The organism is Alginatibacterium sediminis (genome assembly GCF_003610775.1).
GTDB classification, from domain to species: Bacteria; Pseudomonadota; Gammaproteobacteria; order Enterobacterales; family Celerinatantimonadaceae; genus Alginatibacterium; species Alginatibacterium sediminis.
In genome coordinates, this window is sequence record NZ_RAQO01000010.1 from 1 (window position 1) to 57671 (window position 57671).

The following is a 57671-nucleotide window of genomic DNA, read 5'->3' on the forward strand; positions in this document are numbered from 1 at the left end:
CTGGGCGCCCCCGTTGAGTCCTGTCCACTCCGCCAGCAATAAACCAGCCTTTGAGATGGTTTTTTGTATCTTTTTTTCATCCCTTCTGCGTCAAATCAACAGTTTAGTGCGTTTTAATCACATGTTCATTGCAATTTCTATCCTATAGACTCAAGCGAGATAATTTTGCTTAAGTAAGGGAACAAAGGTGATCAAGCCAGGAAAAGTACTTAGTGTGGAGCGCAAGCAAACTCGCTTATCCATCACAACTGAGAACGCACAAGCTACAATCGATGTACTCACTGCGAGTGTTATTCGGGTGCGTCTTTGCTTTGGGCTGTTGGCTGCAGAGCGCAATTATGCGTTTCAGCAAACGACATGGGATGATTTAACCGACCCTGTATTTGAACGCCGCCAACGCTTAGCGCAAACCTCGTTTGCTGTCGACGACAACGCGACTCACATCGTGCTAATTACAGCGAAACTTCGACTGGTCATCGACAAGGCCGCCTGGCGGCTCTCCTTGTTTAGCATCGATGGCAAATGCCTTCATCAAGATCTCGCCAATAGAGCACTGTTTGTCGACAGCAACCAACGACTTACTCATAGCTTTTCGCGCAGCGATCAAGACCGCTGGCTTGGGCTAGGAGAGAAAACAGGACCCTTAGATAAAACCGGTTTACGATTTCGAATGGAGAGCACCGATGCAGTTGGCTATAGTCCTAGCAGCGGTGACCCTCTCTACAAACACATCCCATTTTTATTGAGAGCTGGCGCAAGCAATGCTTTCTGTGGCTTGTTTTACAATAATGCTTGGCCAAGCGAGTTTGATCTAGGAGCGACGCGCAGCGGGTATTGGGGCGAGTTTGGGTCGGCGCGCTTCGATGGTGGTGATTTCGATTTATGCTTTATTCACGGTGACAGCATTAAGGATGTGATCACAGGTTTTACTCATTTGACCGGTAATCCACCATTGATGCCTCGTTATTCGATGGGCTATCTAGGCTCGACCATGTTTTATACCGAATTAGCTAAGCGCTCCGATCTTGCCATTAATGCCTTTATTGATAAGTGCAATTTCGAAAACATTCCGGTATCTGGTTTTCATTTGTCGTCAGGATATACCACCGGTGAAGATGGAAAACGCTATGCGTTTAATTGGAATACTGATCGCTTTCCTCAGCATGAGCAATTTATTAATCATTTTGCTCAACAAGGCTTGGCGCTGTCTCCAAACATTAAACCGGGAATTCTTAGATCACACCCTGATTTTACAGCTTTGGAGTCAGAACAGGCGTTTATACGTAGTAACAATGGTGATGTGCATCTTGAGCAATTTTGGGGAGGAGAAGCCGCTTATGTGGACTTTAGCGCGGAATCCGGGCGACTAGCGTGGAAGAAACGACTCAAAAGCTCCCTGGTATCTAAAGGTATTTACTCAATCTGGAATGACAACAATGAGTTTGAGTTTGCCGATACCAAAGCCATGTGTGTCGCTGATGGTTTACCGGAAAACGTTAATGGTATGCGACCCATCTTAAGCAACTTAATGGCCAAAGTTGCCTACGATGCAGTTCGTGAGCAACATCCGAATGTTCGTCCATTTGTTCTAAGTCGTGCTGGCTTTGCTGGTATGCAGCATTGGGCTCACACGTGGAGCGGCGATAACGGTTCGAGTTGGGCGTATTTAAAATCGAATGTATGCACCATGCTAGGTATGAGTATATCGGGGGTTGCGTTTAACGGTATGGATATTGGCGGTTTTACTGGGCCTGCTCCCGACGCAGAATTATTTTTACGGTGGGTTCAAAATGGTGTTTTTCATCCGCGTTTTTGTATTCACTCTGCCAACAGCGATAACACCGTCTCCGAACCTTGGATGCATGCTAGCGTTAAAAGCGATATAGCACACGCTATGCAGTTTCGTTACCGCTTACTGCCGTATCTATATCAATTGGCTTACACGGCCCATACAAGTGGCTCACCGATTTGTAGTCCTTTGCTGTATCACTTTTGGAACGATGAATTGTGTAGAGATCAAAACCACGATTTTATGTTAGGAGATGCCTGCTTTGTGCCCGCTGTTCTCGACGCTGATATGCAAACTAAACTGCAGTATTTTCCGTCGGGCGAAACATTCATCGATACCACCACAGGACATTGGTTCAAGGGCGGTAGTAGTTACGTGATTAACACGCCATTGCATCAGCTAAGCTGGTTTTTACGTCATGGTCAATGGATGGTCATGTCTAGCGATCAAACTCATAGTGATTTTGAGTTTATTGGGGCTTTAAGCGACTCTATATTCAGCTTTTATTGGGACGATGGGATCAGTTTCGACTATCAAAACGGTGCAAAACTTGAACTTGAGCTTTGTCTACGCCAGCATAAATCTGGTTTCGAGCTCTCTTGGAGTCCTGTTGGACAATTGAGTCAATGGACCAAAGCTGCGGTTGTATTCAAAATCTATAGCGATCGCGGTTGTCCGATGCAGTTGCTGTGCGCTTCTGCGAATATCGACCAGGTGTTGTATGAAGAGCAATGGAAAGCCTGTGACGAGGGCTTCTGGTTTAATCTTGATACTCAATGCATAGAAATTAAATTGCATGCCAGTCACTTTGATGACACTGGAAAGTTATTGTTCAATTTTGAGAATATGATCGCAGTGTCGATATAGAGTCGTTGTATTCATCGATATGATGCTTATTGATTCTAAGCGTTGGCAAAGTATGGAATAAGCGGTATTCAAGAATACCTGCTACTCGTTGGCTTATTGTGACTAGAATTTACGGTAACAATAAGCAACTTCGCCAGCGCGTCAGTTTACTTGTATTGCACTTAGCTTCCCCAAAGGATTGATCGTGCTAACTTTAAGTGGATTGATTAGCACTGAGATAATTACCAATCACTTCTACCACCAGAAGGTGGTCTTCAAGTTGTGGTAATCCTGATACTGAAATACTACCGACAACGCCACAACCTTTAATGATGAGAGGGAAGCAGCCTCCATGATCGGCAAACTCTAGAGGGTCCACTAATGACGACTCAGCCAAGGTTTTCCCCTTGCTGCGGTAATACTCACCGATGTACATAGAGCTATGATGATAGCGGTTCACTACATTTTGTTTGCGACGGATCCATTGCTGGTTATCCGGACTGGTCCCCGGCATTGAGTAGCTGAACAAACACTGCCCGTTGAGCGTGACATCAATGGCAACACTAACTGAACGACTCTCAGCAGCCTGCTTTAGTGCTTGTCCGATCTCCCACGCGCTTTGATTTGAAAAGCTATCAAACTGAAGCTGTGTTTCGTGCTCTAGTAATTCCTGTAAAAGACTCATAAGCGTTCTGCTCTATTCTGATAAAAGATAACAATGGTTTATTTTCCAATAACTTGCAACTTGATAAAACTGCGTAAATATTTTCTTAAATTTATTTGCGCAAAAATATTTCTGCAACGTCACTCTTGTTTACCATCGCAAATCCTTAATCTAAGTCCATCAGTTCAAACCTGAACTCAAACTTGAAAAGGAAGATAAAAAATGAATATTCCAAAAAACCGAGCTGCTAGAAATTTGTTACTTGTCGCAGCTACATGCTCGCTGCTAATGGCCTGTAATTCATCAACTCAGGATGAGCAGTTGGCATGGATTAATGATTGGGACAGCTTTGCGCGGTATGAACAAAAAATGGAAATGCTCAACAATTGTTTTAAGCAAGCTAATGTCCGAAGCATGTCAGAAGAGATGAGTGCCAAGCAACAACGTACGTTTAATTCTTGCGAGCTAAATAGCATTGTCGAAATCGCAGAAGATGAAGGGATTTACCTTGATGCTGAATTGCTACAAGCCAACATTATCCAGCTTTAAGTCGCCAATTTATTTCTATGTATAACTCATTTTAAGGACCAAACATGAATAATAAAGATAAAGCCATAGAGATGGCAGAGAATGCAAAACAAAGCGCCGGACATTTAGCCAGCAATATCAAACAAAGTGATGCTTACGCAACGACATTGTTGGCGGTAGGTAAAGCTAAAGATAAGGCGTCTGATTTTGACTACAGTGGCCTTAAGGTGATGAACCTATTTTCTGTAGCTGTCTATGGCTTGCTCATTATCAGCAGTTACCTTCCTTTTATCAGCTTCATGGGAGCCAGTGTGTCACTTAATGAGTTTGCACCAATGTGGTTGTATATCATGGCAACGTTGGGCTTAGTCAGCCATTTATTTGGGGTGAAGCAACTTGTATCTAGATTAATAAGTGCTGGGCTAGTTTGCGCCATTGTGTTGAAAATGGCTCAGTATGTAAAAGATCTAATACAATTGAGCAGCTATGGGAATCACAATACCTATTCATTGCCTGTCGACATGCTTGATTTTGGGTTCTATGTCTTTTTAGTTGCCTTGGTATTGTTGCTTATTGTTGTTTTTAAGCCGAGATATCAAACCAACACCAATCTTTGGAACAAGATAGTTCAAGGTTCATAGACGGCCATTGCAATTCTATATTAATGATGCCGTAGGCTAACTTATGATATTTAAGCCCAGAAAACAGCACGCATATGTTCAACCGAATACCATCGGAAGAGACTTTATTGTCGGGGATCTACATGGTCAACTTCAGGCTCTGTATCGTCAGTTATTGCAGCACAACTTTGATTTTGATATCGACCGTGTTTTTTGTACAGGCGATCTTATAGGACGCGGTCCAAATACCAGCGACGTTCTTAACTTGTTAACTGAAAAATGGTTTTTTTCAGTGATGGGGAATCATGAACAATTGTTTTTAATGGGCTTTGACAATCAAAAATATTGGGATGTGTTGATTCAAGACAATGGATCTTGGTTGCGCCATCATCTGCATCGTTTCGACATATTGATGCGTTGGAAAACCTTAATTGAAATATGCATGCCCTTAAGTTTTACAATAGCAATTAATGGAAAACAAATCGGCATCACCCACGCTTCGTCGATTGAACACTGGGGGCGACTACAACACGGTGATCTTAGTGCGAAAGAAGTGTGGAGTTGTTTGTGGAGCCGCCCTCTAAAAGCCAGTTATATTGAACCGATAAAGCAAGTTGATGCGGTTGTTCATGGCCATAGCCCCGTGGCTAACATCACTCAGTACCGCAATCGATACTGGATTGATACCTACCAAGCCAATAAGAGATTAAATATAAGCCTAGCTGCGTGTTTTTTGTCGGTCGAGCCCCCAAACAGAGAAAAGTAAAAAGGGCATTTACCTGATACTAAAGCATTGTTATTTATCACGAAAATAGATGATAATCGACGGGTTAAATAAGCTTTTAAAGGGAATGTATGTCAATTAAAGATTTGGATAATGCAACGCAACTACTACTGGCATGGCAAAGCCGCGACCATAAAAAAAGCAATGAGTTTTTGCAATACGCTTATCAAGACATACGTCAAATTGTGGCTAAGTATCAGGAGCAACATAGCCCCAACGAAACCTTATTACATGATGCCGGAGTGACTGAGCTCTCAGCTGAAGCCTTTGTCAAATTACATCGCTGGCGTAACGATGAACAAAGCTTTGAAAACAGAAAGCAATTCTTTGATTACGTGCGTGTTTCAGTTTGGCACTTGCTCTTTGGTCAACCTCATCAAGCGCAATTAAACAAACAGGCCGCTAAGCAAAGCTATATGCAACGCGACATTACCGAAGTTCTTGGGCACATGCCGCAGTGGGATGAAAATTTGGATCTAAGTAAGGCACTAGCACAATTGCAAGTTAGCTACCCGCGCCAATCAGAAGTCTTTGAACTAAAGCATTTTGCCATGGTCTCCCACACCCAAATCTCTGAACTATTACAAGTGTCAGCAAGAACTGTAGATAATGATTTAAAGTTCGCAACGGTATGGCTTAGAGCGAAACTAAAAAATGATTGATGTTGTTAGTTTATATTTTGAGTTAGTCAGTCTATCACCTGAACAGCGCCAACAGCGCTTAAGCAAACTTGAGTTACAGTTTCCAGCGCAGGTAAGTGAACTGCGCAGTATGTTAGCGTTAGGTGAAGAAACTCAACATGGTAGTAAGCTACTTGCCCAACAATTGTCATCCGCGCAAGCAACAAACTACCAAGACTATATTGGCCAGGTGGTCATGGGATTTACGATCACCGAGATTTTGTCTGAAGCCGGAGGTATGGGGCTGGTCTTTCTCGCTCAACAGCGCCTATGCGCACCCGATAGCGATGAAGTGAAAACTCATAGGGCAGCTATAAAAGTTTTGCGCGCTGAAATACTTAACCCAACTCAACAACAGCAATTCTTTTATCGCGAAGCGGCTAGTTTGATGACGCTCGACCATCCTAATATTTGTAAGATCTATGGGGTGTCACAGGTATTGGATCAAGCCTGTATCGTCATGGATTATATTGATGGCATGTCTTTAGATAGGTGGTTTCAACAAAATCAAATAACCGAATCGCAAGCCTTGGACAAGTTTGAAAAGCTGTTGAACGCGATGAGTTATGCCCACAACAAGCATGTTTATCATGGCGATTTAAAACCTCAAAACGTATTGTTAAACACTGACGAGCAGCTCACCTTAATTGATATGGGCTTGGCCAAACAGTTTGAAACACAAACGGAAGACGACTTTAGCCAACACTACATTCATGCGTTTTCTAAACATTGGAGCGCACCGGAACAATTGGCGGGTAAGTGGAACAAGTCCCAATCGGATGTGTATTCATTAGGCGCAATTTTGTGTTTTTTACTCACGGGTTCTGCCCCGATTGCAGGTGACTTAACTGCCATTAACAATAAAGAATTACGCGCTATCGTAAGTAAGGCAACACAGACCTTAGCCCAAGATCGTTACCGCGATGCGAATGCTTTGCTCGAAGCGCTGAACCTTTATCGAGGGGGATATGCCCTCAGCGAATATTCAAATCGCTGGTCCTATCGAGCCCGCAAGGCCTTGCAACGACGCCCTCTAGTGAGTTTATCAATAGCCTTAATTGCCAGTTTAATACTAGGCAGTAGTATTACTACTTGGCGGCATAATCAGGTACTTTTAGCAGAGCAGTTAAGCAATCAACAGGTAATGGCGCAACTTGAAAAAACGCTGCGCGATAACTTTCCGGTTCTTAGCTACCGCTTTGAACAACCAAGCGTTGAACAGCTCTATGTGCAAGGTGCCGAGCATTGGCTAGCAAGTCATCACACGCTGACCGAGTCTGCGAAGCGACAAACCGGCTTGTTATTTATTCAGGGCCTGTTTGCCCAATACAGTGAAAATGTAGAACAAATACTAGCGATCCTTGAGGTGCTTGGTGTAGATACAAGACTTAAGCCCAATGATACTCAACAATTGCAGCTGCAATCTTACTGGATGCTCGCCCATGCATTTAATGCTTTCAAAGGCATAGATAAAGATTATGGCGAAAGTGACCATAGCTTTTATGACTATCGTCGCGATCCAACGCTCATACCTGACAATAACCCAGCTGCAAAACTAGCGCGCTCGCTGATCGCACAATTTACGGCCAGCGAGCCGATAAACCCAGAGCAGATAAAGGCCCTTATTTCCGCATTCAAAGTTCCAATGCCCTTTGATAAAGTGATTAGAAAGAGCCAGTACCTAGCCTTGTTTGAACAGGTTAAACCTTATATCTCGCAAGCTAGTCTCTATTCAATAACACAACGCCTGGATTTACTTGAGTTCATTTATTTAGGGGGGCCTCAGAGTTCGTTCTTTGACCAATCAGCTGACGTAAACGACTTGGCAAGAAACAGCAAACTTCGTCAACACATGCAAACTATTGAGCCCGAATTGCTGGCTATGCTTAGCTCGCCAGAACTTAGTGTTGCTGACTTCTACCGATTACACAATGCGCTACTAGCAATAAATCCTAGCTTAAATGAGACCGCTATTCGGGCCCTGATATCAACAAGGCTTCAGACACAACTCGATGGTTTTCAACTTAGTAACAGCGCCAAGATACAGCAGCTTGCCGATCTTAAAATCTCTGGTGAAGCGCTTGACTCTGGAGCAGAAAAAGAACGACTGCGTGATGAACTTCGATTATTTCGTCGACGCTATGGCTCGACCTACGGTGATATGATGACTCATTTGACGCTCTTGCAAGGACAAGCATTAGCCTTAGGAAACGCCAAAATATTTGAGTATTTTGACAGTTACATGCAATCTCAAGCCATGCGTATGCGCCGGCTTGATTACCGTTATGACTCCGCATATCAAGGGCTCGATTTGGCGATCATTCGTCAAGATTGGACGCAGGTGGTAAGCCGTTTAAGCAATCTAGAAACTGATTTTGAGGTATATTTTTCCTTGCTAGAGAGCGAAGGCCTACAAGCATTTGAAATGCGCAAATTACACTTAAACGCCTGGATACCCGCGAGTCAAAATAATTGGCAGGCCGTACAGCAGCAGGTAGCTCAGTCGCAGCTTAATGTGCAAGAACAACAAGTTTACTTGGCATTTATTAACCTAAGCTTTGAGCGCCATTCTCAAGCCCTTGCATATCTAAACCAACTTGATGACTTGCCTTTGATTTTGGAGTCTGAGTTTGACAATGGCTTTTATCTGCTCAATGAGCTGGCTTACTTTTTTGGTAAAAATGGCGAGCCTGAACGGGCTATAGTATTGCTCAATCGACATGCCGATCTCCATGCGGATTACGCGAATATATTTCATGCCGTGCAAGCCTTGTATTTGGCCGACCTCTATTTCATTAGTGGCAATCGTAGCGCCGCCGAAAGCTTGATAAGCAACTTACAACAATACGGCAAAAGCTTCTCTTACCGATCGGACTGGGAAAAGTTGTGGCGAGACTTAGCTCAAAAGTTTTTATAGTTGTTTGCCTGTTTGCCTGTTTGCCTGTTTGCCTGTTAGCCCTGCTGTTAAAGGCTTAAGCGACTGTTTATAGCAAAGTGAGATATTATATAGCGAACAATATTATAGCTATCAATTTACTTTTAAGTCGATTAGATGCTACAAATAGATTATCGAAATGCACAGCGTGTGCGTTCATCTAAAATGGAACTCAAACATGTCAGATCAAAGTTACGTCCCACCAAAAGTCTGGGTTAATGATGCAAATGGCGCTAATAAATGGGCTAGCATTAACAGCCCAGAGTCCGGTGCAAGATTTGAAAAAGAATTGCCTACGGGTGAGCATGCGCTGCAACTGTATTCACTAGCGACGCCAAATGGTCAAAAAGTCACGATACTTTTGGAAGAGCTATTAGCACTTGGTATTAAAGAAGCCGAGTACGATGCGTACTTGGTTAATATTGGCGAAAGCGATCAGTTCTCTTCTGGCTTTGTTGGTGTTAATCCTAACTCTAAAATTCCAGCGCTATTAGATAAGTCTGGCGATAAAGAGCAAAATGTCTTTGAATCGGCATCTATTTTGGTTCACCTTGCAGAAAAATTTGGTCACTTTCTACCTAAAGCCGGTTCTGCCAGAACTCAAACCTTTAATTGGTTATTTTGGGCACAAGGTTCAGCGCCATTCCTCGGTGGTGGTTTTGGTCATTTTTATGCTTACGCTGATGAGAAACAAGAATACCCGATCAACCGATTTGCAATGGAAGTTAAACGCCAGTTAGATGTGTTGGATAAGCAATTGGCGCAAAACACTTATGTCGCCGGCGACGACTACAGCATTGCTGATATGGCAATCTGGCCGTGGTACGGAAATCTAGTCTTAGGTCGCTTGTATGAAGCCTCTGAATTCCTTCAAGTCGAAGATTACACCCATGTGTTGCGCTGGGCTAAATTGCTCGAAAGTCGCCAAGGTGTGCAACGTGGACGGGTTGTTAATTGCGCTTGGGGTGAAGAGTGGGAGCAAGTTGCTGAGCGCCATAGTGCGCAAGATATCGATAAAGTGTTGTCGCTAAAAGACGCATAATCAGCCACCGTATCATTGAAGGATTAAACCTCAACGGTTGAGGTTTAATCCTTGCTAAGTTGTTTGCCAATAACTTGAATGATGTAAGCTTTCGTCAAGGGGTAGCCTTGCATTGTTTGCTGGGTGAGTAGGCCCAGTAATAGGGTGTAACAAACGTCCTTATCTGCTCTAGATACGTAGTTCGCTAGCATTTCAGCGTACTTGTTATTCGCCAATTGCATACTTGGGTCGTTAGCGACATTGGCCAGACCGATAACTTCAATATACTCTGACACTAACTTCATTTCTTGAAAGTATCGTTCGGCCATTAGTTCGAAGATGCTATAGAAGTTACTGCACCGTAACTCTAATAAGGACAGCTCTGAGACAGGGCGAAGCTTAATGGAGTCAACATCAAGGTTTACGCTAGCTTCAGTGGCGGCCTTAAATATCTCATCTTTACTTTTATAGTAGTAATATACCGCGCTTTTACTCATACCAAGATACTCACACAGCTGCCGCATTCCCAGACCTTTGTATCCATGCTCATGGAATACCTGTGCCGCTTTAAGTGCTATTTCGCTGCGTTTACCCTCGTGATCGACAATCTTTGGCATCAATGAATCTCATGGTTGGACTTCGGTTTCATCAGAAAGCATAGCAGAGTTATTTATTAAAGACCACTTGGACTAAATTACTTTACACCGCCTAATATTTGCATTACCTTTAAAAGACCAGTTGGTCTAAATAAGGTGATGCGATGCGAGTTAATTGGAATTTTCCTTTGCCCAGAGCCGGGTATAAGGGCTTAATCGACAAATCTATTGGACCAGGGGCAACTAAGGATGAAAAGAATCTGCAGCTGTTTGTCCCATTACTTGCCGGCCTTGCTCTGATAGGCGTTGCCTATTTTGGCCGCTATAGCTGGAGCTGGTCTCAATACCTTGTCGCTTATGTTCTCGCTGTGGATATGGTCGGCGGCATTATTACGAATTCAACGTCAAGCGCAAAACGCTGGTTTCATCGTGAAGGCCGCGGTGTTAAGCAGCACTTGGGTTTTGTAGCAATTCATTTTGCACAATTAGCGCTATTTAGCTGGGTATTCTTAGGCTCAGACTTGTGGTGGGTGTTCATTACTGGCTCTTATATGATGATATCAGCGGGTATTATTTTGAAAACCAGTTTGCACATGCGCCGCCCAGTAGCATTGAGCCTTTATGCCTTAAGCGTTGTACTTACGAGTCATTATCTTGATTCTGCGCCCGGTCTTGAGTGGTTTCTCCCCTTGTTCTATTTAAAACTACTGGTCTGCCACCTGCTTAAAGAAGCGCCTTTTCGCCCACAAATGAATGCCAATTCCTAGGAGAATAATATGCAATCAAGCAACAAACGAATATTGGTTGTGGGATCCACAGGATATTTAGGATTACATATTATTGAGCATCTACAAGGGATGGGCGCCGACTTTAAAGCTTTAGCTCGCAACGATAAAAAGCTATGCGCGCAAGGAGTACACCCAAATCAAATTCGTCTGGCGCAGGTCAGCGAGCCATCTGAGTTAAAGGGGGTCTGCGACAACATCGATGTCGTAATATCATGTTTAGGAATTACTCGGCAGCGCGATGGATTGGGGTATATGGACATTGACTACCAAGCGAACCTGAACTTATTGCTAGAAGCTGAGCGAGCTGGTGCATCTAAGTTTATTTATATTTCGGCATTCAATGCGCCTATATATCAAGATGTGCGTATATTAAAAGCCAAAGAAAAGTTCGTTCGGCGCTTACTTGCCAGCGAAGTTGTCGATGGCTGTGTGATTCGTCCCAATGGCTTTTTCTCGGATATGACAGAGATTTTCAATATGGCCAAAGCAGGGCGTGTTCACCTATTTGGCGATGGTTCGCAAGCGATTAACCCTATCCACGGTCAAGACTTGGCAAACTTTGTTGTAGCGTGTATTGATGCCAATGAACAGCAGTATGACCTTGGGGGCCCAACGACGCTTACCTTGCGAGATATTGCAAATTTAGCCTTTGACGCTTTGGATAAACCATCGCGTATCACATATTATCCCGACAGTTTGCGTAAGCTAATTCTTGCAGTTGTTAAGCGCCTTCCTGAAAAATGGGGAGGGCCCGCAGAGTTCTTTTTGAGCATAATCGCTAAGGACTCGGTTGCACCGAGCTATGGGGATTGCCAGCTTAAAGACTATTATCAAACTTTAGCAAACAAGTAGGGGTTGTTATGTTGGTTCGAAGTATGAGTGAAGCCGATCTAAAAGACGCCGCTTTCGTTCATCAACGTGAATTTGCGCGACAGCAACGATCGTTGGAATGGTTGCGATGTAATTTGAGCGCATATCCTCGTTTCCTTAGTTATGTTGTTGTAGTCGATAACACAGTTGTCGGTTACATTTCTTGGGCTCAAAAGAGCGGTTTTCGTCCGGAGGTCGTGCTTGAACTCGAGCAATTAGCGGTGCTGTCTAATTATCAAGGGAAAGGCCTTGGTAGGGCGCTTATTAAGCAATCATTGGTCTTGGTTGAAAAGCAACTGTCGGATACAGGTTCTAGCATAAAGCACATTATGCTTACAACGAGAGCGGATAATCACGCTCAAAAGCTATACCGCAGTGCATTGGGGGCTGAGATCGAAGCAACTATTGCTAATTTATATTCCGCAGACGAAGTACTCATGATTGCACGCAATGTGAACCTTAGAACTTAAACTTATTGGTGTAGCCACTGCGTGATGATTATAAATCTTTGGATATTAGGACCTTGAGCTCTACTGAAACCAATGGGATATGAGTTGCTTTGGGATAAACTCAAAATAGTTAAAAATAAACATTGCGCGCAATTCAATTGCGCGATACTATCTATCCCATCACTCAAGCAGTTTGAGTTGCAATTGGTGGCAATGTGCCACGATGAAGTTAAATTCAATCGACTAAGTCGACAAAAGGATCAGTAGATGCGCGCAGTAAGAATGTTTGAATATGGTGGCCCAGAAGTATTGGAATTGGTAGACATCGAGTCACCAGTTGTAGCGGCAGACGAAGTACTAATTCAGGTTAAAGCTAGTTCTATTAATCCTGTTGATTGGAAAATTCGCGAAGGTTACCTTAAAGACTTTATCCCTTATGAATTGCCTGTGACTTTGGGCTGGGACGTTGCCGGTGTTGTGACACAACTTGGCGATAATGTTACCGGTTTTAAAATTGGTGACGAAGTATTCTCACGCCCAGCTATTCATAAAAATGGCAGCTACGCAGACTTTATTGCTGTTACAGCTGACGAAGTTGCGTTTAAGCCACCAGGACTAGATTTTTCTCAAGCTGCTTCACTGCCGCTTGCAGGAATAACGGCTTACCAATGCCTAGTTGATGTCGCTGAAGTGAAAGCGGGTGACCGCGTTCTTATCCATGCTGGCGCCGGTGGTGTAGGTCACTTGGCAATCCAAATCGCTAAAGCTAAGGGTGCGTATGTCATTGCTACCGCATCGGCTACTAACCAAGAACTATTACGTGAACTCGGTGCAGACGAAGCTATCGATTACGCTAAAGCGCCATTAGCTGAGCAAATTTCAAAAGTTGATATTGTTTTGGACAGCATGGGTGGCGATGTACTCGCTGCGTCTTGGGAATTATTGAATGCCAATGGCATAGTGGTATCGATTGTTGAGCCACCAAGTGAAGAGAAAGCCAAAGAATATAGCGTCCGTGTCGCTTTTGTCTTTATTGAACCAAGCCGTCGTATTTTGAACGAGCTTAGAGCTTTGGTTGATTCAAATCAGCTTAAACCGCTTATTGAAAATCGCTTTAGCCTTGAACAAATTAAAGAAGCGCATGCGCTTAGCCAAAGCGGGCGTACTCGTGGCAAAATCGTAATTGACGTATAGTATTAGCGCTAATAAATATCGCTTATAAATGGAAGCCGCGCAGCTAAACTGCGCGGCTTTTTTGTGTCGACATAAAACAGATCAGTACAAACAATTCAGACAACAGGTTGAGCTAGAATACAGGTATATCCAACCCAACTTTCACATTTTCCATGGACACTGTTGAACGAAACTTCTGGATATTATCGTCGGCAAAGAAAAGCTCTCTGGTTAGTTCTTCATAGGCCAACATATTTTTAGCAGTTACCACAAGAATAAAGTCTATTTGCCCAACCACATAAAAACATTGCTGAACCTGAGGGTATTCGAGCATTCTGTTCTTGAAACTGTCGATACTGTTCAATAGACCTTGTTTTAGCGTGACTTCAACAATGACGGTGACGTAGTTATCGAGCTTAACCCCGTCCAAAACGGCTATTTCTTTACGTATCACTTTTGATTGCCGAAGTTTTTTCAGTCGTCGTTGACATGCGGTTGCTGATAAGCCGATCTTAAGGCCCAACTCTTCAGATGAAATGCGGTTATCTATCTGTAAAAGTCCGAGTATTTTCTTATCTAAGTCGTCCATGCGGTTGTTTTCTGCGTTCTACTCATAATTTCGCAGCTTATCATACTTTAATTAGTTCTTTTTGCGGCGTTTTGGCGACTAATATTGGGTAAGATATCGTTTCAAATTGCGTATCTCGCTTGATTCGTTTATCGACACGCAATCACAAGGAGTAAATATGTCGCGTACACTATATTCAGGAAATCGAAATGCATCGAGTTGGGCTTTTCGTGCCTGGTTGGCACTTCGTGAGCAAAATATTGAATTTGACGAAATCATTGTTGATATCAGAAGGCCACAGCGATGGAAAAATCTATCTGAAATAGGACAATTTTCTCCGCCAGCGGCGGTGCCGGTTCTACTTGATGGTGAAAGCGTTATATACGACTCTTCTGCGATTATGGAGTATGCAAATGAACTTGGAGCAGGGGAGCTTCTGCCTAAAGATTTGGTTTTAAGAGCACAAGCTCGTTCATTCGTTGCTTGGCAACATTCGACCTTCAGTCGTGTGTGTCCCTGTCTATCATTTGAAAGTGCTTTTTATAAAGAAAAGAAACAACTGACAGCAAATGAAATAAAGACTGCCAACTGGGTCTACTCCATTTGGGAAGCTCATCTTACAAAAAGCACTGGAGCCTATTTATTTGGAGATTTCTCCTTAGCTGACATAGCCTTAGTTCCCTCGGTACTGCGTTTAAAATCACATTGCCCGGTCTCAAAAGAGTTCCCGCTCACAAGGCGTTGGGTTCAACAATTGTTGCAGCGAGAGTATGTTCAAGAATGGCTAAACCAGGCCTATGCCTTAGACCCGATATACTGTGAAGGGTATTACAGTAGCTAATATTTGGCAGCAAAAATTGGCTCTAAATGAGTTTTGCGCCTAGCTACTTGCTACCTTAGAACTTGCTGGTTTATTTACACTTGATTGGAGTATGCGCCAACATCTTTTCTAAACTCTGAAGGGGAGATTTTCTTTTGTTTTTTGAAATAGCGATTAAAGCTACTGATATTGGAGAACCCGACTTCATAGGCTATCTGGGTGATGGATAACTCGGTTTCAATCAGGCTTTTTGCGGCTTCATGTACGCGTTTGTCGTTGAGGTATTGTAGGAATGTTTTTCCGGTGGCTTTTTTAAAGCAGCGGCAAAAAGCGTTCTCAGTTAGATTCGTGATGTTGGCAATATCTGAAAGCTGAATTTGTCGGAAATAGTTAGTATCGATCCAGTCGATAGCCGCGTTAAGTTTATGGGTTTCAAGCGAAGCATCGACATAACTATGGTCTGGTAGAATATGGTCTACATTTTCTATCTGACTTATCTCGTACAACAAATTGATTAAACTAATAACCGATTGGACTCCTGTCGCATTACAAGTGTTTTCAATCATTTGACCGACGAATTGCTTGTTATTTCCAATCCGTAGGCCGTATTTAGACTTTTCTAAAAGTTGTCTAATTGTCTTGAACTCAGGCAGTTGAAAAAATGGTTCACCAAAACATGAGTTATTAAATTGGATGACTAAGGACTTGGCTATTTCAGAGTCGGAATCACTAATGAATGAGTGGGGCATGTTGGAGCCCAAAATGAAAATGTCCCCCTCACGGTAATCCGCCATTTGGTCACTCACCAAAATTTTGCCATGGCTTTCGTAGATCAAAACGATTTCGTTTTCAAAATGGAAATGATAAGGGTGATTGAAGCTTTTTCCCTCAAATAAATAGGCTGTAAAAGACTCGGTGGTATATAGAATATTTTCACGTATGGCTTTCAAATCAAAGATCCCAATTGTATCGTTTGCGTATCAAGTCATTAAAAAACAATAACTTGCTAAAAAACCATGACTTGTATTACTTCCATACTGGCGTATTTACTATCTAAGAAATAGAGCGTTAGCCGTAAACTTTGAGTTTGATCACAAGCAATCACAGCAGCTAAAAAGTGAAGAATGACCGATAAAAATAGCGCAGTTTTGACAGCCATTGCTCGGTAGCCTAGGACCATCTTGTACAAAAGGTGGTGATTTATGTTCAGTGGTTTTAAGAAAGGCGTTGTCCAGGCGCAAATTGAGGCGATGATTCCGCCACCAATACAACAACGCAAATCGAAGATTGCATTTATTTCTGTTGCAATCGAGGCCCATTTTGACTGGCAACAAGCACGCGATGCAAACGCTCAAATGTCGAGCCACATTAAAAGCATGCTACCGAGTTCCGAGTACGACTGGGTTGCGGCAGCAGAACCTTTTGAAGATCATGCTGCAATGGAAGCCTTTTTAAGCGCTGAGTATGCCAAAGGATTAGATGGCGTAATTCTCTATCATGCTGCTTACACTACCGGTGAAATCGCATCTACCTTAGGGCTTTGGTTACGCGCACACCCTGTTCCAATTTTTAGTTATTCAATGCCTGAAGTTACGGGTAAAAATCTAACTGCAAACCGTCTTTGTTCGCAAAACTTTGTGCTGGGTATACTGCGCAATATGCAGGTGAAGTATCAGTGGTTATTTTGCGAAAAAGATGATGAGAAATTACAAAATCAGGTACAACTGTTTGCTAAAGCAAGCCGTGCTATCGGCTATTTTAAGGGCAAAAAGGCCTTAATTGCAGGCGCTGGCAGAGTGCCTGGGTTCTATGATTGCGAAGTCAACGAAATGGACATCATTAAGCGTTTCGGCGTAGGTTTTGACCGGGTGAATTTAGTTGAATTTACTAGTCAAATGGGGAACTACTCTGACGACGCAATCGAGTCTTTACGCCGCAGTATTCTCAGCGAAGATGACTGTAAGTTTAATAATGTACCGGATGACCAATTTGACCGAAGCCTTCGTTTTGCGTTAGCACTAATGACCTATACCCGTGAACGCGATTATATTGGAGTTAGCTTAAAAAACTGGCCAGAACTTTTTGACCATTTCCAAATAGCCGGTGACGGTGCAATGTCATTAATGAATGATCAAGGCATTGTTGTTTCTGATGAAGCCGATACCGGAGCGTTGCTCTCAATGCTTGTGCTTGATCAGCTTGGCGATAGCGACTTGCCTCCCATGTTATCCGACCTTTCCTACTTTAATGCTCAAGAAAACGCTTTAGGCCTTTGGCACAACGGTTCCGCTGCAACTCGTTTGCGTCACAGCCAAAGTGGCTTTGAATGCCGTAAACACGGAATTCTTGAAAACTACGATGAAGCCACAGCATGGGGCGTTTTATTCGAATTTTTGGTTCAGCCAGGTCCGGTAACTGTTATGCGACTAATGGCACCAAGCTCTGACAAAGCGATGTTATTTGAAGGCGAAATTGTTGATAGTGAACTTAAATTTCGTGGCACCTATGGCCAGTTCATCCCCAAACAGGAAACGGCTGCACAAATTATTGGCACCGTGATGGATAAAGGCCTTGACCACCATTGGTTAGTGGGTCGTGGCCATTATATTGAGGCGCTTAGAGGGTTTAACTACTGGCTTGGTATTGACGAAATCGCTATCGATAACCCAGGTGATAGTTGCGGATTTGGTAAGCAATAGGAGCCAAAATGTATCAAATATCTTGCCTAGGCATGGCTGTTGCCGACGTTATCGTTGGGCCGGTGGAAAGCTTTAATTTCAGTGACGACGTCACCTTAGTTGAACACATGACCGCTAAGCCTGGTGGCGATGCATCTAACGTCGCCATTAATCTAAACCGACTTGGCGTAACAACGACACTTTTTGCAAAAGTTGGCAATGATCTTTGGGGTAATTTCCTGCTTGATTATTATCGGGATAACGAAATGCCGGTAACTGGAATTACGCGCAGTACCGAGGTGAGTACAGCAACTTGTATCGCTTTAGTCGCTCAAGATGCTGAACGGGTGTTTCTTTATCAAGGAGGCGCTACGGACTCTTTTTGTCTGGACGATATAAACCTAGCTGAGTTACTTAAGGCTGATGTAGTTCATGCCAGTGGCTACTACCTATTACCTGGTTTGGAGCAGGGAGGCTTACAACAGATATTTGAGTTAGCCCAGGCAAGCAATAAGTTAACTAGCTTAGATGTTGGCTGGGACAACAGCGAGCAGTGGTTGTCTCTAATAGCGCCACTGTTACCGTTTCTTGACTACTTTCTACCGACAGAAAACGAAGCACAGCAGATCTCAGGCTGCAGTAAGGTTGAGCAAATGGCTCAGTTCTTTATTGATGCTGGGGTTAAAAATGTCGTCATTAAAGCCGGGGCAAAAGGCGCCTATGCGCAAAATCGAAACCAAGCCAAGTGGGTTAAAGGTCAAAAGGTCTCACATTTGGTCGACACAACGGGTGCTGGTGACGGTTTTGTTAGTGGTTTTTGGGCAGCGCTTGCTCGTGAGCAAGATTTTTTTGAAGCAGTAGCTACGGCCAATAGAGCTGGCGCTATTGTAGTTCAATCTTTGGGCTCTGTTGGAGCCATTCAAAATTATCAGCAGTTGCAACAAGCAGCTACTGTAATCGCGTAACTTAAGGAAAAACAATGCAATCACTCAAGCAAGTGTTCGAAAGCTACTATGCACAAGGTAAAGCAATACCAAGCTTTAACTTTAACGATATTTGGGATTTACAGGCCATCTGTAAAGGGATGCAAGAGCAAAACGAACCCGTATTAGTTATGACTTATACGGTAATGGTGAAGGCTGTTGGTTTGGAAACCTGCGTGGCGATGGTTGAGGCAGCGCGCAAACAATTTGATATCCCAATTTATCTTCATTTAGACCATTGCCCCGAGATAGATCTGTGTAAAGCCGCGGTTGATTTAGGTTATGACTCAGTCATGTACGACGGCTCAGAACTAGACCTTGATAGCAATATTAAGAACACCAAAGAAGTTGTGGATTATGCCCATGCCAAAGGGGTGTTGGTTGAAGCTGAGCTGGGGCGTATCAAAGGCCGCGATTTCGACGAAAATGCAGACTACTTAGCCCAAGTTAGCGATGTTAAAGCCTTAGTTGCTGCCACTGGTGTAGACATCTTAGCCGTAGGTATTGGAACTGCTCATGGCTTTTACGAAGGTGAGCCTCAAATAAGCTTTCAACGCTTAGATGAAATTCGAAATGCTGTTAAAACGCCATTGGTACTGCATGGTGGCACCGGAATTGAAGCTAGTGACCTACGTAAAAGTGTCGCTATGGGCGTGGTGAAAATTAATGTTGGAACAGCGATTCACACCACCTATATGCAGGAGCTACGCGCAGCAATTGAGGCTGATGGCCAAGGCGCGTATCCGCCGATAACCATGCAGAAAGTACTACCTCAGATTACCAAAGAAGTTAAAAAATATGCGCAGATGATCGCCGAGTAACAATACGCAGGGAGAAAAGCATGCCAAGCATCGAACGAGCAAGTTATCACGGACGAGGTGGGGTTTGGTTAAAGACCAGTAGCCATCAGTTATTTGTCCAAGCCGATGGTGGCATGTGCCCTGAGTTTTCGATATTCCAGCAGTCACCTACAGGAATGACCCCAATAAACGCTTATTGGAACCCCCATTTTAGAGGGATTGCCGGTAGTCAATTTGAAGCTGAAAATCCACAACACGCAGACTACTGGCATGTAAAAATCTTACATGAAGCGGCGGGTACATTCCCTTGTGCACCAACCTTTGGCGCTGGTGGAGACTTATATCCACCTCACGGTGAAACTGCCAACCAAGCGTGGCACTATATTACTAGCGAAGTCATTGATAGCAGTTTAGGCCAAATTGTTGCGGTTTACTGGGAGATCGAAGATACGCTTAGTGGCTTTAATTATCAAAAATGGGATTGGCTGATCGAAGGACATAGTGCCCATTATATGATGTTAGGCGTTCGCAACCGCAAGCCAGTAAAACAAGCCACAAACTTGGCTTGGCATACCACTTTAGGCCAGCCTTTATTAGCTCAAGGGTGTGATATTTCATGCTCGTCGATGCAATACCAGGTTTGTCCGAGTCAGCAAGAGTTTGACGACACTGGACGCTTATTTCCTGATGCACGCTTTACTGATCTTAGCGATGTTCCACTGCGCGACGGTTCTCGGGTCAATATGAGCAGTTTTGACGTAAACGCTGGAGCAACTGACCTTGTTTGCGGTGCTATTCATCCTGATCATCGCTTGGAGTGGAGCGCATGTAGTAACTCAGCGCTTAATTTAGGTTTTATTAGTCTAATCCCAAAATGGAAACACCCAGAAGCACGATTGGCGCATTTCTTTAACTTTTGGTACCAGCAAGGGGGACGGCATTTCACCCCTTGGGCTGATTATGACGGTGGTCCCGATCGCAGTCTTGCTTTAGGGATGGAAGCATCTATTGGTGGGTTTGCAAATGGATTGCAATGGAGTCTTGATCACCCAGAAGTTTTACAGCAAGGCAGTTATGTAATGCTGCAAAGCAATCAACGCGTACTATTCCCATGTATTAATTTGCTGATTGATCAATTAGGGGCGCGTTTGGGGGATATTCGACTCTCAAATTCCCCAAATGTCGCATTACCTGAAATTAGTCTAGTGATGGAAAATAAAAGCAATCATCAACAAGTATGCGACATCCGAATGCAATCTTTTGCCGAAATCACCGATCAATTTCCACAGACCTAGCTTAACTTTAGCTACAGCTTTGCGTAGAAAGATTCTTGTATTAGCAGAGGAGCTTTTTATCTGCGGCTCGACAATCGTAATCCAAATCACTGCTTGAAAAAAAATACTCAGATTTGAGTAAGCATGTAGCATAATCAATAGGTATCAACAGATACTATAGTTAAATCTTTAATGGTATGGACTTCCCTGTATTAGTCACTTGATAGTTTATCTTTTGGGACTACAACTCTGTTGTTAGAGCCTAACACTCACCCCTTCACGTTTTTCTCACACATGTCTGTATTAGGTTGGTTTTTATTAGCGCCGCTGCTAAGCATACGATGACACTATTCATGGACTATGACATGCCTGGTTAGGTGAGCGTAAAAAGCATGCAGGCGAGTTATATCGGTAAGTGAAGAACGATCATAAAGAAATAGGCTTCTGTTCGACTGGATATCGGAATGAAAACTATTACGACAACAACATTCGGCGATGAAATATAGTAGGTCAACATTGTTGGCCTTAAGATTCTCTTTCATTTGTTGATAAAATAGTGGCAAGCAAAGTCAGTTGCGATGTCTGATGATGAAGTTCCCATGTTAGTCGTTAACGTCGCATCACTCGTCGTCGGTGTACTAGGTTCTTTGATTATAAGAACGTCGTTTCTGAAAGCCTATATTTCCTAGCCGGAAACGATATGCCAGTCGTATTTATTTCGGTGAACAAGAGAAATGTCGCAGGAAAAAAGGCGGATCGTAGTGCTTAGGGAAATTGTATTTTTATTAAATTGGTTTACAGTATTAATTCTCACGAATGGACAGCGTGTACGATAATTGATAACAACTAGGATGTATATGACACCCATTATTCGCCTAATTTTCATGTTGCTAATTACCTTGATGCTTTTACAAAAGGTTGTTGCCAATGATTTATCATTAACTGAAAAAGAACAGCAATGGATTGATAATGAAGGGGAAATCAATCTTAGTGTTGCAGAATATGGTTGGTCTCCGTTTGCTTTTGTTAGTAAAGGTGAACCCGCTGGTTATCTCGTTGAATATATTGATGTCGTTGCAAAGATCGCTGGGGTTAAAGTCAATTGGAATGTTGTCAATAGTCGCTTTGAAGTACTCAAAGCCGTCGCTGATGAAACAGATGATATGATATCCCATGCCGCTAAGGTTGAATATTATGAGAAAGACTTTGACTTTGGTGATGTTATCGTTCCACGCGTTATTAATGCTTATACCCGAAAAGCATCAATTTTAGAGCTTAACAGTTTTGACGATTTAAAGGGGATGAAGATAGCATCACCACGAGCCTACCAAGTTACCAATCTACTTAAGAAGAACTACCCAGACCTTATTATTATTGATTGTGAAAACATTGAAGACGGTTTGTCTAAAGTATCCTCAGGCGAAGCAGATATCCTTTTTGCAGATAATGCTGTTGCAAGCCATGCTATACATTCAGCGTTACTTACCAATATTAAAATCCTCCCAACTTTTAATGATATAAATCAATACTTTAAGCCTGTGCACATTATCTATAGTAAAAAGTCTCCCAAAGAATTGATGACGGTTTTTGAAAAAGCGAGAGCCAAATTAGACATCGAAACCGTGCGAACCCTCCAACAAAAGTGGTTACTAAATCGGCCAGTAGTTCAATCAATAAAACTTACGAAAGAGGAACAAAACTGGCTAAATGATGCACCTGTGATACGTACACAAAACTTACCGGACTTTCCTCCATTTGATTTCACAGAAAAGGGTAAACCTTCAGGTTACTCTGTTGATTTATTACTGTTACTTGGACAGAAAACAGGGCTTACTTTTGAATTCATACAAGGGAAGAGTTGGAGCGAATACAAGCAACTCGTAGAAGATAGAAGTATAGATATTTTGCATTTAGCTAGTAAAAGCCCAGATAGAGAGAGGTATCTTGATTATACGAGCTCATACTTCACTGGCTCACCAAACCTTTTATATGGGAAGAGTAGCCATGATTATATAAATGATTCGAGCCAAGTAGAAGACAAAGTCATTGCTGTCATTCGAGATAGCATAGAGCAACGCTTTTTAAGTCAGAAGCATCCCGAGTTGAATTTACTAAGCATTGATTCTACTCGTCAAGGATTAAATGCTGTTCTAAGGGGGGACGCTGATTACTTTCTTTGCTACCCCAGTGTCTGTGACACCTATATAGTTCAACATTTTCTTTCTAGGGTAGAACCAAGAGGGTATCTAGGCATAAAAGGAATAGAGAAAAATAAACAGGCTTATATAGCGGTACGAAGTGATTGGCCTGAGCTTACCTCAATTTTAAATAAAGCAATTCTATCGGTGACGCCGTCAGAGGAAAAAGAGCTAAAAGAAAAATGGTTTGATAATATTCGAAGTGACAAATTGGCCATAGAAACACTGACTGAGGAGGAAGAGAACTGGCTTGTAAATAATAGTAGATTAACTTTCTCATCGCCTAAGGCTGCCCCTCCATATGCTTTCCTTGATGAAAAAGGAGAAATGGGAGGGCTAGGTTCTGATCTGACGGAAATGTTTGGACAAGAATATGGGATTGATAGCATTTATATAAAATATCCAACATGGCGCGAGACTTATCAAGCGCTGGTTGTTGGAGAGATTGATTTTCTGCCACTCATTAGCGTCTCCGAAGAAAGAAAGAAAGAAATTTTGTATTCTGATCCGGTTATGCATATCAACCACGCCATTTTCAGTAATACTAGAGCTCCCTATTTCAACAATATTAGCGAATTAAAGGGATTCAGAGTCGGTATTATAAAAGGGTCAACCCTAGGAAATACGTTAAGACGAGATCATCCGTATCTGGATTTCGTTACCTACAATAGTACCGATGATGTCCTGCGTGCGCTATCAGAAGGCCAAATTGATGCGCTGATAGACAACCCTCATATTGTTAACTACAAACTGAATACTTTAGGCCTTAAAAACGTATCACCATCGGCAGAAACCGACTACTCCTTTGAGATAGCTTATGCAATTCATCCTTCTAAGCCTGAGCTAGTTACTCTATTTAATAAGTTTATACATCGATTTGATCGAAGCAAATTAGAGCTTTTAATGCAGAAGTGGAACAATGTAAAAGTCGTAAATCGAACCGATTGGAAACAAGCAGTCTTATGGTCAATTCTTTTTGCATTGATACTTATTTTATTCGCAAGTTTGATATTGGCTCAAAATAGAAAGAAAACGGTAAAAGTACTTGCGTTAAATGGTAAGCATTTAAGAAACGCTCAACGTGTTGCGAATGTAGGTAGCTGGGAGCTTGATGCGAAAGGGCAAATAAGTCAGATATCTGAACAAGCGGGTATTATATTAGGTTTAGCACCAAATATAGTTTTATCACATGCAGATTATCAAACGATGATAAATATTGATGACCTCGCTAGCAGTAAAGAGTGCTGGCAAGCAGCCTTGAAGACAGGTTTGTATAGTCACGAGCATCGAATTATTGTCAATAATAAAGAGAAATGGATAAGTGAAATTGCAGAGTTATCTTTTGACCCAGAGGGTAATTTCAAACGCGCTGCTGGCATTATTCAGGATATCACTGAGCAAAAAATAGCTGAATTACAAGTTATTCAAAATGAACAAGAATTACGAGAACTAACCGCCAAACTCCTCAATGTACAAGAGGAAGAAAGACGGCGAGTAGCTCGTGAACTACATGATGACCTAAGCCAGAGGCTCGCGGTATTATCTATCAACGTTGGGACCTTAGAGATAGATGAAAGCTTTAAAACTGTTAAACAAAAGCTTAGCGATGTAAAGCAAGGAATAATATCTGTTGCAACAGATATACATGGCTTATCACGCCGCCTACACCCTTCAATTTTGGATGATTTAGGTTTAGTTGATGCACTAAAATCAGAAATAACTAGTTATGTTGATCGAGAGATGATTGCTGTTAATTTTAGCGCAAGTTCCCAGCAGATTAATGTTGATAAAGACAGCGCTTTAAGCATATTTAGAATAACCCAAGAATCACTTCGGAATATTGCTAAGTATTCAGAGGCATCAAAGGTACAAGTTTCACTGAGTATTATTAATCAGCAGCTGATTTTACAAATTGTAGATGATGGAATCGGATTCGATGTTCAACAAGCGATGAAATCACCCGGTCTAGGACTGCAAAGTATGACTGAAAGAGCACGTCTGATTGGTGCAAAATTAAATATCGAATCTGATAGTACAGGCACCACAGTAGAAATTCAGTTGCCTATAGAAGAATAAGTGATAATAGCAATACCAGTTAGTTGGTACGACAATACTCAAGAGTAATAAGCTTTTCAGTTTGGATTTAGGATTGTATATTATTGCGTATTAATAGTTTTCCCATTAGTTTTTAGTGGGAAAGATGTAAATGTACGATGATGTAAAAGTTTTTTCGAGTTTTTAAAATGTAGTCCTACGCTGTTTTTATTGGGAAAAAGTCAAACCGCTTATATAGTATTGCTAAAACCTTTAAACAGGTTAAATGTCGAAGGTCCATTCTCATTGAGAAACCGGCATTGTTTTAATTCAATTAGTTGATTTTGGCTGAATAATACGGATTTCCAGAGATAAATGCTGATTGGTAACGCTACATGTTGGAAGGCGTAAATGGCTAGGGTGTATATGATTTAAGAGATCCGTTAAGGTTCTTCGTTAAGTAGTTAAGCATCTGTTTAATATAAAGAAGCTAGTGTTTTTATGTTTCACAACCGTCTAGCTGCTGAAATGAATTAAGCTTTGTGTTCTTGTCGCAATGATCTACAGTTGTAGTGTAATCAGATACTTAATTTCAGTACCAGTTAGATTCAAATGTATCTTTGTATTGTAAAAGCATGCAATGCAGGCAAAGAAGGTCATGGAGATTTTGAACATGAATAGACAAAAATTATTGGATGAAATTCGGCAATTACAACAGCGTGCGGACGAATTAGAACAATCAGAAAAAACAGACCAGAAAGTCGATCGAGATAAGGGAGAAACAACCCCCTTGGCTGAAGCCAATAAAGCAACGTTGGTCGTGGAAGAAGATCTAACAACTGATAGCGCAGATCATATTGATGCAGATGAGCTTATGCAACAAATTCGGTCTCAAGTAGAAGAAAGTCTGTCTTTTGATGATAACTCTAAGCAACAACTAGCTGAAATTTTAAAAGAAGTTGAGCAACAGTTTGAACAGCTACCTAAGAAAGCCTGTTTAGCGGTTTTTACAGCGGGAATACTATTAGGGAAATTTTTGAGGTGATTTTATGAATGATTTAGTTGAAAAACTTCGAGTAGTGGTACGAGCAGAGTTCGCGTTGCTTAAGTCAGAAGCCCGCAGGACGCGTTCACAATTGGTGTTAAGTGGTCTGACGATCGGTTGTGTTTTATTGGCAATTGTAGCACTTAACGTAGGAATGTATTTTCATTTTACCGGTGCAAGTGTTGAGCGAGATGCGGCGTTAAGTGTGCTTTTAATCAATGTCATCATTGCACTCATTCCTTGGTTTTTAGCCCAACGAATAAAACCGGGACCTGAGGAAGATATTTTGATAGAGATCAGAGATAAAACCGCTCTATCACTTGAAAAATCGGCGTCAGATATTTTTTCGCCCTCAAAGGCCTTGTCATTGTCTTCCCCGTTACTTGGCCTTGTTATGCAAACCTTCAATAAAACCAAATCCAAAAAATAATATAGGGAAAATCATGGTGGAGATGGGTACGCCAGTAGAGTTGAAGCCAGAAAAAATAGCTTGTTGGTTGTTTATTAGCTTGGCTACTTTGGTACTGTTGATATATGGCAAAGACTTTTTGATTCCTGTTGCCTTAGCTGTGTTTCTAAGCGTGCTGCTTCATGCACTAAGGGATGCACTTCTTAAGATACCAGTGTTGTCAGGAATTCTTAATAAAAAATCGGCAACGCTGTTATCTATTATCTTAATCATCGTTGTAAATGTGTCATTGGCGGTACTACTCACTAGCCAAGTCGAAGGGTTTAAAGACTATATTCCGGTTTATGAAAAGAACTTCAGTTTGATGAGCGAGCAGCTATTTTCAAGTTTAGGTTTAGAGCAACTACCAAACTCTGATTGGTTTAGTGAAAACATCCAATTTGGAGGCGTACTCACTTGGGTAGGAGATTCTTTGAGTGTGGTTTTTTCTAATTTTTCTCTAACCTTACTGTTTACAGCATTTTTATTATCCGAGGACTCCAAAATACCCAGCAAGATGGCCAAGTTACAAAAAGATCCTGAGCAAGCTCAGTATGTTCGAAAACTTTGTTGGGATATCGCAAGATCGATTAATAAGTACATCTCGATGAAAACCGTTGTCAGTGCGCTAACCGGTATAGCAAGCTACATTGTGTTGGCATGGATGGGTGTCCATTTTGCGCCTTTATGGGCATTGCTTATATTTTTCCTCAACTTTATCCCGACGGTAGGATCGATTATGGGGGTTATATTTCCAAGTGTGCTGTCACTTGTGCAGTTTGAAACCCTAACCCCTTTCATTATCGTGACGTCCTGTTTAACACTCATACAATTTGTAATTGGCAATATCATTGAGCCTGCCTATTTTGGGAAAAGCCTCAATCTGAGCTCGTTTGTTGTGTTATTGGCGTTGCTATTTTGGGGTATGGTTTGGGGGATTGTCGGTATGTTTTTATCTGTTCCAATGTTGGTAATTACAAGTTTAGTTTGCCAACATATTAAAGGCTTACAGTGGATATCTCGTCTATTTTCCGCAGATGGCGAATTTATGGACATTGATGCGAAATAGTATCGTTTGTTTAGCTGAGTGTTACGTGGCTTATTGGAGACCTACGGGTCTATTTTCCTCGGTGCAGAGACAATAATAAAAGTTAGGTTAATAAACTCTTTGTTAAATGCTTCTGACGGATATAGAAATAAGTTTACTATTTTTGTAATAAGATTCTGGTTAAAAAAACGCACTCAATCGAAGGGCGCGCAAGTGAAGACAGGCATGCCAATTGGGTAATGGCAATCTTGTGAACCTTTATGGTAAGGACATCAATGAAAAATATTCCCTCCGTACTACAAAAAAACTTGCTGCCGCCAGACATGGATTACCATTACTTTGAAGGCTCAAAAGCGAAGCCGTTTGATACGCATTCAAATTGCTTTTCTTTGAGCAATGCTTTGTGGCTCTCAGAATGTTCTTTACTGGCGTATGCTCACCCTGGCTTTGCTCGTTTAGCCTACAAGCTTGAAGGGCTCCATGAATTTAAGTTCTTCCAAGGTGTAGGTACAGAATGCATGATTGCCTGGAATGACGATTTGATGATTGTTAGTTTCCGTGGCACAGAACTAACCTCCTTGTCGACTTTGTATGAGCTTGCTACCGATTTAAATGCAATTCCTTGTCAATTTGAAAAAGGTGGGAGAGTACATCAAGGTTTTAATAGTGCTTTAGCTGAGATTTGGTTGGGTGAAGACGGACTAGAAGTTTTTTTCGCTACGCACATCGCTCAAAATCCCAAGCGGAGAATATGGATTACCGGGCATAGTTTAGGTGGTGCACTTGCCACACTATGCTTCGCCCACATCGAACACGCACAGGGGCTATACATATACGGTTCACCACGTGTTGGAGACGCACAATTCAATAGTTTGCTGGATAAACGCGTGGCTTGGCGCGTAGAACATAAACGGGACCCCATTCCATTTGTGCCGCCCAACCTACCAGCAATTAATCTCGGTTACGAAGATACTGGCGAACTTGTTTTTCTGGGGGATGCGCAATTACTTATGCACCAAAGACCTGAGAAATCTGCTCAGCATTATAAAGAATTAGCGCTAAGCACCTTGGCTGAACAAGAAAAGCAGCGCAAAGAACTCCCGATCCAGTTCCAAGCTATTAATGATCACCTTGGTAATGCTTTGGCTCAATGGCGCGATACCTTAAAACAAGTACATGGTGATACGAGCTATAGCATGAGTGATCACATGCCAATTTTTTACTGTTCTAAGTTGTGGAATTTACTCTTTGGCGACGCTACGAATCAAGATGATACCAAATAGATAGAAAACTCTAAGTTATCTGTAGTTTAAACTTTGTTTTGTATTAAGCATCATCTAGACACTTCATTCAATTTTTCGGGTTGTTATTGCTTGTTGGTGATGGACAGCGCTGGCTTGGTATAATGAAGGAAAATTACGAATTGAACATAATGATTGGCTTTCTATAACTTGTAAGCTGCCTGATGTAAGGCATTAACAGAAAAATGGCAGCTAAACAGATCTTAAGCAATAGTAGACAAAAGAAAGCGCTGTTTAAATTTTGCTCAATCGGATATATATTAACGAATAATGAACCGCAAAGAACTAAGTCGAATAGTAAAGCACAGCCTTTACGCGGGTTAAGTAGGGTATTAGTTGCTCGCAATACCCTAGCAGAAAAAAGAAACTCACTAAGTAGAATACTCATCAGTACCAAGCGTAGTGCTATTTGTGAGATGTTTGCGTCTAATGCCACTACAATTGCTGCAATCAATAAAAATAAACTTATAAATGGCGTGACTAAAACATAATCTGAGATGGGGTTTCTAAAAGCGGTAATTGTAATTGCTATCGCGGAGCCTACTAAAACACTACTAAGGACGAGCCCAAATGTTTCATCTGATAAACAAAGGCTAAGCACACTAATAATTAATAGTCCTGCATAGCTAATTAGTCGCGCTACGCCCGTCAATGAATTTCTACCGAATATAATCGTGTGCATCGTCTTCGCTCCTAAAGTTGATGGGATAACTTTAAGCGCTCAGTCTTTTTATCAGTACCCGTAAAACTACCGGTGAGTATATTGAAAAATACCAGTTCGCTGTAAATGGTATTTGAAACGATACATACACTCTTTCTATTAGTCTTTCATTTAAGGTGATTTTTTGACCCAAGCGTTATGGTTTGGTAATCCCCCCATGAATAACTGCATTTCAGTAACGGTTATCAGTTCGTTAGTCATGCAGTATTTGATAAACTAATTATTGGATCTGCAACCTGTATTTGAAGGGGCTGTGTCAATTGGAAGCACTTACTTCTAGTTCTGCGATGTTTAAGCATGAGTGCTTGTGCTCCGAAACAGTCGACAGGTTTCGCAAGATGATAGCCTTGTGCGATATCGCAGTTTAGTGTTTTAAGAACGGCTAATTGAGCATCGTTTTCTACACCTTCTGCAAGGATGAGTACGTTTGAGAGTTTGCCCATTTCGATTACATTTTTGATAAATAAACGGTCAAAATCTGCCACTGCTATGTTTTCGATAAGTGCTTTATCAATTTTGAGAGTCTCAATGTAAGAGTGAAAATTACGTAGCAAATCAAGTGATGAGTAACCCGCGCCAAAATCATCAATTGCTATTTGAAAACCCAAATTCCGTAATGAGATAATGTTAGCTTTCAGTTGTGGTGGATTGTTCACCTTGGCCGTTTCTGTGATTTCTAGTTCGTATAGATTTACATTGGCTTGAGTTCGTGTAACAACCGCCTTGATTTCCTCAATAAAGTCAGGTGACTCTGCTGTTTTAGGACTGATATTAATTGCAAGTTTCGGAACTCTAAATCCCTGTTTTTCCCAAATAATTGCTTGCTTACATACACTTTCAAATACCCAAAGATCAAATTCAGTGTGCATTCCTATTTCTTCGGAAATGGTGATAAATTGATTTGGAGAAATGTGACCTAATTGTGGGTGAAACCATCGGGACAGCGCTTCAAATCCGACTAAACTATTGCGGTCCAAACTAAATTGAGCTTGATAATGAATTTGGATTTGACTTGACAATAGAGCCAGAGGAAGTTCATCAATGATTAGACTTTTGACTAGTATTTCGCTTGAGAGTGTAGGGTGAGCAAAGGTGTAATATGCCTTATGACGCTTTTGAGTCTCAAGCATTGCCATTTCTGCGGCGATCTCCATCGCATGATAGCTATCGTATTGTTTTCTCGTTTGACTAACACCAATGGCAATGTTTTTGTCAACAATCTTGCCAGATCCAATATCAATACCACCTTTCGTTATCATGTGAAGGTTTTCGCAAATTCTTACAATACTAGCTCTATTGCCTTCCTTTTTATTTAAAGTAGAGCCTTCAAGCCATATCCCAAACTTCGCGTTGGCATATCGTACAACGAGCGAATGAGGCAGCAATTTTTGTATCTTTTGACCCAAGTTGCGTAAGTAACGGTCGCCAGCAAGATATCCGTATCGAAAGTTGAGCGATGAAAAATGAGAGACAGATAAGACTAGAAGTACTGAATTTTGAACACCGTTAGCTTTGAACCCGGTTATTGAGTCGGCGTAGGCACGCATTGCGCAACCGTTTGGTAATCCAGTTATAGAATCAACGGAAGGGTTGTTAAACGATTGCAGATATACGCTTACATGCTTGTCACTGAGAAAGTTTGCGCAGATTTGCAGCTTGACAGGAAGTCGAAAGCTATATTGATTTACCAGCGAAGCTAGGCATTCAATATTTATGTTTTGTTTCCCAAAATGCTCTACAAAGCTTCGTAGTTGTGCAAAATTTTGGCCTTTGTAGGTTAGATCAACAATTCTTAAAGAGATACAACTACCAAGTATTTGTTCAACCGAAATACCGCTGAGTTGTGTAAATGCAGAGTTGGCAATAGTAACTATATCGTTTTCAGAAACTAAACTTGCAAGTATTGTGGACGCCTGTGGATATGCGCGTATTTCATGTTTCTCTGCCATCGGTAGTTAACTTCACCATAAAAAACTAGTTGATTAGTTTATAACCATGCTCGTAGGATTTATATGACGTTTAATGAATTGCAACATGACTTTCATGAATGCTGCTAAATCCTCTTTGCTAGTAAAAAATTGTTCATTTGCTAGTAAAACTTCGAGTGGTCTAAATACTGTACTAGCGCCAAAATAGTAGAAGAATATCCAATGAAGTTCTTAACACTAAATGCTGAGAACTTCCTATTTGTAGGTGTTGTCATGAGAATCAAATTTGAAGATTTGGAGCTTCTTTCTATGCTCTCCAAGTGCATTAGTCTAAGTGATGCAAGTCTAACGCTAGATATTCCTCAGCCGACGTTAAGTCGCCGAGTGAAGCGCCTTGAGTCTAATGTGGGGCAAAGAATTTTTAACAGAGGACGCGCACCAAGCATACTTACTGATTTTGGCAAAATGTTCATAGGCAAAGTTGAGCCTCTACTGCAAGCATATGAAGATGTTGATAGCTTTATTTTGCAAACGAAACAGGTTCCTGAAGGGCTGCTAACAATTGAAGCTGAACCTGTCTTGGCTGATTTGTTACTTGGTGGTTTTGTTCAACAATTCAAAACGAAATACCCTAAAATTGGTATAAATATCATAACGCTTAAGTCAGATGCGTGGCATACCCCATTGGATAAGGGGATTCGTATCATTGCTAACTTTCCTAGTGATGAAGGACTGGTCGCAAAACCATTCGTATCGAGTTATGTAAGCTTTTACGCCGCACCTGAACTGATCGCAAGAAATTTGGAGTTACGTCATCCTACTGATTTGCAAGCAATACCCTGTGTGCTTTGGGATAATGGCAAAGATAAACTAGGGACATGGTCATATCAAGAAAATGGTTTCTCGCGTGAACTTGAGCTTGTGCCGGATATCATTGTGGATAATGGTCAACGGGCTAAACAGGCAGCGGTTAGTGGTTTAGGGGTCATATCTTCGCCTGAATTGGTTGTTAGGGCTGAGGTTGAAAGTGGTAAACTTACCGAACTTTTTCTAGGGGCCCATCGTCAACAGGTGCAATCTTATATTGTGTTTAGAGACCGACAATTTTTACCACTGCATGAGCGTTTATGCATAGATGAGCTCGATATTTTTATGAATGAGCTGCCTCAATGTGTCTTATCCGCAGCCTAATCGACGTTTATCACTTGTTAATTTGAGATAAGACTACGGCATCTACTTTCGTAATTTTGAGTCTTCCTTAGGCGGTACCTCTTGAATATATTGTATCAATAGTTCGTATTAGCTGAGTTTCATTTTTTGAATTCTTGCATGCCATGAGTGCTGTTTTTATATCCAAGCTGATAACTTATTATCAAAACTATACTAGCGATCCGCTTTTATAAGCTCAGGAAATTGAATGATTCATATTTTAAGAAAGTACGAGATTTATCCAAAATTGGTTCTTACTATTATTCTTGTTGGACTTATGATTTGGATGTTGCTGAAACCTGATTTACTGGGTCATCTATGGAATACGTTATCGGGAAACAAAACTTTAGTTTCTGAACCAGTATCGAGGCTGATACTGTTTGCTGTTCCAATGAGTACTTTGTTTTTTTGTTGGCTTCGTTCTCGACTTAATGAGCGTTCATTGCTTTTAGCTAAAACCCTTACAAGTATGTCAGCTATTCTGGTCACAGATAATAGAACTCGCATTATCGCTGTGAACCCGGCTTTTACGCGATTGTTTGGATACACACTTGAGGATTTGGATCAATTAACACCTAAAATATTACAATCAGGCAAACACAGTACCAATCTGCATCAGCAGATGTGGGATAGTTTAAACTCCAATGGCAAGTGGAGTGGTGAAGTGACCAATCGAGCCCGAAATGGAGAGCTAGTATGTGTTTGGTTAGAAGTTAATGAAGTTTCTTCTAAGAAGGGAGGAGCATCACCAGCCTATGTTGCTAATTTCACTGATATTAAAAAATTTAAAGATACTGAGCTTGTTTTAAAGCAACTTTCTCAAGTAGATGCACTTACAGGGATACCAAATCGTCGAGGATTTGATCTCGAAATTAAGCGGCTTATTTCAAAGTCAACACGTCGTTTCAAACATCCTTTCAGTTTAATAGTTTTAGATTTGGATCATTTTAAATACTTTAATGATAAGTATGGTCATGTTGCCGGCGACGAAGTACTACAAAACTCAGCAGTCAAAATGCAAGAGGCATTGCGCGGCGAAGATTATATTTTTCGAGTCGGGGGAGAAGAATTTACAGTATTGCTCGATGACTGCGACTTGGAAAAAGCTGAGCTTGTGGCTAAAAAGTTGAAAGCTGCTGTTACACAGATGTATCGTGATACCAAGGTTACAGCAAGCTTCGGTATAGCGCAGTTCAACGGCTTTGAGAGCGAGAGTCAATTATACAGTCGGGCTGATCAAGCACTTTACTTTGCTAAAGAGAATGGTCGAAATTGTATCAAGAAAACAGCATAAACAATCACTTGCTGTGTTGTTTTTTTGGAATATGTTTACTTGGCCATGTTCATCTAAATTCATGATAAATATTGAGTTTTTCTGAATTCGGCCCAATTGCTAAGCGAAATACCATGCAACAATTCTATGTAGGACTTCAAAAATCGTTGCGAACGGCTGCTAAATTCTCCCTATTTAAAGTGATTCTGACCATTCAGGATTAGATTCCGGCAATTCACAATAGTTTTCTTAGACCACTATTCACAAGGTGCATTGCGTCATTTCTCCGTTTATTTTTGGAATGTCTATTTCCGACTAAACCTTGACCGTTCCAGCCATTTATTAGCAAGTTAAATCGAGCTTACCTGCCTAATAGTCTTCGAAAGCCGCTTTTTGGTAAGTCAGTGTTCGCTTTGTAGCCATTTTGTGATCAAAACAACGCTTTTGCTGCTGGGGTAATTTCCGACGTATTTGGGTTATTTTTTGCAGATTGCTCTATCTCATCAAGGTTCAGACTAAGTCATGAACGAGTCTCGAACACAAGCCGTTTTAAGTTTGAACTTGAGCTAATCAACAATAATAAAACGTCCAACAGATATGGAGCTAGATATGAGCAGCCTACAACTTGATTCCCTTACCTTAGGGTTTATTGAAACCTCGCCACTACCGTTTTTAGTCAATGGCCAATGGTTGAATTCATCTGAGCAAATAGATGTTAGCGACCCTGCTACTGGCGAACTAATAACCGCCATAGCCGCGGCGAGTCCTGATGATGTCGAGAATGCGGTTAGCGCTGGAGAAGCCGCTTTTAAAGATTGGGGCAAAAGTAGCGTTGAGTTTCGAGCCCAATGTTTAAGAAAACTGGCACAGCTTATTACTCGAGACCAACAAGTATTGGCAGAGTTGGAGTGCATTGATGTCGGTAAGCCGGTCAGTGCGGCACTTGGTTTCGATGTGCCATTTGCAGCCGATTGCTTTAATTTCTACGCCGACGTTGTAGAGAAAGCCACGTTTGAAGTCGAACTCGGACTAAGTGTCACTGATAGCCAAACCATTAAGCGTCCCTATGGCGTGGCCGGGTTTGTATTTCCGTGGAACTTTCCGCTAACCCTATGTGCTTGGGGAATTGGTCCTGCCTTAGCCGCGGGCAACACGGTGGTGATTAAACCAGCCTCTGAGACGCCTCTCTCAACCTTATATTTAGGTAAGTTATGCCTAGAAGCGGGTTTTCCCGCTGGCGTTGTGAACATCCTACCTGGTCGGGGTTCAGTGACAGGTGAAGCCTTAATTAGCCACCCGCGCGTTAAGCTTATGTCCTTTACCGGTTCCACTGAAGTGGGGCGCCATGTTGGTGAGGTTTGCGGCGCTAACTTAGTACCAGCCAAACTAGAACTTGGCGGTAAAGGGGCTGCGATTGTATGTAGCGATGCAGACGTTGATGCAAGTGCCGAAGGTTTATGTGGAGCGGTTAGTCTTAATGCTGGGCAAGTTTGCTGTACCGCGTCTCGCTGGTACATTCACGAGTCAATCTATGACGCCTTTGTAGCTAAAGCCACTGCTAATTTTGAATCACTGGTGGTTAAACGTGGTTTGGAAAGTGACGCGCAAATGGGGCCGATTTGTACTCGCAAGCAAATGACCCACGTATTAGCTTGTATTGCAGATGCACAAGCCAATGGCGCTAGAATTATTACTGGTGGTAAACGGATACTCGAAGGTGATTTAGCTAAGGGGTATTTTGTTGAGCCAACCTTACTTGAAGGTTCTGACGACAACCCATGGGCCCAAGAAGAAATATTTGGACCGGTCGCTTTCCTATTGAAGTTCAGTGATGAGCAAGAAGTCATTGAGCGAGCTAACCAAAATACCTATGGCTTAGCTAACAGTATTTGGAGCTCAAATCCAAGCAAGGCTCGCGCTCTTGCACATGAACTAGTTGGTGGAAACACCTGGATAAATGCCCACAATGTGTTCGAGTATGGTCTGCATTATGGCGCATGTAACAAAAGTGGCTGTGGTGGCGGTGTGAATAGCTTGGCAACATTTGAAGGCTATTTACGTCATCAATCTATTGCTGCAATTCGATAGAGGCGTTGATAATGCTCGATTTGCTAAAGGAAAAAGGTTTCCAGTTGGCAAATGATGTACAACTAACCCCCCTAACTGGGGGCGTTAGTTGCGATATTCATTTAGTTGAAAGCGGAGCTGATACGTTTGTTGTTAAGCGTGCACTGGCTAAATTAAAGGTGAAACAAGACTGGTATGCCAACACCAATCGTAATTGCTATGAACAACGTTATCTTCAGTATGTAGGCGAACATTTACCCGAGATTGTACCCAAGGTTATCGCCGCCTATGAGCATGATAATTTCTTCGTTATGGAGTTTTTATCCGGTGATTTCCGCGATTGGAAAAAATGGTTACTAGAACGTCAAGTGGATAACAAGATTGCTGCGTTAATAGGGAAAAGTTTGGCACAAATACACGCATTGAGTTGGGATGATCCCAAAGCAAGGGCTTTATTTGATAGTGATGTAAATTTCCATGAATTGCGCTTGTCGCCTTATTTTGAAGCCATGTTTGAACGTCATCCACAGCTTAAACTGGTGTTAAAGGATTTGTGCGATAGCATCGCTAAAAACAAGCAATGTTTGGTTCATGGTGACTTTAGCCCCAAGAACATATTGGTAGATGGCCAGCAAATTAAGATCGTGGATTGCGAAGTCGCATGGTATGGCGATCCGGCTTTTGACATCGCGTTTATGTTGCATCACTTATTGCTTAAGAGCTACGCCTTTAAGGATGCAAGCTTTATCGAAGCAGCGCGGGTCTTTTATCAATCTTACGTCGATCAACTAGGCCAGAAAAAACTAGCAACGATCTCACCAAGTCATCTATGTCTAATCACCCAAATGTTAATGCTAGCGCGTATCGATGGTAAGTCGCCAGTTGAGTACTTAGATCCGCAATCAACGAATTTACTTCGCCAGAATATTCTGCAAATGCTAAGTGAAAAGGTTTCAGACATAACCATCATTTTTGATTGGGCTAGCCACCAGATTTCATCAAATTAAGAGGTATCAAATGAAGATTACCAGTATCGACGCCTATCAAATTTTCGACTCTCGCGGTCAACCGACGGTTGAGGCTGTTGTTGGTTTAGAAAACGGTATGGAAGGCATTGGTTTAGTTCCATCCGGTGCATCAACCGGTCAGTTTGAAGCACTCGAATTGCGTGACAACAATGCTAAATGCTTTGCTGGAAAGTCGGTTTATCAAGCCATTACTAACATCAAAACCGAATTGTCAACACTTGTCATTGGTATGGATGTACATCAACAACGACAAATCGATGAAGCGATGATCGCGCTGGATGGCACACAAAACAAATCAAGGCTAGGTGCTAACGCCATTCTAGGTATATCGCTAGCAGTCGCCGATGCATCCGCTAAGGCCAATCACAAGCCCTTGTTTGCTAATTTAGTGGATGATGACTTTGGTTCACTTATTCCATTGCCTGAGATCCAATTGGTTGGCGGGGGAGCACATGCGCATTGGCGAACCGATATTCAGGACTTTTTGATCATCGCAAACGGTGCAAGCTCCTACGAGCAAACCCTAGAAGTCACCTATAACGTTTATCATGCGGGTGAAGCGATACTAAGAGAGCGAGGCCTATTGGCTGGCTGTGCTGACGAAGGAGGATTTTGGCCTAGTTTTGATAACCATGAGGCTATCTTTAGTTTTGTAGTGGAAGCGATAGAAGCAGCAGGTTATGTTCCTGGAAAAGAGGTCTCAATTTCTTTAGATATCGCTGCGAGCGATTTATATCGCGATGGCCGATATCACTTACCCTTAGACAAGAAAGACTATAGTTCGGAGCAGTTTTACGCTCTTATTCTGGATTGGTGTCAACGCTATCCTGTGCTATCAATTGAAGATCCGTTTGCGGATACAGATTTTGAAATGTGGCAAAAACTAACTTTAGAAATTGGCGACAAAGTTCAAATCATTGGAGACGACCTATTCACCACTAATCTGAAGTTGATAGAAAAGGGGATAGCGCAAAAAATGGCGAATTCGGTGCTGATTAAGCTGAATCAAATCGGCAGTGTCAGTGAAACTATTGATGCCATTCGTCTGACTCAAAAAGCTGGGTGGTTACCGGTGGTGTCAGCGCGTTCAGGTGAGACCGAAGATGCGTTTATCAGTCATTTGGCAGTAGCAACAAATGCCGGTCAGCTCAAAGTAGGTTCGTTTACTCGCAGTGAACGCATGGTTAAATGGAACGAATGTATTCGGATAGCTAGAAAACTTGGGGATGATGCGCGCTTTGTTGGCGGTGATATCTACCAAGCTTTAAAGTCATAATCACAGGCGACATGCGATGTGAGTGTCGTTGCTCTCAAGTATAGTCGCTTAAAGTCAAAGCCTTCAATTTTACCAAGAACACCAACGCGATGTTGGTGTTCCTGGTTTGGTTTAGGCTTCTATATCAAGTAAGTTACCGCTGCTACCAAAGCCGCTATCTTGCAAGCTTTGAACAAAAGAACTTAACTCTGCCTCGTCAAGATCGCCACTCTCAAACTGTTCTACAAAACTTTGGATCAACGAAGTGAGTTCGTTATCTTCGGCTGAGCTTTCAGCTTGGGGAGGCGGAGGAGGTGGTCGTGAACCTTCAGGCCGCAATTGAGATGGGTCAATCCCTACATCACTCATCAAACCTGCAATTTCTTTACTCGGCTTAAGTCCCATTTCTTCAAACATACTGTTGATGGCATCTTTGTCTTCATCGGTGATGTTATCAGGGTCAATACTGGCCAATTTTTCTTGGATTAGCGCTGTTTGCTCAGCAGTTGGCGGGGTTGGTGGCGTGGAAGAGAATGCCCCTTGCATGGGGCTTGCCTGAATCGAACTTATCATAAATATTCCTTTACTAGTTTTAGAAATGTTTAGTTATTTCAAACCGATAGTTGAGCCGAACCAAGCGATAAGAGACTGAATTAGCTTAAACAAAGAATGCGAAGTAATGGTGGAGAAAATGTGGAGAAATTGTGGAGATATTAAGTAGAGACTTTGCTTTGATAATCCACACTAAGCTGATGCGATTAGCAAATACCTATTTAGTTTTCATTTTTAGCCGAATTTGTGAGCTATTTCTAAGTTTGTCCGAGGGGATAAAATCGGCCTTATGCTCATCAAAAACTGCACAGTTAACTCTATTTCAACAATTTAAGATGGTTACAAGCTGGAGCCTACACCAGCTGTGAAGCTCAAAGAATTCAATAGTCACGTGGTATTGGGCTATTAGGACAACAATAAAAATGGAATAGAGGTTTGATATGAATATGTTTAAAAAACTAGTTGCTACAAGTATGTTAATCGGCGCCTGTGCAGTCGCTGGTAGCGCAACAGCTAAAGACATGAAAATTGGTTATACAACGATGGATCTAGCCAATCCTTACTTTATTGCTGTTACCAGTGGCGTGAAAGAGCGAGCAGAAACGCTCGGTGTAAAAGTTACCATTCACGACGCTAAATCAGACCCTGCTAGTCAAATAGCTGCTATTGAGAATTTTATTGCTCAAGGCATGGACGCGATTGTTATAAGCCCAATTGATGCAATAGCTGTAGAGCCAATGGTGAAATTGGCCCATGACAACAATATTCCAATTATCAACGCCCACCAAGCAATGGAAGGAGCTGATGCTCAAATTGGTCTTATTGAATTTGAGTACGGTTATGCTGTTGGTAAATTAGCCGGTGAGTACATCACTAAACACATGGCTGGTAAAGCCGATGTAGCCATCTTAGGACAGCCTGAAGTATCAGCTTTGGTTGAACGTGTAAGCGGAATCAAACAAGGCGTACTTGATCATGCGCCTGGTGCCACAATTGCCGCAGAACAAAGTGGTTACACGCCGGAAACTGGTGCGCGAGCTGCTGAAGTAGTCATGCAGTCTAAGCCTAGCGTACGAGTGTTTGTTGGTATGAATGACGCCGGTATCTTGGGTGCATTTGAAGCTCTTAAAGGCATGGGAGTCAATGAAGAAGAATTTGCACTGTTTGGTCTTGATGCAACCGAAGAAGCTCAGCTGAAAATAGCTCAAAAAACCATGTATAAAGGCACGGTTGATATTGCCCCCTTTGTGACTGGCGAAATGATTGTTGATGTTGCGCTGCAAGTTGCTAAAAACGGTCCGATCAAAGATATGGTCAAAATTGAAATGTTCCCACTATTGTCTGAATAGTCCTAGGCAGGAGGGGCAGCGCCCCTCCGATTCGACTTCTTACGTACAATTTAGGAATTATTTATGTCCATCTTATGCCTTAAGTCTGTTGTTAAAGAATATCCCGGAGTACAGGCGCTAGCAGGTGTTAGCTTTGAGCTCGAAGCTGGTGAAGTCCATGCCATCATGGGCGAAAATGGGGCCGGAAAGTCAACCTTGATTAAAACGGTAACGGGTGCAATTAAACCCACTCGAGGTTATGTCGTTTATCAAGGGCAAACGCTCCCAAGTGGAGACCCTCGCGCAATTATTGACCTGGGTATCTCTGCAATATATCAAGAGCTTAGTTTGTTTCCAGAATTAACCGTTGCCGAGAACATTTTCTACGGAAATGAAACCTATAAAGGGTTATTCCTAGACAAAGCGAAAATGAATGAGAACGCCTTAAGTTTGCTCAAAAGCCTAGGTACAGATATCAAACCTGAGGTACAAGTTAAAACGCTCAGCATTGGATTTCAGCAGTTAGTTGAGCTTGCAAAGGCTGTCTCAAAGCAATGCAAATTACTGATTATGGATGAGCCAACAGCTCCGCTGACTAATCAAGAAGTTAAATATATGTATGAAGCGGTACGTCGTTTACAAAAACAAGGCGTCACCATCATCTATGTGTCCCATCGCCTCAACGAGGTGTTTGACTTATGTGACCGCGTGACTATTTTGCGAGATGGACATTACATTGAAACACTCGACATCGATAAGGTGACCGAGGATGAATTAATTCGACTCATGGTCGGTCGTACCATCACCAACGAATACCCCAAACGAACCCATGAATTGGGAGACGACTATCTAAGCGTGCGTTCACTTAACTCTGGTTTGGTTAAGGATGTTTCATTTAGCCTTAAAAAAGGTGAAATTTTAGGTTTGGCTGGCTTAGTTGGAGCCGGAAGAACCGAGATTGCGCGGCTTATTTTTGGCGCCGACCCGCTCAAATCCGGTGAAATAACAATAGACGGTGTCACAAAGCTTATTAACAGCCCACACGACGCCATTGCCGCCGGGATAGGGCTATTACCTGAAGATCGAAAAACACAAGGTGCACTGTTAACGATGTCAATTAGTGACAATGTTAGCTATTCATCTCTGGATCGTTTCAGTTCCAAAGGGATTTTACAGCCTAAGTTGGAGCGAGCATCTACTCAAGAGTTTGTTAGTAAGCTCAATGTAAAAACCCCTTCAATTGACCAATTAGTCGGTAATTTATCCGGTGGCAACCAACAAAAAGTGGTGCTTGCTAAATGGCTTCTTAACGATTGTTCAGTGCTTATTTTTGATGAACCAACGCGCGGGATTGATGTTGGAGCCAAATCTGAAATTTACGAATTAATGCGCCAAATTACACAGCGCGGTGTATCCGTCATTATGATTAGCAGCGAAATGCCTGAGTTACTGGGTATGTCTGACAGGGTACTTGTTGTACACGATGGCAGCATCGTTAAAGAGCTCCATCCTGAAGAATACAGTCAAGAGACGGTGCTTAAATATGCATCGGGATTCTAACGAAAAGGAAACAACAATGGACACGACTCAAAAAAGTTTGCGAGTAGAGCAGCCTTTCGGAAAAGTATCGCTGCAATTTCTTTCTCGTTACTGGATTTTCATTGCATTGGTCGTATTGATCGTTGCGTTCTCACTACTGTCTGACAGTTTTTTAAGCAAAATTAACCTGCTTAATATTTTACGCCAAGTATCCATTATTGGGATCTGCGCGGTTGGCATGACCATGGTTATCTTAACCGGTGGCATCGATTTGTCGGTTGGCTCCATGATAGGGGTGAGCGGCATGGCTTGCGCTCTAATGTTGCAAGCAGGTATTCCACCGGTACTGGCGGTCTTTTTAACCTTAGTTATGGGCTTAGGGTTTGGTGGTATTACCGGGTTATTGATTAATAAAATCCATATTCCCCCCTTGATAGCGACCTTAGGATTAATGACCGCGCTACGCGGTGTGGCATACATTCTTAATGGCGGCTTACCGATTTACGGCATACCTGAGTCGGTTAAGTTTTTAGGTCAAGGTTGGGTGTTTGGTATCCCTTTCCCAGTGATTCTAATGATAGCGGTTTTCGTACTGGGCTATGTATTACTCAATAAAACCGCCTTTGGACGCCATCTCTACGGGACTGGTGGTAACGAAGAAGCCTCACGACTCTCAGGTGTAAATGTTGAGAAACTAAAAACTAAAGTCTATTTACTGGCATTTTTTCTGTCTACCTTTGCCGGGATTGTATTGATGGCTCGCGTAAACAGTGGCCAGCCTCGTGGCGGCACAGGCTACGAAATGGATATTATTACCGCTGTAGTCTTAGGTGGTGTTTCCATTATGGGTGGCTCTGGCCGGCTTATGGGAGTGATCGCCGGGGTAATGATTATGGGCGTACTTTCAAACGGCATGATCTTGCTTAACATCGACGAATACGTGCAGTGGGTTGTGAAAGGATTAGTATTACTGGTAGCTGTTGGGCTCGACCAACTTTCTAATCACAAATCAGAACAATAGAACTAAGCGCAGCGCGAACCATCTCCAAAAGGTCTAGTCATTTGCTAGGCCTTTTTGGCTTCAATGGAGCCAGTAACAAAGCTGTAAGTTTAAGCCGCAATTTTTCTGATGCCATGGTGGATTTATCTAATCGACAGTTGCACTTTTATATACCGCTTAAACCCATTACTATGAGCGTCATTGCTTTAAGAGCTACACAATAATTCTTATGAATTACAATCTCTTAAAGCGATTAATATGACGGGAAGTCAAAACTAAAAATTCAAAGTAATGGATACGAGTGAACAAATGGATAGTGAGTACCAGTACAAACAACGGCAAGTTGCGAAGAACAAGGGTAAAGAATTTCGACTCGGCGAAGGCAGAATTAGTGGCTACTGCTCTTTGATGCTGGGCGGCTTGAGCCTACTTGCGGTTATCGCTTATCTATATCCTTCGATGTTAACCACCACAGAGCTGCGAAAGCTCTATGATGCAGAGCAGCTACAAGTTGTTCTAAAATATGGCATGTACACATCTATAGGCCTTGGTTTTCTTACATTTATTCTAAACAACGGAAAGTACAAGTTCTTAGGTTTGACGGGAATAAGCTTAACGCTTGTCGCGTTTTTATTGGGTGGTTACCAGATTCCGGTAGGACCGGTAGAGCCCAAAGAGCTTTCCTTGGGTGTTGACTGGTTGATTCTGGCTTTTTTAGGTTCAATCGTTGTTTTTGTGAGCCTAGAAAAACTATTTCCTAAATACAAAGACCAACTGATTATGAGACCGGAGTGGGGCGTAGACTTATTTTACTTTTGTTTTAATCACCTCGCTATTTCAGCTATTTTAGTTTTTGCCAACTACCATGTAAGTCATTTTGATTGGGCTGTCAGCGCAACATTGCAGCAAAGTATTCGAGATATTCCTATTTGGATACAATTTGTTGTGATTGTGCTTTGCGCTGATTTTGTTTTGTACTGGGAGCACCGGGCTTACCATGAAATACAGTTGTTGTGGCCGATTCATGCGGTACATCACTCGATAGAAAACATCGATTGGCTTGCCGGTTCGCGAGGTCACTTTGTACAAGTATTCTCTGAGCGCGCAATGGTTATGATCCCACTTTATTTACTGGGCGTGGAGCAGGCGGCTCTGAATATATATGTTACCTTCGCGGCGCTGCAAGCCGTGCTAATTCATTGCAACGTAGGTATTTCATTTGGACCGCTGAAGTACATATTAGTGACACCGCAGTTTCACCACTGGCATCACAGCTCAGAGAAGCCGGCAATTGATACCAATTACTCGGCGCATACTATAGTTTTTGACCGACTATTTAAAACCTATCACTTCCCTAAGCAACATTGGCCAGCGGATTATGGTACGACACAACGATTACCGAGAACTGTTGTTGGGCAAACCTTGTACCCTCTAAAAGTGTGGGGTAAGCGCATGAAAAGAAGGTATGCGAAGTAAGGTTTTGCGTTAGATTGTTCCAAACAAGGCTTCTCGTTACTTGACTGTTGTGGTGGCCAAAGTTGTGACTTACTAGACAGAAATTCTCATCGCTGGCTTAATCTTCTAGCGCTTAACCAACAGCTTTACTATATTTGTCATACAAATACATATAGAGCTGATGGTGAAAAACTTGAATACAAATACTCCTAAGGCGTTGAGCTTTAAGAAAGTACCGCTATTGGGCATGCTAGCGCTTATGGTGAGCAGTAATATTGCCTTGGCTGAGCAAAGTGCCCCTTCCGATAAATTCGATCTTTTAGCATGGACGATCAGCGTGCCAGTCGACTCTGACGGTGACGGAAAATCGGACCAAATCAAAGAAAAAGAGCTTGCTGCGGGCTATTCCGATCCAAACTTCTTCTATTTAGCCGAAGACGGCGGCATGGTATTCAAAGCACCAATTAAAGGTGCTAAAACCTCAAAAAACACTTCTTATACCCGCTCAGAGCTGCGCGAAATGATGCGCCGGGGCGATACCAGCCATAAAACTAAAGGTGTTAACCAAAACAACTGGGTGTTCTCGAGTGCACCTCAGGCTGATTTAGATAGCGCTGGTGGGATAGATGGCAGCATGCAAGCAACATTGGCGGTAAACCATGTCACGACTACAGGCGAAAGCTGGCAAGTTGGGCGAGTTATCATCGGACAAATCCATGCTAATAAGGACGAACCGATTCGCCTTTATTATCGCAAGTTGCCGCACCATACTAAAGGTTCTATTTACTTTGCGCACGAACCACGTAAAGACTTTGGTGACGAACAGTGGATTGATATGATTGGTGGCATGCTGCCAAGTTACTGGGAACAAGACGCCACACCGCAAGAACCGGATGACGGTATTGAACTCAATGAAAAATTTTCTTATCGAATCGATGTTGAAGGCAACACCTTAAGGGTGAGCATTATGCGGCCTGGCAAAGATGATCTGGTGCGTGAACATGATATGTCTAGCAGCGGTTATGATGCTGGTGGGCAGTATATGTATTTTAAAGCAGGGGTTTATAATCAAAACAAAAGCGGTGAACCTGACGACTATGCGCAAGCTACGTTTTACGAGTTATCGGTAAGCCATTAGTGTAACCCTAAACTACCACTGGCTTAGTCTTAGGTTTTACAAAGCTAGAAGTGTTACGGTATTAATTTGCACCTAATTGAACATTAAAAACATAAGCTCCCGTGAGGTGCTGGAGCTTATGTTTATTCTCAGCATTTTAGCAAAATACTAGGCTTGATCAGTGTTGGCGCTAATCATCTTTTTGCATAATCTCAGTAGTTCTGTTTGTTCATCGGGTTCAAGTGAATCCATAAAGTCGCTATAGGTTTCCCTCATGATGGGCATGCATTTGGCGATGACCTCGGTACCTGATGCGTTCAAACTGATCATTTTAAGTTTCTGATTGGTTTCGTTTTTTGAAACATCAACCCAGCCTCTTTTTACTAAATGGTCTACAGAGCGCTTAGCAGCGCTTCGGTCACACATTAATTGGTTGGCTAGCTGTTGTTGGGGGATAGGTTGATACACTTCAATGATATTCATTGCCAACAGCATTTCTAAGGTGATGTCGTAGTGCGGTCGAAGCCTCTCTTGGCAAGCGGTTCTATGTAAGCGCGTGATAACGGTCATCGCAAAAAAATGGCTTTGTTCAAGAACCTCAATACGTGGAATATTGTTCGGTAAATTGGTTTGGGACACCATGGTAAAGTCCTACTTCATTTGATTATATTATGGTTGAGCTTAGCATACATGTTGCCTATGCAACAATGTGCAAATCTATCGCTAGTATTGAGATCAATTTATAAGCGCAGTTACGGTGTAATATTTTGTCACCAATTTGCAAGTCTATCTAAGCCCCAAGCCGCTTAGAATACCGCTTTGACTAAGAACTTAGTAAAACCTTCGCAACAGACTTCGCCTGTATTGCTGAATCATAGTTATTGGTGGTGTGAGCCCCAACAATCGCCCCGTCTGCGAGTATCGCCAGTTGCTTAGCGGTGTCGCTAGCGTTGTCCAATTCTAAATCAACGAGTTGCTGTTCAATTAAATCGATTACTAAGTTTTTGTGTTGCGTGCAAGCCTGGTGGACTGGATCTTCATGCCGAGGATATTCGGCACTAGCGTTGATAAACATACAACCATAAAAACCATCTGAATTTATCCAATGGGACAAGCCATCAAAGAAGGCCATTATGCGCGAAAGTGCAGGTTTGCAGTCTTGTTGAGCGGATAGGGTTTCAATGTTCTCTGATAACAAAGCCAAAAGCTGTTGGTCGCGTCGATTTAGACAAGCCACAATTAATGCTTCCTTGGACGCAAAATGATTGTACAAGGTTTTTTTGGCAACCCCTGAGCTGGCCAAAATAGTATCGATGCCAGTGGCTCGAAAACCATGTTGGTAAAATAACTGTTGGGCGGTATCAATGAGTAAATCGCGTTTGCTGCTAGCCATAGTTCATCCTGTCTGTAGTTTACGAAGTATACCGCTCTGTCTCCCTAAACTTCAATCTAGTTATAAACTGAATTTTATTAGAAAGTTTATACGTATATAAAACAGCTAGATAGAACGAGATCTGGCAGGGTTTTCTGAATCGGTTTAAACTTTCTATTGACGTAGACAGACTTGTCTCCTACATTAACCATCAAGTAGACAGACCTGTATACTTTAGTGATGCAAGCCGTCTTATTAATGGAATACCTAACCGCAATCAAGGACACATCATGTTAAAACTTTACGATTTCGAACTATCCGGCCACGCCCACCGCGCTCGCCTGATGCTTAGCTTGTTGAACTTGCCTTACGAAAAATTACACGTAAATCTGGGCAGTGGTGAGCACAAGCAATCTGAATTTAGAGCTATTAATCCCTTTACCCAAGTTCCAGTTCTGGATGATGACGGTTTAATCATTCGCGATTCGATAGCAATTATTGTTCACCTTGCGAATAACTATGACCCAAGTTGGAATCCACAAGATAGAGAGCAACAAGCTCAGGTCCAGCAATGGTTAGCTTTAGCCGCACGAAGCTTGGCTGAAGGTCCTGCGCGGGCCCGATTGATCACAGTTTTTGGTGCAACGTTTGACCAAGATGCTGTGATTGAAGCAAGTCACCAGACCTTGTCCGTAATCAACGTACTTTTAGAGGGTAAACAATGGATGGTTGGCAACAAGGCGAGCATTGCTGATGTCGCTTGTTATTCCTATATCGCACATGCCCCAGAAGGGATGGTTAGTCTAGATAGCTATGAGAATATTCAGCGTTGGCTCGCTAATGTTGAACAATTGGATGGCTTTATTGCTATGCAAGCCACGCCCCAGCCTGCGCTTAGCGTATAGATAACTAGGAGATAGAAAATGGCTGAACAAAAACTACCTTTGCCGCCTTTCACTGAGCAATCTGCGGCTGCAAAGGTGCGTTTGGCTGAAGATGCTTGGAACACTCAAGATCCCGAACAAGTGAGCATGGCCTATACCAGTGACAGCCAATGGCGAAATAGAGATCAGTTTGTGAATGGGCGACAGCAGATCCAAGATTTTTTAAACAGCAAATGGGGTAAGGAGCAAAGCTACCGCTTGATTAAAGAACTATGGACATTTAGTGAGTCAAGAATAGCAGTGCGCTTCGCCTACGAATGGCAAGATCAATCGGGGCAATGGTTTCGCTCCTATGGCAACGAGAACTGGCAGTTTGATCAAAATGGCTTGATGCAAAAGCGCTTTGCTAGCATCAACGATTTAAAAATTGATGCTAGCGAACGCAAGTTTCACTGGCCCAGTGGTCGTAGACCTGATTCGCATCCAAGTTTAACTGAGCTTGGGTTATAGAACAAAAAGGAGCAAGGCATGGGAGTTTTTCACAAGGGTGAGATTGCAGTTCAGCGGCGGTTAGGCGTCAATCAACACATAGGGCCAATTGCGCAAAAATTTATTCGCAACTATATGCCAGAGCAACATCGAGAGTTTTTTACCAATCAATGTGTGCTGTATGCAGGTGTATTAGACGATGATGGTCACCCATGGGCAACTCCAATTATTGGGCAGCAAGGTTTTATAGAGTCCGGTAATCCTAAAACCTTACAAATAGATAAGCGGCCACTGATTGAGTTTAGCAACATTCTTTGTATGCAAGTGGGAGATAAACTGGGTTTACTTGGGCTTGAATTTAATACGCGGCGACGTAATCGCGTCAATGGATTGGTCAGTTATGTAAGTGATCAAGCTTTTCGATTTGAAGTTGAACAAAGTTTTGGCAATTGCCCAAAGTATATTCAAGGGCGTGAATTGTTAGTCAACCGCTCTTCAAATGAACCCGTAATTACGGCATCTAGTTTTGACTTGATCGCACTTGCAGATACAGGTTTTAATCAAACGATTATGGCCAGCGATACTTTTTTTATTGCTTCGCGCTCCGCTCAGTTTGGAGTGGCACAAAACAGCGGTGTTGATATTTCACATCGAGGTGGTAAACCCGGTTTTGTTGCCCGCCTTGCCGATGGCAAGCTTATCTTTCCTGATTTTTCAGGGAACAACTTTTTTAACACGCTAGGCAACATTGAAAGCGATAGTCGAGTTGGGCTTTATTTTCCAGACTTTGTCAGTGGGCAATCGTTTTGGATTAAAGGACGCGCTGAAATCATTTGGGATGAACTACCTGGGTATCGCTACCAAGGAGCGCAGCGTTATGTAGTTATTGCAATAGAGCAAATTATTGGTTTAAAGACAGCCTCTTTGGTGCAAAAAGACCGAGTTGAACTGTCACCTCACTTAGATAACTCAGGAGCTTGGTTATAAGCTTGCGAGGGTTAATCTTTTAATTTAGTCGCGTGTTTGATTACTCATCACTTGAAGTCATGCTAGCTGATATCTGGTTACCCTCCATCGCACCAAAGTGTTTACAGGGGTTTGAGTAAGGCAAACTGCGACGAATATAAGGAAGTGCAATTGTAGATTCATGGATAAAAACGTTACATTGATCACATATTAACTCGCAAAATCCTATCGTATAAATTATCACTGCCTACAAAATAAAGAGCTACTGTAGCATTGGCTAATGCTTATTGGGTGGAACATAAGCTAAATCGAAGTTACCAGTAATTTTTTAGGTAAGTAGAGATGGCTTTACCGAGCGAACGAAAACTTTTATTCATGATCAAATTTTTACCATTGGCATTTATGGTGATTTTTGTTTTGGTTTTTGTTTATTTCCAAGTCAGCAGTAACCGATCTTCTCTTGAGAAAGACATCACTTCACTTCGAGATAATTTTTACTCCTTTCAGCAATCTGAGATTCAGAACCGGGTTCTAAATGTTGTTCAACAAATCACTACCGAAATTGAACAAACCGAAAATTCTTTGCGCCGTGATATTGAAAACAGAGTTAACGACGCGATACAGATAGCGACTAATATTTACGCCAAACACCACGAGACCCATCCTGGACTGACTAAAGAGTTCATCATCGATGCACTTCGTCCTATTCGATTTAATCAAGGTCGCGGATACTATTTTGTATATGACTTAGACGGGACGAATGTTGTTCATCCTATTCAGCCTCAATTAGAAGGTAAAAACTTAATCGCATGGGAAGACCGACAGGGTAATCACGTTATCAAAGAGCTATCTAGTATTGCACTCAATGATAGCAGTGGGTTTCATCGTTGGTGGTGGACTAAGCCAAAAGCGCTCGATGAAACGTTTGAAAAGATTGGCTTTGTAACGCACTTTGAACCTTACAACTGGTTTATTGGAACTGGAGAGTATGTTGTTGATGTCGCAAGGGATATTCAACAGAAAGTTCTTAAAACTGTGGCCAATTATCGATATGAAAATAATGACTACATTTTTATTATTAATAGTAAAGGAGCGCTTTTAGCTCACCCTAACCCTGCAATGATAGGGGTTGAACGCTTAGACGCCACCGACAAGACTGGCAGTCTCTATATTAAGGCCTTGGTGGACAAGGCTAAACAAGGGGGTGGTTTTGTACGCTATCATTCTAGTTTCAGTCCGTTGGGTTCAGAAGATACACTTAAGTTAAGTTATGTGGTTTACCTTCCACAATGGGATTGGGTGGTAGGGACCGGCGTTTATCTAGGGCAGATCGAAACTTTTTTAAGCAATAGAGAAGCCGAAATCAAAGATCGAAATTCTCAAAAGCTTGGACGGATCATAGTTTCAAGTGCGTTGATGGCAGTTATACTAGGAATTATTTCGCTATACATTGGCGAAATGGTGAGCAAGCGTTTTCTTCGTTTTCAAAGCAAAATTAATACCGACATGACTCGTCTTGAAGATGCGAAAGACCGTCTACATTATCAGGCTCATTTCGATAGCTTAACGGGACTTGCAAACCGTATTCAGCTTAACCAGTTTATCACCAAGGCTATAAAAAACAGTCAAGACCAACATCGACTGTTAGCTGTGATGTTTGTTGATCTCGATGACTTTAAAAAGGTAAATGACGCCTACGGTCACCCAATAGGTGATGCGCTATTGGTTGAACTTGGAAAACGATTTGGCCCTTTATTGAACGAAAACCAAATGGTGTCTCGATTTGGAGGCGACGAATTTGTTTTTTGTTTTCCAGAGCTAGAAAACTTACAAGCCGCGAAGCAGTTTGCGCAGGATATATTGGCAGTCTTCGATGATGAATTTATTATCATGGGTAAAACGATTTCTACAGCTTGTAGTGTAGGAGTGGCAATTTGCCCCACAGATGCTGATAACGCCGATGAGCTTATTACTAAAGCAGACACTGCCTTGTATTCACTCAAAGCAAATAGAAAAGGTCGATATTTGTTTTTCGATGATTCGATTCAACAAAAGCTTCAGTATGAAATGTCGCTTGAACGCGAGCTGCGTGGGGCTTTAGAAAATCAAGAATTAAGCATGCATTATCAACCTCAGGTGTGTTTGGAAACTAAAAAAATTATGGCGGTAGAATCACTTCTACGCTGGAAAAACCCTAAGCTTGGGCAGGTTTCGCCAATTGAGTTGATTCGAAAAGCAGAAGAAACGGGTTTGATTCATCAAATTGGGCGTTTTGTGATCAAGCGTTCTTGTGAGCAAGTTGCGCAAGCCTTTGCTAGCAGTCAACAACAGCTAGGACTTTCAATAAACATTTCACCTCTACAGTTGCTAGAACCGCTGTTCACAGAGGACTTGATCGAAATCGTTGATGAATATGGCTTATCACGAGGGCAAATTACGATTGAAATAACCGAACATGTGTTAATTAACGATTTTGACTTAGTAACACCAGTATTAAATCAGTTACAGCATAGTGGTTTTTCTATTGCCCTAGACGATTTTGGAACCGGGTATTCTTCTCTGAATTATCTTTACACGCTACCCATCAATGAAATTAAAATTGATCAAAGTTTTGTTCGGAATATTATGTTTAATAAACAGAGCGATAGCTTAGTTAAAGCGATCATTGCTATTGGAGAATCACACGATCTTAAAGTGGTAGCGGAAGGGATTGAAACGCAAGAACAATGTGACCAATTAGGTGACTACAAATGTCATATTGGCCAGGGTTATTTATTCGCAAAACCCTTGGTACTTGATGACTTAAAAAACTTCATTCAAAACAACTCCAATACCTAGTCCGATGGCATGTAAAGCCTAGTTTAATTTGGCCTGTTCTAGGGATAAGTTCCGTTTACTTCACCGAGTATTAAGCCGCACATGACGTGCGGCTTAATGGGACAATGTACACTCAGATCTAACTTTGAGTAAGTAACTCTTCTTGTTGCTCCGTCTGAAACTGCTTTTGATACAAGTTAAAGTAAGCACCTTGCTGAGCTAACAATTGCTGGTGGTTCCCTTGCTCCAAAATCTCACCATGATCGACAACCACGATAGTATCAGCAGAGCGGATTGTAGATAAGCGATGAGCGATCACAAAGCTAGTTCGACCTTTTAACACCGCTTGTAGGCTGCGTTGCAAAATTTCCTCAGTTTGGGTATCTACTGAACTTGTAGCCTCGTCCATTACCAATATTTGTGGGTCACCAATAATAGCCCGAGCAAACGAGATTAGCTGTTTTTGGCCAGTACTTAGGTTATTGCCACCTTCTTGTACTTGGGTTTGATAGCCGTGTTCCATTTGCTCAATAATGTCATGTACATTCACCGCTTTTGCAGCAGCAATAACTTGGGCGTCACTTGCGTCTAAGTTTCCGTAGCGAATATTAGACATAATAGTTCCAGTGAACAAAAATGGTGTTTGCAGAACAATGCCCAGTTTGGATTGCAGCCACTCCAGAGGGTACTGGCGATAATCTTTGCCGTTAATCAAGATTTGCCCTGATTGTGGCTCATAAAATCGGCATAGCAAACTGACCACCGTAGACTTGCCTGAGCCCGTGGCTCCAACTAAGGCAATTGAAGCTCCCGGTGCAACGTTAAGGCTAAAGTTTTTGAGTACCGGTTCATTGGCTTTATAAGCAAAGCAAACGTCCACAAACTCTATAGTTTCAATGTCTTGTTCATGATTTACCATGTCAATGCCCATTGCCTTCAAGCGTGAAATTTCAGCTTTTAACTCGTCAGAGTCTTCGATTTCTGGCTTCACTTCTAATAAACCGATCACCCGCTCGACACATGCCGTTGTGCGTTGCAATTCAGCAAGCTTGGCTGATACTTCAAGCATTGGATCCATTAGGGTGCGGGTATAAGTCATAAACGCAACTAAGGTGCCCAATGTTAAGGTACCAACTAGAACTTCAAGCCCGCCAAGCCATAACGCAACACCCATACCTAAGCTGACGAAAACGTTTATGAATGGGTAAAAGGCAGAGCTCAGCAGCAAGTTATACATTGACTGGTGATACATGGTTTTGGTATCGCCTTTAAATTCACGAAGGTTTTCTTCTTCACGTACCAGCACCTTACTGGTTTGTACGCCTGAAATACTTTCATTGTATACGGCTGTTAATCGGCTATTGGTTTGGCGTACCTCGCGCGAGCTTTTAAGAATTTTGACGTTAAACACCCATGCAACAGCAATTAACAGCGGCAAAATGCCTAAAACAATGAGTCCCAGTTTGAAATTCAGTACCAACAATACGGCAAATATGCCGATGATGAGTGGCACGCCCCAAAACAAATCTAAGGTACCCCACGCAATGACATTAGCAATGCGCGAGCTATCACTAGTGATACGAGCCAGTAACCAACCCACAGCGTTTTGGTCATAGAACGAAAATGATAAACGTTGTAGATGTTCAAAGCTTTGTTTACGCAAGCTATACATCAGCTCGGTTGATAAGCGACCTGCGAGACGAATAAAAGCCCATACGCAGGCAACAAAGCTTAGTAATAGCACCAAGTAAAGTAGTCCGTAGCCAAGCAGATTGGTTTGAGCGCCGAGCTCGACCAAATCATCAACCACAGCTTTGGTTACTAAAGTAAATGATGTATCAATGACCGCCGTGGCCAAAGCCATCACAATTAATTTATGAAACAAGGCTTTGTTTGGTTGATAACACATGCGAAAAAGAACTTTCCAAGCGCCTTTCGCAGCTGGTGTACTGTTATATGAATCAGTCATTTTTATCTCCTATACGCTCAACGCGACTTCTTGGCTGAAGTTATCGCGCTGGCCTGACTGAATAGCCCATAGGTCTTGATAAAACCCTGGGGTATTTATAAGTTCTTGATGCGTACCTGACGCTGCTAATTGCCCGTCCTGCATCACTAAAATTCGGTCCGCTTTTAAACAGACACTAATGCGATGAGTAATGATCATTAAAGTTTGTTCGCCACGTTTCTGATGCAATGCTCCAATGATTTGCTGCTCTGTTGCAGAATCCACCGCGCTTAAAGTGTCGTCGAGAAGCAATATTGGGGTTTGCTTTATCAAAGTCCTCGACAAGGTCACTCGCTGTTTTTGTCCGCCGCTAAGGCTTACGCCACGTTCGCCAATTCGAGTTTCATAACCATGCTTAAACTGCTCAATGGTGTGGTGTACCGCCGCCGCGGTACTAGACTGAAACATTTGTTCGTCACTGGCTTCTAGTTCACCAAACTTGATGTTTTCGCGTAAGCTGCGACTAAATAAAAATGGCTCTTGTAACAGCGACCCCATTTGCTCACGCACCTGTTGGCGGGCAAGGGTATTTAGCTCATAGCCGTCCAAGGTTACGCTACCACTTTGGTAATCTTGCAGGCGCATTAGGATTTGGAACAAGGTACTTTTACCCGCACCCGTTGGACCCACTATCGCAATGGTTTCACCGGCGTTAATGCTAAAGTTTAAGTTGCTTAAGGTCGGTTGATGCTGGTCAAACTTAAAGCTCACGTTCGAGAACTTAATGGCACCTTTAAGGGTTGGCATTGCTTGCAGTGCATGTAGCTCTTGCTCCTCAGGCGCGTTCAAAATCTCTTGAATACGACCAATCGCAACCGTGGCTTTACCGGCTTCGCTAAGCTCCTGCCCAAGTTGACGAATAGGCCAGATCAACATACCGGCGTAGCCGATAAAGGCAAAGTAAGCGCCAACGCTCAATTGGTTATGAATAACTAACCATGCGCCGCCAATTAGCACCAATCCTGACTGCATAAAACAAATGAGGTCGGATAGAGACCAAAAATTGGCTAACATTTTCAGCAGCTTAAGGTGCAGTTCACTGTATTGTTGATTGCCCTTATCAAACTTTTCGCACTCAAAGTCTTGGCGCGCAAAGGCACGAACAACTCTAATTCCGGTTAAGTTCTCTTGTACAATGGTAGTCAGCTCGCTTTCTGCTTCGTCCACTTTTTGGAATAGTATTTTGATGCGCTCAAAGAACTTCCAGGCAAACAAAAAAACGATAGGCAACAGAATTGTACTCACCACCGTCATGGGCACGTTTTTCCAAAACATAAGCGGCAACATAACAATGACAAGCACGACGGTACGCCCAATATTCATCACCTGTATGGTGAGAAAGTCGCGCAAGGTGTCTATGTCACTAGTGCAGCGCTGAACAATGTCACCGCTATCGGATTGGGCTAAGTAGCTCTCTTCAATGCGATGAATATGTGCAAACAATCGTTCACGCAGACTCATGATGGTGCTTTCACAAGCTTTAGCTGCTAGGTAGTCTTTTAAATACATAAACAGACCGCCAAGCACCGTAGCTACAACCACTAATAAACCAGCGGCAACCAGTACCGACTCGGCGCTAAGTGCTTGCGACTCAGTGTTAAAGCGATCAAGCCACGAGGGCAGCTCGCGTTGTGTATCGCTGTTGACCACAAAGTCGATTGCAACCTGACCAATGGTAGGCACTAAGAACATAAACAAACTAGCGAAGGCTAGCGCAAGTGCAGAGCCAATATAGAGCCACTTTTTAGAACGAATAAGTTCAACAAGTATTTGATGATGATGAGGTGATGTATTCACGCAATATTCCTTGAAAATTTTGCGAGCAATACAAAAAAGCCCGCGATAAACGGACTTTTAAAACAGCGTGGAATTATATATCGACGCTAAGCCCGTAAGTAGGGCCCAGCTTTATTTGAGAAGATGCCCTAGATTAACCTTGGTTTGACGCACTCGGGGCGTCAAAACTCATTCGAATGGATAACTTCATTTTGATGCTCCTTGCATTGGTCGAATTCATTAGGTTTGGGCTAAACACAGTGAATCTTTAAGACTCACATCTTGTGTGGTTTAAAATTAGTACAATTTGAGAATGATTGCAAGAGCTCTTTTTGACTTTTTTAATTTTAGTGGAAACCACGGAATAACGAAAAAGTAAACGTTTACGCAATAGCTGATGAGGCAATTTTACATCTATTGGGTAAAAACTTGAGCGAAGTAGCGAAATTAGAAAATTGAACTAGATTGATAGTCACTTCAATGATTAATTCGATCCCATTCGAGTTTGAACGATTTTGACTGTGATAAAAATCAACTGTCACAGATCTACATGAAGGAATACTTATGTTTGCAATTGCTGACGATCCCAAATGGTGGCATAGCGCCGTTGTGTATCAGATTTACCCACGTAGTTTTAATGATTCTAATGGCGATGGCATTGGCGATATCCCCGGTATCATCCAAAAGCTAGATTATATTCAAACCTTGGGCGTGAACGTTATTTGGTTGAGTCCTGTGTATAAATCGCCAATGGATGATAATGGCTACGATATTTCTGATTACTGCGATATTGCACCTGAGTTTGGCAATATGGCGGACATGGATGAGCTGATTGCTCAGGCAAAAGTACGTGGCATTAAAATTGTGATGGATTTGGTGGTTAACCATAGTTCGGACGAGCATCCATGGTTTATCGAATCCAAATCCAGTTTAGATAACCCAAAGCGGGACTGGTATATTTGGAAAGATCCCAAAGCTGACGGCAGCGCACCAAATAACTGGGACTCGTTCTTTACTCCATCAGCGTGGGAGCTTGACGAGACCACCGGTCAGTACTATTTGCACCTGTTTAGTAAAAAACAGCCAGATTTGAACTGGGCCAATACTGAAGTGCGCCAAGCCATATACGAGATGATGCACTTTTGGCTCAAAAAGGGCCTGGGTGGTTTCCGGATGGATGTGATCAATATGATTGGTAAGCCTGCAGATTACCCTGACGCAACCATTTTTGATCAAGGCGTTGCTGGCTGGGAGCATTGGTCAAATAACGTCTTAGTACATCAGTATTTACGCGAAATGAACCAACAAGTATTGTCTCATTACGACGTGCTAACCGTTGGCGAAACCCCGTTCACAACCACCTTAGATGGCCGCTTCTATTCAGATCCTGCGCGTAAAGAAGTGAGTATGATTTTCACATTCGAACATATGGGGCTTGATCGCGAGGAGCATAATGCGCGTCCAAAAGCGCTGGATCTCACTGAACTCAAAACAGTGTTGTCTAAGTGGCAAGACGAGCTTTACAACAAGGGCTGGAACAGCGTGTATTGGAATAATCACGATCAAGCCCGCTGCGTATCTCGTTTTGGTAACGACAGCGATGCTTATCGGGTGATTAGTGCCAAAATGCTAGGTACGCTGTTGCATGGCATGTCGGGCACGCCTTATGTGTACCAGGGCGAAGAGCTTGGTATGTGCAATAAAGTGTTCAGCGATATTTCACAGTTCGATGATTTAATGGCTCACTTTCATTATAAGAAAATGATGGAACGTGGGGACACGCCGGAGTCTGCACTCGAGTATCTAAATCATTTCTCACGCGACCACGCTCGAATTCCTGTCCAATGGGATGGCAGCGAACATGCTGGGTTTACAACTGGTACGCCTTGGTTGGCAGTTAACGATAACTTTGAAACCGTTAACGCGCAGCTGGCGACCAGTGATGAA

At 42.3% G+C, this 57671-nt stretch carries 48 protein-coding genes (1 of these 48 running past the window's edge); 36 read left to right on the forward strand and 12 right to left on the reverse strand.

Going from position 1 to position 57671, the window contains the following annotated elements:
* Window positions 1-187 precede the first annotated feature (187 nt).
* Entirely contained in the window at window positions 188-2656 is a 2469-nt protein-coding gene (locus tag DBZ36_RS18050; RefSeq protein ID WP_120356385.1) for a glycoside hydrolase family 31 protein, read from the forward strand.
* A 193-nt stretch (window positions 2657-2849) separates the two neighbouring features.
* On the opposite strand, the gene DBZ36_RS18055 is transcribed toward DBZ36_RS18050, so the two are convergent.
* Window positions 2850-3320: a heme-degrading domain-containing protein gene (locus tag DBZ36_RS18055; RefSeq protein WP_120356386.1), complete on the reverse strand. Its 471-nt coding sequence runs from the start codon at window positions 3318-3320 to the stop codon at window positions 2850-2852.
* 201 nt (window positions 3321-3521) lie between these two features.
* Between DBZ36_RS18055 and DBZ36_RS18060 the strand changes: the two genes are divergently transcribed.
* The 6 genes from DBZ36_RS18060 to yghU all read left to right on the forward strand — a co-directional run bounded on the left by DBZ36_RS18060 (window position 3522) and on the right by yghU (window position 9888).
* Window positions 3522-3848: a hypothetical protein gene (locus DBZ36_RS18060; RefSeq protein WP_120356387.1), complete on the forward strand. Its 327-nt coding sequence runs from the start codon at window positions 3522-3524 to the stop codon at window positions 3846-3848.
* A gap of 44 nt (window positions 3849-3892) precedes the next feature.
* Window positions 3893-4468 (forward strand): hypothetical protein, encoded by a 576-nt coding sequence (locus DBZ36_RS18065; RefSeq protein WP_120356388.1) that lies wholly within the window; start codon window positions 3893-3895, stop codon window positions 4466-4468.
* Window positions 4469-4511: 43 nt separating this feature from the next.
* Window positions 4512-5213 carry a metallophosphoesterase gene (locus DBZ36_RS18070; RefSeq protein WP_120356389.1) on the forward strand — a complete coding sequence of 234 codons (702 nt, stop codon included), beginning with the start codon at window positions 4512-4514 and terminating at the stop codon, window positions 5211-5213.
* Between the two features lie 89 nt (window positions 5214-5302).
* Window positions 5303-5893 carry an ECF-type sigma factor gene (locus tag DBZ36_RS18075; RefSeq protein WP_120356390.1) on the forward strand — a complete coding sequence of 197 codons (591 nt, stop codon included), beginning with the start codon at window positions 5303-5305 and terminating at the stop codon, window positions 5891-5893.
* Window positions 5886-8828, forward strand: a complete 2943-nt coding sequence (locus DBZ36_RS18080) for a serine/threonine protein kinase (RefSeq protein WP_120356391.1) — start codon at window positions 5886-5888, stop codon at window positions 8826-8828. Before DBZ36_RS18075 ends, DBZ36_RS18080 begins: the two co-directional genes overlap by 8 nt.
* A gap of 196 nt (window positions 8829-9024) precedes the next feature.
* A complete protein-coding gene (gene yghU, locus DBZ36_RS18085) occupies window positions 9025-9888 on the forward strand; it encodes a glutathione-dependent disulfide-bond oxidoreductase (RefSeq protein ID WP_120356392.1) in 864 nt (287 codons plus the stop codon).
* A gap of 44 nt (window positions 9889-9932) precedes the next feature.
* On the opposite strand, the gene DBZ36_RS18090 is transcribed toward yghU, so the two are convergent.
* Entirely contained in the window at window positions 9933-10484 is a 552-nt protein-coding gene (locus DBZ36_RS18090) for a TetR/AcrR family transcriptional regulator (RefSeq protein ID WP_120356393.1), read from the reverse strand.
* A gap of 143 nt (window positions 10485-10627) precedes the next feature.
* Here DBZ36_RS18090 and DBZ36_RS18095 point away from each other — a divergent pair, with 143 nt between their 5' ends.
* From DBZ36_RS18095 to DBZ36_RS18110, 4 genes are all read left to right on the forward strand, one after another.
* A complete protein-coding gene (locus tag DBZ36_RS18095; RefSeq protein ID WP_120356394.1) occupies window positions 10628-11230 on the forward strand; it encodes a hypothetical protein in 603 nt (200 codons plus the stop codon).
* 9 nt (window positions 11231-11239) lie between these two features.
* On the forward strand, window positions 11240-12103 hold the full coding sequence (locus DBZ36_RS18100; protein ID WP_120356395.1) for an SDR family oxidoreductase: 864 nt from the start codon (window positions 11240-11242) through the stop codon (window positions 12101-12103).
* A gap of 8 nt (window positions 12104-12111) precedes the next feature.
* Window positions 12112-12591 (forward strand): GNAT family N-acetyltransferase, encoded by a 480-nt coding sequence (locus DBZ36_RS18105; protein ID WP_199711922.1) that lies wholly within the window; start codon window positions 12112-12114, stop codon window positions 12589-12591.
* 246 nt (window positions 12592-12837) lie between these two features.
* Window positions 12838-13764, forward strand: coding sequence for an NADP-dependent oxidoreductase (locus DBZ36_RS18110; protein WP_120356396.1), 927 nt, complete (start codon window positions 12838-12840; stop codon window positions 13762-13764).
* Between the two features lie 112 nt (window positions 13765-13876).
* Here DBZ36_RS18110 and DBZ36_RS18115 read toward each other — a convergent pair whose 3' ends face one another.
* The gene (locus tag DBZ36_RS18115) at window positions 13877-14332 is read right to left on the reverse strand and encodes an Lrp/AsnC family transcriptional regulator (RefSeq protein ID WP_120356397.1); all 456 of its coding nucleotides are present in this window, start codon (window positions 14330-14332) and stop codon (window positions 13877-13879) included.
* A gap of 157 nt (window positions 14333-14489) precedes the next feature.
* Here DBZ36_RS18115 and DBZ36_RS18120 point away from each other — a divergent pair, with 157 nt between their 5' ends.
* Window positions 14490-15152 (forward strand): glutathione S-transferase family protein, encoded by a 663-nt coding sequence (locus DBZ36_RS18120; RefSeq protein WP_120356398.1) that lies wholly within the window; start codon window positions 14490-14492, stop codon window positions 15150-15152.
* 74 nt (window positions 15153-15226) lie between these two features.
* Here the strand turns inward: DBZ36_RS18120 and DBZ36_RS18125 are convergent, their stop codons facing one another.
* Both DBZ36_RS18125 and DBZ36_RS20550 read right to left on the reverse strand, forming a co-directional pair.
* Window positions 15227-16081, reverse strand: a complete 855-nt coding sequence (locus tag DBZ36_RS18125; RefSeq protein WP_120356399.1) for an AraC family transcriptional regulator — start codon at window positions 16079-16081, stop codon at window positions 15227-15229.
* A 56-nt stretch (window positions 16082-16137) separates the two neighbouring features.
* Window positions 16138-16290: a hypothetical protein gene (locus DBZ36_RS20550; RefSeq protein ID WP_158589144.1), complete on the reverse strand. Its 153-nt coding sequence runs from the start codon at window positions 16288-16290 to the stop codon at window positions 16138-16140.
* Between the two features lie 43 nt (window positions 16291-16333).
* On the opposite strand from DBZ36_RS20550, the gene DBZ36_RS18130 reads away from it, so the two are divergent.
* The 9 genes from DBZ36_RS18130 (at window position 16334) to DBZ36_RS18170 (ending at window position 28922) form a co-directional block, all read left to right on the forward strand.
* Window positions 16334-17830 (forward strand): L-fucose/L-arabinose isomerase family protein, encoded by a 1497-nt coding sequence (locus DBZ36_RS18130; protein WP_120356400.1) that lies wholly within the window; start codon window positions 16334-16336, stop codon window positions 17828-17830.
* Between the two features lie 8 nt (window positions 17831-17838).
* Window positions 17839-18774: a carbohydrate kinase family protein gene (locus DBZ36_RS18135; RefSeq protein ID WP_120356401.1), complete on the forward strand. Its 936-nt coding sequence runs from the start codon at window positions 17839-17841 to the stop codon at window positions 18772-18774.
* A gap of 14 nt (window positions 18775-18788) precedes the next feature.
* Window positions 18789-19613, forward strand: coding sequence for a class II fructose-bisphosphate aldolase (locus DBZ36_RS18140; RefSeq protein WP_120356402.1), 825 nt, complete (start codon window positions 18789-18791; stop codon window positions 19611-19613).
* A gap of 20 nt (window positions 19614-19633) precedes the next feature.
* Window positions 19634-20887 (forward strand): hypothetical protein, encoded by a 1254-nt coding sequence (locus DBZ36_RS18145; protein ID WP_120356403.1) that lies wholly within the window; start codon window positions 19634-19636, stop codon window positions 20885-20887.
* 836 nt (window positions 20888-21723) lie between these two features.
* On the forward strand, window positions 21724-25140 hold the full coding sequence (locus DBZ36_RS18150) for a transporter substrate-binding domain-containing protein (RefSeq protein WP_158589145.1): 3417 nt from the start codon (window positions 21724-21726) through the stop codon (window positions 25138-25140).
* A gap of 631 nt (window positions 25141-25771) precedes the next feature.
* Window positions 25772-26143, forward strand: coding sequence for a hypothetical protein (locus tag DBZ36_RS18155; RefSeq protein WP_120356405.1), 372 nt, complete (start codon window positions 25772-25774; stop codon window positions 26141-26143).
* Window positions 26144-26147: 4 nt separating this feature from the next.
* A complete protein-coding gene (locus DBZ36_RS18160) occupies window positions 26148-26573 on the forward strand; it encodes a hypothetical protein (protein ID WP_120356406.1) in 426 nt (141 codons plus the stop codon).
* A gap of 13 nt (window positions 26574-26586) precedes the next feature.
* Window positions 26587-27660, forward strand: coding sequence for an AI-2E family transporter (locus tag DBZ36_RS18165; protein WP_120356407.1), 1074 nt, complete (start codon window positions 26587-26589; stop codon window positions 27658-27660).
* 254 nt (window positions 27661-27914) lie between these two features.
* Window positions 27915-28922, forward strand: a complete 1008-nt coding sequence (locus DBZ36_RS18170; RefSeq protein WP_158589146.1) for a lipase family protein — start codon at window positions 27915-27917, stop codon at window positions 28920-28922.
* A 133-nt stretch (window positions 28923-29055) separates the two neighbouring features.
* Here DBZ36_RS18170 and DBZ36_RS20555 read toward each other — a convergent pair whose 3' ends face one another.
* Window positions 29056-29622: a hypothetical protein gene (locus DBZ36_RS20555; RefSeq protein WP_120356409.1), complete on the reverse strand. Its 567-nt coding sequence runs from the start codon at window positions 29620-29622 to the stop codon at window positions 29056-29058.
* A gap of 236 nt (window positions 29623-29858) precedes the next feature.
* Complete coding sequence (locus DBZ36_RS18180) at window positions 29859-31610, reverse strand: EAL domain-containing response regulator (RefSeq protein WP_120356410.1); 1752 nt, start codon at window positions 31608-31610, stop codon at window positions 29859-29861.
* A 201-nt stretch (window positions 31611-31811) separates the two neighbouring features.
* Between DBZ36_RS18180 and DBZ36_RS18185 the strand changes: the two genes are divergently transcribed.
* The 5 genes from DBZ36_RS18185 (at window position 31812) to eno (ending at window position 38442) form a co-directional block, all read left to right on the forward strand.
* On the forward strand, window positions 31812-32780 hold the full coding sequence (locus DBZ36_RS18185; RefSeq protein WP_120356411.1) for a LysR family transcriptional regulator: 969 nt from the start codon (window positions 31812-31814) through the stop codon (window positions 32778-32780).
* Between the two features lie 226 nt (window positions 32781-33006).
* Window positions 33007-34092: a sensor domain-containing diguanylate cyclase gene (locus DBZ36_RS18190; RefSeq protein ID WP_120356412.1), complete on the forward strand. Its 1086-nt coding sequence runs from the start codon at window positions 33007-33009 to the stop codon at window positions 34090-34092.
* A 588-nt stretch (window positions 34093-34680) separates the two neighbouring features.
* A complete protein-coding gene (locus DBZ36_RS18195; protein ID WP_120356413.1) occupies window positions 34681-36159 on the forward strand; it encodes an aldehyde dehydrogenase family protein in 1479 nt (492 codons plus the stop codon).
* A gap of 11 nt (window positions 36160-36170) precedes the next feature.
* The gene (locus tag DBZ36_RS18200; protein WP_120356414.1) at window positions 36171-37145 is read left to right on the forward strand and encodes a phosphotransferase family protein; all 975 of its coding nucleotides are present in this window, start codon (window positions 36171-36173) and stop codon (window positions 37143-37145) included.
* 10 nt (window positions 37146-37155) lie between these two features.
* A complete protein-coding gene (gene eno / locus DBZ36_RS18205; RefSeq protein ID WP_120356415.1) occupies window positions 37156-38442 on the forward strand; it encodes a phosphopyruvate hydratase in 1287 nt (428 codons plus the stop codon).
* Between the two features lie 111 nt (window positions 38443-38553).
* Here the strand turns inward: eno and DBZ36_RS18210 are convergent, their stop codons facing one another.
* On the reverse strand, window positions 38554-38994 hold the full coding sequence (locus DBZ36_RS18210; RefSeq protein WP_120356416.1) for a hypothetical protein: 441 nt from the start codon (window positions 38992-38994) through the stop codon (window positions 38554-38556).
* A gap of 419 nt (window positions 38995-39413) precedes the next feature.
* Between DBZ36_RS18210 and DBZ36_RS18215 the strand changes: the two genes are divergently transcribed.
* From DBZ36_RS18215 to DBZ36_RS18235, 5 genes are all read left to right on the forward strand, one after another.
* On the forward strand, window positions 39414-40322 hold the full coding sequence (locus DBZ36_RS18215; protein WP_120356417.1) for a sugar ABC transporter substrate-binding protein: 909 nt from the start codon (window positions 39414-39416) through the stop codon (window positions 40320-40322).
* A 63-nt stretch (window positions 40323-40385) separates the two neighbouring features.
* Window positions 40386-41861 carry a sugar ABC transporter ATP-binding protein gene (locus tag DBZ36_RS18220; RefSeq protein WP_120356418.1) on the forward strand — a complete coding sequence of 492 codons (1476 nt, stop codon included), beginning with the start codon at window positions 40386-40388 and terminating at the stop codon, window positions 41859-41861.
* A 16-nt stretch (window positions 41862-41877) separates the two neighbouring features.
* Entirely contained in the window at window positions 41878-42861 is a 984-nt protein-coding gene (locus DBZ36_RS18225; RefSeq protein ID WP_120356419.1) for an ABC transporter permease, read from the forward strand.
* Window positions 42862-43131: 270 nt separating this feature from the next.
* Window positions 43132-44316, forward strand: a complete 1185-nt coding sequence (locus tag DBZ36_RS18230) for a sterol desaturase family protein (protein WP_233558183.1) — start codon at window positions 43132-43134, stop codon at window positions 44314-44316.
* A 172-nt stretch (window positions 44317-44488) separates the two neighbouring features.
* Window positions 44489-45433 carry a polysaccharide lyase family 7 protein gene (locus tag DBZ36_RS18235; protein ID WP_233558184.1) on the forward strand — a complete coding sequence of 315 codons (945 nt, stop codon included), beginning with the start codon at window positions 44489-44491 and terminating at the stop codon, window positions 45431-45433.
* A gap of 147 nt (window positions 45434-45580) precedes the next feature.
* On the opposite strand, the gene DBZ36_RS18240 is transcribed toward DBZ36_RS18235, so the two are convergent.
* The gene (locus tag DBZ36_RS18240; RefSeq protein WP_120356422.1) at window positions 45581-46054 is read right to left on the reverse strand and encodes a MarR family winged helix-turn-helix transcriptional regulator; all 474 of its coding nucleotides are present in this window, start codon (window positions 46052-46054) and stop codon (window positions 45581-45583) included.
* Window positions 46055-46235: 181 nt separating this feature from the next.
* Window positions 46236-46805, reverse strand: a complete 570-nt coding sequence (locus DBZ36_RS18245) for a TetR/AcrR family transcriptional regulator (protein ID WP_120356423.1) — start codon at window positions 46803-46805, stop codon at window positions 46236-46238.
* Window positions 46806-47074: 269 nt separating this feature from the next.
* On the opposite strand from DBZ36_RS18245, the gene DBZ36_RS18250 reads away from it, so the two are divergent.
* The 4 genes from DBZ36_RS18250 (at window position 47075) to DBZ36_RS18265 (ending at window position 51961) form a co-directional block, all read left to right on the forward strand.
* Window positions 47075-47689, forward strand: coding sequence for a glutathione S-transferase family protein (locus tag DBZ36_RS18250; RefSeq protein ID WP_120356424.1), 615 nt, complete (start codon window positions 47075-47077; stop codon window positions 47687-47689).
* 18 nt (window positions 47690-47707) lie between these two features.
* Window positions 47708-48178 carry a nuclear transport factor 2 family protein gene (locus DBZ36_RS18255; protein ID WP_120356425.1) on the forward strand — a complete coding sequence of 157 codons (471 nt, stop codon included), beginning with the start codon at window positions 47708-47710 and terminating at the stop codon, window positions 48176-48178.
* Between the two features lie 18 nt (window positions 48179-48196).
* Complete coding sequence (locus DBZ36_RS18260; protein ID WP_120356426.1) at window positions 48197-49144, forward strand: pyridoxamine 5'-phosphate oxidase family protein; 948 nt, start codon at window positions 48197-48199, stop codon at window positions 49142-49144.
* 354 nt (window positions 49145-49498) lie between these two features.
* Window positions 49499-51961, forward strand: a complete 2463-nt coding sequence (locus tag DBZ36_RS18265) for a bifunctional diguanylate cyclase/phosphodiesterase (protein WP_199711923.1) — start codon at window positions 49499-49501, stop codon at window positions 51959-51961.
* Window positions 51962-52079: 118 nt separating this feature from the next.
* Here the strand turns inward: DBZ36_RS18265 and DBZ36_RS18270 are convergent, their stop codons facing one another.
* Window positions 52080-53909 (reverse strand): ABC transporter ATP-binding protein, encoded by a 1830-nt coding sequence (locus DBZ36_RS18270; protein ID WP_120356427.1) that lies wholly within the window; start codon window positions 53907-53909, stop codon window positions 52080-52082.
* Window positions 53910-53918: 9 nt separating this feature from the next.
* Window positions 53919-55745: an ABC transporter ATP-binding protein gene (locus tag DBZ36_RS18275; RefSeq protein ID WP_120356428.1), complete on the reverse strand. Its 1827-nt coding sequence runs from the start codon at window positions 55743-55745 to the stop codon at window positions 53919-53921.
* 543 nt (window positions 55746-56288) lie between these two features.
* Between DBZ36_RS18275 and DBZ36_RS18280 the strand changes: the two genes are divergently transcribed.
* Window positions 56289-57671: the 5' portion of a glycoside hydrolase family 13 protein gene (locus tag DBZ36_RS18280; protein ID WP_120356429.1), read on the forward strand. Its footprint extends 300 nt past the window's final position; the window shows 1383 of its 1683 coding nt (coding positions 1-1383); its start codon is at window positions 56289-56291; the stop codon falls past the right edge of the window.

Excerpts from the sequence above, each read along its gene's own strand:
- DBZ36_RS18055 (WP_120356386.1), bottom strand. The coding sequence starts at position 3,320 with ATGAGTCTTTTACAGGAATTACTAGAGCACGAAACACAGCTTCAGTTT.
- DBZ36_RS18060 (WP_120356387.1), top strand. The coding sequence starts at position 3,522 with ATGAATATTCCAAAAAACCGAGCTGCTAGAAATTTGTTACTTGTCGCA.
- DBZ36_RS18065 (WP_120356388.1), top strand. The coding sequence starts at position 3,893 with ATGAATAATAAAGATAAAGCCATAGAGATGGCAGAGAATGCAAAACAA.
- DBZ36_RS18070 (WP_120356389.1), top strand. The coding sequence starts at position 4,512 with ATGATATTTAAGCCCAGAAAACAGCACGCATATGTTCAACCGAATACC.
- DBZ36_RS18075 (WP_120356390.1), top strand. The coding sequence starts at position 5,303 with ATGTCAATTAAAGATTTGGATAATGCAACGCAACTACTACTGGCATGG.
- DBZ36_RS18080 (WP_120356391.1), top strand. The coding sequence starts at position 5,886 with ATGATTGATGTTGTTAGTTTATATTTTGAGTTAGTCAGTCTATCACCT.
- yghU (WP_120356392.1), top strand. The coding sequence starts at position 9,025 with ATGTCAGATCAAAGTTACGTCCCACCAAAAGTCTGGGTTAATGATGCA.
- DBZ36_RS18090 (WP_120356393.1), bottom strand. The coding sequence starts at position 10,484 with ATGCCAAAGATTGTCGATCACGAGGGTAAACGCAGCGAAATAGCACTT.
- DBZ36_RS18095 (WP_120356394.1), top strand. The coding sequence starts at position 10,628 with ATGCGAGTTAATTGGAATTTTCCTTTGCCCAGAGCCGGGTATAAGGGC.
- DBZ36_RS18100 (WP_120356395.1), top strand. The coding sequence starts at position 11,240 with ATGCAATCAAGCAACAAACGAATATTGGTTGTGGGATCCACAGGATAT.
- DBZ36_RS18105 (WP_199711922.1), top strand. The coding sequence starts at position 12,112 with ATGTTGGTTCGAAGTATGAGTGAAGCCGATCTAAAAGACGCCGCTTTC.
- DBZ36_RS18110 (WP_120356396.1), top strand. The coding sequence starts at position 12,838 with ATGCGCGCAGTAAGAATGTTTGAATATGGTGGCCCAGAAGTATTGGAA.
- DBZ36_RS18115 (WP_120356397.1), bottom strand. The coding sequence starts at position 14,332 with ATGGACGACTTAGATAAGAAAATACTCGGACTTTTACAGATAGATAAC.
- DBZ36_RS18120 (WP_120356398.1), top strand. The coding sequence starts at position 14,490 with ATGTCGCGTACACTATATTCAGGAAATCGAAATGCATCGAGTTGGGCT.
- DBZ36_RS20550 (WP_158589144.1), bottom strand. The coding sequence starts at position 16,290 with ATGGCTGTCAAAACTGCGCTATTTTTATCGGTCATTCTTCACTTTTTA.
- DBZ36_RS18130 (WP_120356400.1), top strand. The coding sequence starts at position 16,334 with ATGTTCAGTGGTTTTAAGAAAGGCGTTGTCCAGGCGCAAATTGAGGCG.
- DBZ36_RS18135 (WP_120356401.1), top strand. The coding sequence starts at position 17,839 with ATGTATCAAATATCTTGCCTAGGCATGGCTGTTGCCGACGTTATCGTT.
- DBZ36_RS18140 (WP_120356402.1), top strand. The coding sequence starts at position 18,789 with ATGCAATCACTCAAGCAAGTGTTCGAAAGCTACTATGCACAAGGTAAA.
- DBZ36_RS18145 (WP_120356403.1), top strand. The coding sequence starts at position 19,634 with ATGCCAAGCATCGAACGAGCAAGTTATCACGGACGAGGTGGGGTTTGG.
- DBZ36_RS18150 (WP_158589145.1), top strand. The coding sequence starts at position 21,724 with ATGACACCCATTATTCGCCTAATTTTCATGTTGCTAATTACCTTGATG.
- DBZ36_RS18155 (WP_120356405.1), top strand. The coding sequence starts at position 25,772 with ATGAATAGACAAAAATTATTGGATGAAATTCGGCAATTACAACAGCGT.
- DBZ36_RS18160 (WP_120356406.1), top strand. The coding sequence starts at position 26,148 with ATGAATGATTTAGTTGAAAAACTTCGAGTAGTGGTACGAGCAGAGTTC.
- DBZ36_RS18165 (WP_120356407.1), top strand. The coding sequence starts at position 26,587 with ATGGTGGAGATGGGTACGCCAGTAGAGTTGAAGCCAGAAAAAATAGCT.
- DBZ36_RS18170 (WP_158589146.1), top strand. The coding sequence starts at position 27,915 with ATGAAAAATATTCCCTCCGTACTACAAAAAAACTTGCTGCCGCCAGAC.
- DBZ36_RS20555 (WP_120356409.1), bottom strand. The coding sequence starts at position 29,622 with ATGCACACGATTATATTCGGTAGAAATTCATTGACGGGCGTAGCGCGA.
- DBZ36_RS18180 (WP_120356410.1), bottom strand. The coding sequence starts at position 31,610 with ATGGCAGAGAAACATGAAATACGCGCATATCCACAGGCGTCCACAATA.
- DBZ36_RS18185 (WP_120356411.1), top strand. The coding sequence starts at position 31,812 with ATGAAGTTCTTAACACTAAATGCTGAGAACTTCCTATTTGTAGGTGTT.
- DBZ36_RS18190 (WP_120356412.1), top strand. The coding sequence starts at position 33,007 with ATGATTCATATTTTAAGAAAGTACGAGATTTATCCAAAATTGGTTCTT.
- DBZ36_RS18195 (WP_120356413.1), top strand. The coding sequence starts at position 34,681 with ATGAGCAGCCTACAACTTGATTCCCTTACCTTAGGGTTTATTGAAACC.
- DBZ36_RS18200 (WP_120356414.1), top strand. The coding sequence starts at position 36,171 with ATGCTCGATTTGCTAAAGGAAAAAGGTTTCCAGTTGGCAAATGATGTA.
- eno (WP_120356415.1), top strand. The coding sequence starts at position 37,156 with ATGAAGATTACCAGTATCGACGCCTATCAAATTTTCGACTCTCGCGGT.
- DBZ36_RS18210 (WP_120356416.1), bottom strand. The coding sequence starts at position 38,994 with ATGATAAGTTCGATTCAGGCAAGCCCCATGCAAGGGGCATTCTCTTCC.
- DBZ36_RS18215 (WP_120356417.1), top strand. The coding sequence starts at position 39,414 with ATGAATATGTTTAAAAAACTAGTTGCTACAAGTATGTTAATCGGCGCC.
- DBZ36_RS18220 (WP_120356418.1), top strand. The coding sequence starts at position 40,386 with ATGTCCATCTTATGCCTTAAGTCTGTTGTTAAAGAATATCCCGGAGTA.
- DBZ36_RS18225 (WP_120356419.1), top strand. The coding sequence starts at position 41,878 with ATGGACACGACTCAAAAAAGTTTGCGAGTAGAGCAGCCTTTCGGAAAA.
- DBZ36_RS18230 (WP_233558183.1), top strand. The coding sequence starts at position 43,132 with ATGGATACGAGTGAACAAATGGATAGTGAGTACCAGTACAAACAACGG.
- DBZ36_RS18240 (WP_120356422.1), bottom strand. The coding sequence starts at position 46,054 with ATGGTGTCCCAAACCAATTTACCGAACAATATTCCACGTATTGAGGTT.
- DBZ36_RS18245 (WP_120356423.1), bottom strand. The coding sequence starts at position 46,805 with ATGGCTAGCAGCAAACGCGATTTACTCATTGATACCGCCCAACAGTTA.
- DBZ36_RS18250 (WP_120356424.1), top strand. The coding sequence starts at position 47,075 with ATGTTAAAACTTTACGATTTCGAACTATCCGGCCACGCCCACCGCGCT.
- DBZ36_RS18255 (WP_120356425.1), top strand. The coding sequence starts at position 47,708 with ATGGCTGAACAAAAACTACCTTTGCCGCCTTTCACTGAGCAATCTGCG.
- DBZ36_RS18260 (WP_120356426.1), top strand. The coding sequence starts at position 48,197 with ATGGGAGTTTTTCACAAGGGTGAGATTGCAGTTCAGCGGCGGTTAGGC.
- DBZ36_RS18265 (WP_199711923.1), top strand. The coding sequence starts at position 49,499 with ATGATCAAATTTTTACCATTGGCATTTATGGTGATTTTTGTTTTGGTT.
- DBZ36_RS18270 (WP_120356427.1), bottom strand. The coding sequence starts at position 53,909 with ATGACTGATTCATATAACAGTACACCAGCTGCGAAAGGCGCTTGGAAA.